At 72.7% G+C, this 56,903-nt stretch carries 53 protein-coding genes (2 of these 53 running past the window's edge); 37 read left to right on the plus strand and 16 right to left on the minus strand.

Features of this window, described 5'->3' with window-relative positions; all coding sequences use genetic code 11:
* The 7 genes from HTV45_RS13665 to HTV45_RS13695 all read left to right on the plus strand — a co-directional run.
* Nucleotides 1-699, plus strand: partial view of an RNA methyltransferase gene (locus HTV45_RS13665; RefSeq protein ID WP_215206005.1) — the 3' portion only. 165 nt of this gene lie to the left of the window's left edge; only the last 699 of its 864 coding nucleotides appear in the window; the start codon falls outside the window, past its left edge; it ends in the stop codon at nt 697-699.
* Between the two features lie 88 nt (nt 700-787).
* The gene (locus tag HTV45_RS13670) at nt 788-1,951 is read left to right on the plus strand and encodes an ATP-binding protein (protein ID WP_215206006.1); all 1,164 of its coding nucleotides are present in this window, start codon (nt 788-790) and stop codon (nt 1,949-1,951) included.
* A 197-nt stretch (nt 1,952-2,148) separates the two neighbouring features.
* Complete coding sequence (gene pheS, locus HTV45_RS13675) at nt 2,149-3,294, plus strand: phenylalanine--tRNA ligase subunit alpha (RefSeq protein ID WP_215206007.1); 1,146 nt, start codon at nt 2,149-2,151, stop codon at nt 3,292-3,294.
* Entirely contained in the window at nt 3,294-5,861 is a 2,568-nt protein-coding gene (gene pheT, locus HTV45_RS13680) for a phenylalanine--tRNA ligase subunit beta (protein ID WP_215206008.1), read from the plus strand. The genes pheS and pheT overlap by 1 nt, the downstream gene beginning before the upstream one ends.
* A gap of 511 nt (nt 5,862-6,372) precedes the next feature.
* Nucleotides 6,373-7,431: a PP2C family protein-serine/threonine phosphatase gene (locus HTV45_RS13685; protein ID WP_215206009.1), complete on the plus strand. Its 1,059-nt coding sequence runs from the start codon at nt 6,373-6,375 to the stop codon at nt 7,429-7,431.
* 413 nt (nt 7,432-7,844) lie between these two features.
* Entirely contained in the window at nt 7,845-9,185 is a 1,341-nt protein-coding gene (locus HTV45_RS13690) for a transcriptional regulator (RefSeq protein WP_215206010.1), read from the plus strand.
* Nucleotides 9,186-9,336: 151 nt separating this feature from the next.
* Nucleotides 9,337-9,882 carry an NUDIX hydrolase gene (locus HTV45_RS13695; RefSeq protein WP_215206011.1) on the plus strand — a complete coding sequence of 182 codons (546 nt, stop codon included), beginning with the start codon at nt 9,337-9,339 and terminating at the stop codon, nt 9,880-9,882.
* 84 nt (nt 9,883-9,966) lie between these two features.
* Here HTV45_RS13695 and HTV45_RS13700 read toward each other — a convergent pair whose 3' ends face one another.
* Nucleotides 9,967-10,827, minus strand: coding sequence for a 3-hydroxybutyryl-CoA dehydrogenase (locus HTV45_RS13700; RefSeq protein WP_215206012.1), 861 nt, complete (start codon nt 10,825-10,827; stop codon nt 9,967-9,969).
* A 180-nt stretch (nt 10,828-11,007) separates the two neighbouring features.
* On the opposite strand from HTV45_RS13700, the gene HTV45_RS13705 reads away from it, so the two are divergent.
* Complete coding sequence (locus tag HTV45_RS13705) at nt 11,008-12,264, plus strand: glycoside hydrolase family 10 protein (RefSeq protein WP_215206013.1); 1,257 nt, start codon at nt 11,008-11,010, stop codon at nt 12,262-12,264.
* 59 nt (nt 12,265-12,323) lie between these two features.
* Here HTV45_RS13705 and HTV45_RS13710 read toward each other — a convergent pair whose 3' ends face one another.
* Together HTV45_RS13710 and HTV45_RS13715 are read right to left on the minus strand one after the other, a co-directional pair.
* Nucleotides 12,324-12,518, minus strand: coding sequence for a DUF1918 domain-containing protein (locus HTV45_RS13710; protein WP_215206014.1), 195 nt, complete (start codon nt 12,516-12,518; stop codon nt 12,324-12,326).
* Nucleotides 12,519-12,529: 11 nt separating this feature from the next.
* Complete coding sequence (locus HTV45_RS13715; RefSeq protein WP_215206015.1) at nt 12,530-13,447, minus strand: DMT family transporter; 918 nt, start codon at nt 13,445-13,447, stop codon at nt 12,530-12,532.
* Between HTV45_RS13715 and HTV45_RS13720 the strand changes: the two genes are divergently transcribed.
* The 3 genes from HTV45_RS13720 (at nt 13,446) to HTV45_RS13730 (ending at nt 16,091) form a co-directional block, all read left to right on the plus strand.
* On the plus strand, nt 13,446-14,882 hold the full coding sequence (locus HTV45_RS13720; protein ID WP_215206016.1) for a PLP-dependent aminotransferase family protein: 1,437 nt from the start codon (nt 13,446-13,448) through the stop codon (nt 14,880-14,882). The genes HTV45_RS13715 and HTV45_RS13720 overlap by 2 nt on opposite strands.
* 40 nt (nt 14,883-14,922) lie before the next feature.
* Nucleotides 14,923-15,360, plus strand: coding sequence for a GNAT family N-acetyltransferase (locus tag HTV45_RS13725; protein WP_215206017.1), 438 nt, complete (start codon nt 14,923-14,925; stop codon nt 15,358-15,360).
* Between the two features lie 137 nt (nt 15,361-15,497).
* Nucleotides 15,498-16,091, plus strand: a complete 594-nt coding sequence (locus HTV45_RS13730) for a histidine phosphatase family protein (RefSeq protein WP_215206018.1) — start codon at nt 15,498-15,500, stop codon at nt 16,089-16,091.
* A gap of 227 nt (nt 16,092-16,318) precedes the next feature.
* On the opposite strand, the gene HTV45_RS13735 is transcribed toward HTV45_RS13730, so the two are convergent.
* Entirely contained in the window at nt 16,319-16,759 is a 441-nt protein-coding gene (locus HTV45_RS13735) for a DUF6314 family protein (RefSeq protein WP_215206019.1), read from the minus strand.
* Complete coding sequence (locus tag HTV45_RS35210; RefSeq protein ID WP_215206191.1) at nt 16,726-17,280, minus strand: zinc-binding dehydrogenase; 555 nt, start codon at nt 17,278-17,280, stop codon at nt 16,726-16,728. The genes HTV45_RS13735 and HTV45_RS35210 overlap by 34 nt, the downstream gene beginning before the upstream one ends.
* A gap of 135 nt (nt 17,281-17,415) precedes the next feature.
* Here HTV45_RS35210 and argC point away from each other — a divergent pair, with 135 nt between their 5' ends.
* The 5 genes from argC to HTV45_RS13765 all read left to right on the plus strand — a co-directional run bounded on the left by argC (nt 17,416) and on the right by HTV45_RS13765 (nt 22,451).
* Nucleotides 17,416-18,444 carry an N-acetyl-gamma-glutamyl-phosphate reductase gene (gene argC, locus HTV45_RS13745; protein WP_215206020.1) on the plus strand — a complete coding sequence of 343 codons (1,029 nt, stop codon included), beginning with the start codon at nt 17,416-17,418 and terminating at the stop codon, nt 18,442-18,444.
* Nucleotides 18,441-19,592 carry a bifunctional glutamate N-acetyltransferase/amino-acid acetyltransferase ArgJ gene (gene argJ, locus HTV45_RS13750; RefSeq protein ID WP_215206021.1) on the plus strand — a complete coding sequence of 384 codons (1,152 nt, stop codon included), beginning with the start codon at nt 18,441-18,443 and terminating at the stop codon, nt 19,590-19,592. The genes argC and argJ overlap by 4 nt, the downstream gene beginning before the upstream one ends.
* 162 nt (nt 19,593-19,754) lie before the next feature.
* Nucleotides 19,755-20,684, plus strand: a complete 930-nt coding sequence (argB, locus tag HTV45_RS13755; RefSeq protein ID WP_215206022.1) for an acetylglutamate kinase — start codon at nt 19,755-19,757, stop codon at nt 20,682-20,684.
* Nucleotides 20,681-21,886, plus strand: coding sequence for an acetylornithine transaminase (locus HTV45_RS13760; protein ID WP_215206023.1), 1,206 nt, complete (start codon nt 20,681-20,683; stop codon nt 21,884-21,886). Before argB ends, HTV45_RS13760 begins: the two co-directional genes overlap by 4 nt.
* Nucleotides 21,887-21,893: 7 nt before the next feature.
* A complete protein-coding gene (locus tag HTV45_RS13765; protein ID WP_215206024.1) occupies nt 21,894-22,451 on the plus strand; it encodes an arginine repressor in 558 nt (185 codons plus the stop codon).
* Nucleotides 22,452-22,942: 491 nt separating this feature from the next.
* On the opposite strand, the gene HTV45_RS13770 is transcribed toward HTV45_RS13765, so the two are convergent.
* A complete protein-coding gene (locus HTV45_RS13770) occupies nt 22,943-23,320 on the minus strand; it encodes a MerR family transcriptional regulator (protein WP_215206025.1) in 378 nt (125 codons plus the stop codon).
* Between the two features lie 75 nt (nt 23,321-23,395).
* On the opposite strand from HTV45_RS13770, the gene HTV45_RS13775 reads away from it, so the two are divergent.
* Nucleotides 23,396-24,124 carry an SDR family oxidoreductase gene (locus HTV45_RS13775; RefSeq protein WP_215206026.1) on the plus strand — a complete coding sequence of 243 codons (729 nt, stop codon included), beginning with the start codon at nt 23,396-23,398 and terminating at the stop codon, nt 24,122-24,124.
* Nucleotides 24,125-24,246: 122 nt separating this feature from the next.
* On the opposite strand, the gene HTV45_RS13780 is transcribed toward HTV45_RS13775, so the two are convergent.
* The 6 genes from HTV45_RS13780 to HTV45_RS13805 all read right to left on the minus strand — a co-directional run bounded on the left by HTV45_RS13780 (nt 24,247) and on the right by HTV45_RS13805 (nt 29,688).
* Nucleotides 24,247-24,984, minus strand: a complete 738-nt coding sequence (locus HTV45_RS13780; protein ID WP_251692078.1) for an FAD:protein FMN transferase — start codon at nt 24,982-24,984, stop codon at nt 24,247-24,249.
* 55 nt (nt 24,985-25,039) lie between these two features.
* Nucleotides 25,040-25,819, minus strand: a complete 780-nt coding sequence (locus tag HTV45_RS13785; RefSeq protein WP_215206027.1) for an FMN-binding protein — start codon at nt 25,817-25,819, stop codon at nt 25,040-25,042.
* Nucleotides 25,820-25,871: 52 nt separating this feature from the next.
* Complete coding sequence (locus HTV45_RS13790) at nt 25,872-27,254, minus strand: ferric reductase-like transmembrane domain-containing protein (RefSeq protein ID WP_215206028.1); 1,383 nt, start codon at nt 27,252-27,254, stop codon at nt 25,872-25,874.
* Between the two features lie 74 nt (nt 27,255-27,328).
* Nucleotides 27,329-28,033: a L,D-transpeptidase gene (locus tag HTV45_RS13795; RefSeq protein WP_215206029.1), complete on the minus strand. Its 705-nt coding sequence runs from the start codon at nt 28,031-28,033 to the stop codon at nt 27,329-27,331.
* Nucleotides 28,034-28,036: 3 nt separating this feature from the next.
* Nucleotides 28,037-28,624 (minus strand): pyridoxamine 5'-phosphate oxidase family protein, encoded by a 588-nt coding sequence (locus HTV45_RS13800; RefSeq protein WP_215206030.1) that lies wholly within the window; start codon nt 28,622-28,624, stop codon nt 28,037-28,039.
* A 98-nt stretch (nt 28,625-28,722) separates the two neighbouring features.
* Complete coding sequence (locus HTV45_RS13805) at nt 28,723-29,688, minus strand: hypothetical protein (protein WP_215206031.1); 966 nt, start codon at nt 29,686-29,688, stop codon at nt 28,723-28,725.
* Nucleotides 29,689-29,914: 226 nt separating this feature from the next.
* Here HTV45_RS13805 and HTV45_RS13810 point away from each other — a divergent pair, with 226 nt between their 5' ends.
* The 5 genes from HTV45_RS13810 to HTV45_RS13830 all read left to right on the plus strand — a co-directional run bounded on the left by HTV45_RS13810 (nt 29,915) and on the right by HTV45_RS13830 (nt 35,992).
* Nucleotides 29,915-31,108: an argininosuccinate synthase gene (locus HTV45_RS13810; RefSeq protein ID WP_215206032.1), complete on the plus strand. Its 1,194-nt coding sequence runs from the start codon at nt 29,915-29,917 to the stop codon at nt 31,106-31,108.
* Nucleotides 31,109-31,213: 105 nt separating this feature from the next.
* Complete coding sequence (argH, locus tag HTV45_RS13815) at nt 31,214-32,644, plus strand: argininosuccinate lyase (RefSeq protein WP_215206033.1); 1,431 nt, start codon at nt 31,214-31,216, stop codon at nt 32,642-32,644.
* Between the two features lie 194 nt (nt 32,645-32,838).
* Nucleotides 32,839-33,807: an aldo/keto reductase gene (locus HTV45_RS13820; RefSeq protein ID WP_215206034.1), complete on the plus strand. Its 969-nt coding sequence runs from the start codon at nt 32,839-32,841 to the stop codon at nt 33,805-33,807.
* Between the two features lie 95 nt (nt 33,808-33,902).
* Nucleotides 33,903-34,472 (plus strand): TetR/AcrR family transcriptional regulator, encoded by a 570-nt coding sequence (locus HTV45_RS13825; protein ID WP_251692030.1) that lies wholly within the window; start codon nt 33,903-33,905, stop codon nt 34,470-34,472.
* The gene (locus tag HTV45_RS13830) at nt 34,469-35,992 is read left to right on the plus strand and encodes an MFS transporter (RefSeq protein ID WP_215206035.1); all 1,524 of its coding nucleotides are present in this window, start codon (nt 34,469-34,471) and stop codon (nt 35,990-35,992) included. The genes HTV45_RS13825 and HTV45_RS13830 overlap by 4 nt, the downstream gene beginning before the upstream one ends.
* 273 nt (nt 35,993-36,265) lie before the next feature.
* Here the strand turns inward: HTV45_RS13830 and HTV45_RS13835 are convergent, their stop codons facing one another.
* Nucleotides 36,266-36,937, minus strand: coding sequence for a 1-acyl-sn-glycerol-3-phosphate acyltransferase (locus HTV45_RS13835; protein WP_215206036.1), 672 nt, complete (start codon nt 36,935-36,937; stop codon nt 36,266-36,268).
* A gap of 412 nt (nt 36,938-37,349) precedes the next feature.
* On the opposite strand from HTV45_RS13835, the gene HTV45_RS13840 reads away from it, so the two are divergent.
* The 3 genes from HTV45_RS13840 to HTV45_RS13850 all read left to right on the plus strand — a co-directional run bounded on the left by HTV45_RS13840 (nt 37,350) and on the right by HTV45_RS13850 (nt 39,663).
* A complete protein-coding gene (locus HTV45_RS13840) occupies nt 37,350-38,519 on the plus strand; it encodes a glycerophosphodiester phosphodiesterase (protein ID WP_215206037.1) in 1,170 nt (389 codons plus the stop codon).
* Between the two features lie 76 nt (nt 38,520-38,595).
* A complete protein-coding gene (locus tag HTV45_RS13845; RefSeq protein ID WP_215206038.1) occupies nt 38,596-39,108 on the plus strand; it encodes a sigma-70 family RNA polymerase sigma factor in 513 nt (170 codons plus the stop codon).
* A gap of 57 nt (nt 39,109-39,165) precedes the next feature.
* The gene (locus HTV45_RS13850) at nt 39,166-39,663 is read left to right on the plus strand and encodes a GNAT family N-acetyltransferase (RefSeq protein WP_215206039.1); all 498 of its coding nucleotides are present in this window, start codon (nt 39,166-39,168) and stop codon (nt 39,661-39,663) included.
* Here the strand turns inward: HTV45_RS13850 and HTV45_RS13855 are convergent, their stop codons facing one another.
* Together HTV45_RS13855 and HTV45_RS13860 are read right to left on the minus strand one after the other, a co-directional pair.
* Complete coding sequence (locus HTV45_RS13855; protein ID WP_215206040.1) at nt 39,664-40,092, minus strand: hypothetical protein; 429 nt, start codon at nt 40,090-40,092, stop codon at nt 39,664-39,666.
* A gap of 1 nt (nt 40,093) precedes the next feature.
* A complete protein-coding gene (locus HTV45_RS13860) occupies nt 40,094-40,453 on the minus strand; it encodes a hypothetical protein (protein ID WP_215206041.1) in 360 nt (119 codons plus the stop codon).
* 429 nt (nt 40,454-40,882) lie between these two features.
* On the opposite strand from HTV45_RS13860, the gene HTV45_RS13865 reads away from it, so the two are divergent.
* The 9 genes from HTV45_RS13865 (at nt 40,883) to HTV45_RS13905 (ending at nt 53,585) form a co-directional block, all read left to right on the plus strand.
* Nucleotides 40,883-41,533, plus strand: coding sequence for an HAD family hydrolase (locus HTV45_RS13865; protein ID WP_215206042.1), 651 nt, complete (start codon nt 40,883-40,885; stop codon nt 41,531-41,533).
* 398 nt (nt 41,534-41,931) lie between these two features.
* Nucleotides 41,932-42,969, plus strand: a complete 1,038-nt coding sequence (locus HTV45_RS13870) for a methionine ABC transporter ATP-binding protein (protein WP_215206043.1) — start codon at nt 41,932-41,934, stop codon at nt 42,967-42,969.
* Complete coding sequence (locus HTV45_RS13875) at nt 42,966-43,703, plus strand: methionine ABC transporter permease (protein ID WP_215206044.1); 738 nt, start codon at nt 42,966-42,968, stop codon at nt 43,701-43,703. The genes HTV45_RS13870 and HTV45_RS13875 overlap by 4 nt, the downstream gene beginning before the upstream one ends.
* 68 nt (nt 43,704-43,771) lie before the next feature.
* A complete protein-coding gene (locus HTV45_RS13880; RefSeq protein WP_215206045.1) occupies nt 43,772-44,599 on the plus strand; it encodes a MetQ/NlpA family ABC transporter substrate-binding protein in 828 nt (275 codons plus the stop codon).
* Nucleotides 44,600-44,735: 136 nt separating this feature from the next.
* Nucleotides 44,736-45,374: a GNAT family N-acetyltransferase gene (locus HTV45_RS13885; RefSeq protein WP_215206046.1), complete on the plus strand. Its 639-nt coding sequence runs from the start codon at nt 44,736-44,738 to the stop codon at nt 45,372-45,374.
* A 127-nt stretch (nt 45,375-45,501) separates the two neighbouring features.
* Nucleotides 45,502-46,713, plus strand: coding sequence for a precorrin-6y C5,15-methyltransferase (decarboxylating) subunit CbiE (gene cbiE, locus HTV45_RS13890; protein WP_215206047.1), 1,212 nt, complete (start codon nt 45,502-45,504; stop codon nt 46,711-46,713).
* A 368-nt stretch (nt 46,714-47,081) separates the two neighbouring features.
* Entirely contained in the window at nt 47,082-51,257 is a 4,176-nt protein-coding gene (cobT, locus tag HTV45_RS13895; RefSeq protein ID WP_215206048.1) for a nicotinate-nucleotide--dimethylbenzimidazole phosphoribosyltransferase, read from the plus strand.
* Between the two features lie 275 nt (nt 51,258-51,532).
* Complete coding sequence (gene cobA / locus HTV45_RS13900; RefSeq protein WP_215206049.1) at nt 51,533-52,765, plus strand: uroporphyrinogen-III C-methyltransferase; 1,233 nt, start codon at nt 51,533-51,535, stop codon at nt 52,763-52,765.
* Nucleotide 52,766: 1 nt separating this feature from the next.
* Entirely contained in the window at nt 52,767-53,585 is an 819-nt protein-coding gene (locus tag HTV45_RS13905; RefSeq protein WP_215206050.1) for an RNA methyltransferase, read from the plus strand.
* A gap of 226 nt (nt 53,586-53,811) precedes the next feature.
* Here HTV45_RS13905 and HTV45_RS13910 read toward each other — a convergent pair whose 3' ends face one another.
* Nucleotides 53,812-55,134, minus strand: a complete 1,323-nt coding sequence (locus HTV45_RS13910) for a serine/threonine-protein kinase (RefSeq protein WP_215206051.1) — start codon at nt 55,132-55,134, stop codon at nt 53,812-53,814.
* Between the two features lie 195 nt (nt 55,135-55,329).
* On the opposite strand from HTV45_RS13910, the gene HTV45_RS13915 reads away from it, so the two are divergent.
* From HTV45_RS13915 to HTV45_RS13925, 3 genes are all read left to right on the plus strand, one after another.
* Nucleotides 55,330-55,605: a hypothetical protein gene (locus HTV45_RS13915; protein ID WP_215206052.1), complete on the plus strand. Its 276-nt coding sequence runs from the start codon at nt 55,330-55,332 to the stop codon at nt 55,603-55,605.
* 197 nt (nt 55,606-55,802) lie between these two features.
* Nucleotides 55,803-55,982 carry a hypothetical protein gene (locus HTV45_RS13920; protein WP_215206053.1) on the plus strand — a complete coding sequence of 60 codons (180 nt, stop codon included), beginning with the start codon at nt 55,803-55,805 and terminating at the stop codon, nt 55,980-55,982.
* A 169-nt stretch (nt 55,983-56,151) separates the two neighbouring features.
* Nucleotides 56,152-56,903, plus strand: the 5' portion of a protein-coding gene (locus HTV45_RS13925; RefSeq protein ID WP_308309576.1) for an aminoglycoside phosphotransferase family protein. Its footprint extends 184 nt past the window's final position; 752 of the gene's 936 nt are visible here — the first part of the coding sequence; the start codon lies at nt 56,152-56,154; its stop codon lies beyond the right edge, outside the window.

Raw genomic sequence — 56,903 nt, forward strand, 5'->3', positions numbered from 1 at the left:
CTCGTCGAGCTGTTCGCCACCGTCGAGGCCGCCGAGCGGTACGCCGACATCATCGGCGGGGCCCGCGACGGCGGCGCCCGGATCCACCTCGCCTCCGAGGATGTCATCGCCGACATCTCCACCACCGTCACCCCGCAGGGACTCGTCGGGGTGTGCCGGTTCCTGGACACGCCGTTCGAGGAGATCCTCGCCGCCCGGCCGCGCCTCGTCGCCGTGCTCGCGCACGTACGCGACCCCGGGAACGCCGGCACCGTGCTGCGCTGCGCCGACGCCGCGGGAGCCGAGGCCGTCGTCCTCACCGACGCCTCCGTGGACCTGTACAACCCCAAGGCCGTACGCGCCTCCGTCGGCTCGCTGTTCCACCTGCCCGTCGCCGTCGGCGTCCCCGTCGAACGGGCCGTGGCGGGACTGCGGGACGCGGGGGTACGGCTGCTCGCCGCCGACGGCGCCGGGGACCGGGACCTCGACGACGAACTCGACCGGGGCACCATGGGCGGCCCGACGGCCTGGGTCTTCGGCAACGAGGCCTGGGGGCTTCCCGAGGAGACCCGCGCGCTCACCGACGCCGTCGTCCGCGTTCCCATCCACGGACGGGCGGAGAGTCTGAACCTGGCCACCGCCGCCGCCGTATGTCTCTACGCGTCGGCACGTGCACAGCGCGCCGCCGGAGGGTGCCGCTGCGTCACCGGAAGCCAGTAAGGTGACCAGCCCGGGGACCCTCCCCAAGCTCTCGGCCGGTCCCGAGCACGGGGCGCCCCGCGGAAGTTCCGAGAGGTGGGGTACGGGAATGAGCGTCGGCACGAGCAGCGCACGGGGAGCCCAGCGGGCCGCCCGCCCGCCCGCGCCCCGGCCCGGTGACCTCGCCGACCTCGGCATCGACCCCGACCAGCTCCCCGACGGACTCGTCGTCGCGGACGAGCACGGCCGGGTGATCTGCTTCAACGCGGCCGCCGCCCGCATCACGGCCGTACCCGCCGCACACGCCCTCGGACGACGGCTGGAGACGGCCCTGCCGTTAGAGGATCTGGAGGGCCGCCGCTGGTGGCAGCTGACCGATCCCTACGGCGGTCTCGCCATCCGGGTCGGTCAGCCCGAACGCAACCTCCTGCTCCACGGGGGCCGCGAGATCCTCGTCTCCGCGCGCTACGTCCGCACCCGGCCCACCGGACCCGTCCGCCGCGTCGTGGTCACCCTGCGGGACACCGAGGCCCGGCGCCGCACCGAGCGCAGCCACGCCGAGCTGATCGCCACCGTCGCCCACGAACTGCGTTCCCCGCTCACCTCGGTCAAGGGCTTCACCGCCACACTGCTCGCCAAGTGGGAGCGGTTCACCGACGACCAGAAGCGGCTGATGCTGGAGACCGTCGACGCCGACGCCGACCGGGTCACCCGGCTCATCGCCGAACTGCTCGACATATCCCGCATCGACTCCGGGCGCCTGGAGGTGCGGCGCCAGCCCGTCGACATCGGTGCCGCCGTCGGACGCCACATCCAGGCCCATGTCGCCGCCGGGCAGCCGGCCGACCGGTTCCTGCTGCGGGTGCAGCACCCGCTGCCCGACCTGTGGGCCGACCCCGACAAGGTCGACCAGGTCCTGAGCAACCTGCTGGAAAACGCGGTGCGGCACGGCGAGGGAACCGTCACAATCGACATCACGCCCTCGGCCTCCCCACGGGAACGGGAGACCACCGACAGCGCCGCGCCCGTGGAGACCGCCGCCACGTCGGTCACGGTGAGTGACGAAGGGCCCGGCATCCCGGAGGAGTCCATGAACCGTGTCTTCACCCGCTTCTGGCGGGGCAGCAAGCGCGGCGGGACGGGCCTCGGGCTGTACATCGTCAAGGGCATCGTCGAAGCCCACGGCGGCACCATCGAGGTCGGACGCGCCCCCGGCGGCGGCGCCGAGTTCCGATTTACGTTGCCCGTGGCGGCACCGGCGTATCTCACCTGAGACGCCCGCCGGGCCCCACGGGCGCATACGTGATACCCAGCCCCGTTAGACTCGGCCTCTGGCACCTTTGCGTCCCCGGGGCGAAAGAAGCGGACGACACCCGCGGGTGTTCCGTCCACGAGTCGATGACGGGGACCATCAGCCCTGGGGGCACCTCTCAGCGGTAGCTGGGGGACAAATCGGAAGCACGGGAAGAGATGTCGGCACCGAACAAGTCGTACGACCCGGTCGAGGTCGAGGCGTTGAAACCGGAACAGATCGAGCGCATGCGGGACGAGGCGCTCGCCGCCTTCGCCGCCGCGGACTCCCTCGACGCGCTCCAGGAGGCCAAGGTCGCCCACACCGGCGGCGCCTCCCCGCTGGCCCTGGCCAACCGCGAGATCGGGGCCCTGCCGCCGCACGCGAAGGCCGACGCGGGCAAGCGCGTCGGGCAGGCGCGCGGTGCCGTGAACAAGGGCCTGGCCGCCCGCCAGGCCGAGCTGGAGGCCGAGCGCGACGCACGCGTCCTGGTCGAGGAGGCCGTGGACGTCACACTGCCCCATGACCGCGTGCCGCCCGGCGCCCGTCACCCGCTGACCACGCTCTCCGAGCGCATCGAGGACATCTTCGTGGCCATGGGCTACGAGGTCGCCGAGGGTCCCGAGGCCGAAGCCGAGTGGTTCAACTTCGACGCCCTCAACATCGGCCCGGACCACCCGGCCCGCGGCGAGGCCGACACGTTCTTCGTGCGGACCACATCCGACAGCGGCTCGGCCGCGGGCTCCGGCGGCACCGAGTCCGGTGTCGTGCTGCGCACCCACACCTCGCCCGTGCAGATCCGCTCCGCGCTCGACCGTGAGCTGCCGGTCTACGTGATCTGCCCCGGCCGGGTGTACCGCACCGACGAGCTGGACGCCACGCACACCCCCGTCTTCCACCAGGTCGAGCTGCTCGCCATCGACGAGGGCCTGACCATGGCGGATCTCAAGGGCACCCTGGACCACATGGTCCAGTCGCTGTTCGGCGCGGAGATGAAGACCCGGCTGCGGCCGAACTTCTTCCCCTTCACCGAGCCGTCCGCCGAGATGGACATGCTCTGCTACGTCTGCAGGGGCGCGTCCGTCGGCAACCCCGACCGGCCCTGCCGCACCTGCTCCAGCGAGGGCTGGATCGAACTCGGCGGCTGCGGCATGGTCAACCCGCGGGTGCTCACCGCCTGCGGCGTCGACCCCGAGAAGTACAGCGGCTTCGCCTTCGGGTTCGGCATCGAGCGGATGCTGATGTTCCGCCACAACGTCGAGGACATGCGAGACATGGTCGAGGGTGACGTCCGGTTCACCCGGCCGTTCGGGATGGAGATCTGATGCGGATCCCGCTTTCTTGGCTGCGGGAGTACGTCGACCTGCCGGCGACGGAGACCGGCCGTGACGTACAGGCCAAGCTCATTTCGGCGGGACTCGAGGTCGAGACCGTCGAGCACCTCGGCGCCGACCTCAAGGGTCCCCTCGTCGTCGGCCAGGTGCTGACCATCGAGGAGCTGGAGGGCTTCAAGAAGCCGATCCGCTTCTGCACCGTCGACGTCGGGCAGACCAACGGCACCGGTGAGCCCCAGGAGATCGTCTGCGGCGCCCGCAACTTCGCCGTCGGCGACAAGGTCGTCGTGGTCCTCCCCGGCGCCACCCTGCCGGGCGGCTTCTCGATCAGCGCCCGCAAGACGTACGGCAAGACCTCGCACGGCATGATCTGCTCCGGTGACGAGCTGGGCATGGGGGACGACGGCAGCCACGGCATCATCGTCCTGCCGCCGGAGACCGAGGTCGGCAAGGACGCCATCGAGCTCCTTGAACTGGTCGACGAGGTCCTGGACATCGCCGTCACCGCCAACCGCGGCGACTGCCTGTCCCTGCGCGGCGTCGCCCGCGAGACCGCCATCGCCTACGGCCTGCCGCTGCGCGACCCGGCCCTCCTCGACGTGCCGGGACCGAACGCCTTCGGCTACCCGGTCAAGGTCTCCGACCCGGCCGGCTGCGACCGCTTCACCGCCCGCACGGTGACCGGCCTCAGCCCCGAGGCGCGCTCCCCGATCTGGCTGAAGCGCAGGCTCCAGAAGGTCGGCATGCGCCCGATCTCCCTCGCCGTCGACGTCACCAACTACGTGATGATGGAGCTCGGCCAGCCGCTGCACGCCTACGACCGGGGCCTTGTCCAGGGCACCATCGGCGTGCGCCGCGCGGCGGAGGGCGAGAAGATCGTCACCCTCGACGGCGTCGAGCGGACGCTGCACGCCGAGGACCTCGTCATCACCGACGACCGCGGCCCGATCGGTCTCGCCGGTGTGATGGGCGGTGCCGACACCGAGATCGCCGACCATGACGACCTCGAGAAGTCGACCGGCGACGTGGTGATCGAGGCGGCCCATTTCGACCAGGTGGCCGTCGCCCGCACCGCCCGCCGCCACAAGCTGTCCTCGGAGGCCTCCCGCCGCTTCGAGCGCGGCGTGGATCCGCAGGCCGCCGCCGCTGCCGCGCAGCGGACCGTCGACCTGCTGGTGCTGCTCGCCGGCGGCACCGCCGAGGCCGGCGTCACCGAGGTCATCGCCCCGACCGCGCCGCACACCATCACCGTCGCCGCCGACCACCCCGACAGGGTCGCGGGTGTGACGTACGGCCGCGAGACCGTCGTACGCCGCCTCCAGGAGGTGGGCTGTGACGTCTATGGGAACTCTGCCGCGTGGAACGCGTCATCGAGGGGTGGCGGCCGGGAGACGGGCGGGCAGGACGAGCTGATCGTCACCGTGCCGTCCTGGCGGCCCGACCTCACCGACCCGAACGACCTGGCCGAAGAGGTCATCCGGCTGGAGGGCTACGAGAACCTGCCCTCCACGCTGCCCAGGCCACCCGCCGGCCGGGGCCTGACCGCCCGGCAGCGGCTGCACCGCCGTGCCGGCCGCGCGCTCGCCGGCGCCGGGTACGTCGAGGCGCTGAACTACCCGTTCGTCAGCGAGCAGGTCTTCGACCAGCTCGGTCTCGACGCCGACGATCCGGCCCGCCGTGCCGTCAGACTGGTCAACCCGCTCAGCGACGAGGAGCCCGCGCTGCGCACCACGCTGCTGCCGGGACTGCTCGGCGCGCTGCGCCGCAACGACGGCCGGGGCTCGCACGACCTGGCGCTGTTCGAGACCGGTCTGGTCTTCCACCCGGGCGACGAGCGCAAGGCGGCCGCGAGCCTGCCCGTCGACCGGCGCCCGAGCGAGGACGACATCGCCGCGCTGAACGCCGCGCTGCCCGACCAGCCCCGGCATGTCGCCGTGGTCCTGGCCGGGGCCCGTGAGCAGGCCGGCTGGTGGGGCAAGGGCCGTCCGGCCGACTGGGCCGACGCGGTCGAGGCCGCCCGGACCGTCGCCCGCGAGGCCGGCGCGGAACTGGGCGTCCGCAAGGGCCAGTACGGGCCCTGGCACCCGGGCCGGTGCGCCGAGCTGACCGTCACCGTCGACGGCGCCGAGCGCGTCATCGGCCACGCCGGTGAGCTGCACCCTCGCGTGGTGAAGACGCTGGGCCTGCCCGCGCGCAGCTGCGCGATGGAGCTCGACCTCGACGCCCTGGAGCGGGTCGGCGACGACACCCCGCAGGCGCCGGTCATCTCCACGTTCCCGGTCGCCACGCAGGATGTCGCGCTGGTCGTCGACGCGTTCGTGCCGGCCTCGGACGTCGAGGCCGCCCTGCGCGAGGGCGCCGGTCCGCTGCTGGAGTCCATCCGCCTGTTCGACGTGTACGAGAACGCCGAGCAGCTGGGCGAGGGCCGCAAGTCCCTGGCGTACGCGCTCCGCTTCCGCGCGGCCGACCGCACGCTGACCGTCGACGAGGCGTCGGCGGCCCGCGAGGCGGCGGTCACGCTCGCGACCGACCGCACAGGAGCGGTCCTCCGCAGCTGACCCACCCGCCCGCGGCGCAGGCCCCGCCCACCGGGCACGGGCCTGCGCCGCGGACGCGTCGGCACGGTCGCCGCCCCGGCGCCCGCGGACCCGGGCGACCCGGGCGACCCGGGCGTTGCCACGGCACCGTCCCGGGGCGTCCGTCGGTTGGGGTGTGCGTCCGCCGGCGCGGTCGCTGCCCGGTCTCCGTCCGGACGTGCGCCGGTGCCCGCCCGGGGGGTGTCGCCGGTGCGGGGAAGCTCAGGCACCGGAACGGTTCTGAAGGGCTGGCCGGGGCGTCCGGAGCCCCGCACGTCTCCCTGCCGGCCATCGCCCCTTCGCCGATCCAGGGATGAGAGGGCGTGCAGTGCGCCTCCCGCGCCACCTCGTGCCCCTCAACCCGCCGGTCACCTCACTCGTTCGAGTGACTAAACCGGGTGATGCGTCTGGATCAGGCCATACGGTCGACAGAATCGGACCGGCCTCTCGAGGCCGGTCTGAGCTGTCCGGGCCTATATGGGGGGCCATCGGCATGATCCGCTTCAAGCCCTGGGCTGCCCGCTGGGTGCCGCCCCGGCTCCTCTCACGGGCGCTCACTCTGGTGGTGCCCATGGCCTGGGCGGCCGCAGCGGTCGCCTACCGGCTGACCTGCCCGCTCGCCCGGGACGACGCGCTCAGCGCGCGGCTGGTCAGCAGCGCGGTGCTGTGCACGGTCATCACCGGCCTGGTCATGCATGTCCGGCGCACCATGCTGCGCGAGCTGCGGCGGGTGCGCGGGATCGCGGAGGCAGCGCAGAGTGTGCTGTTGCGGCCACCGCCACCGCGGGTCGACGGGCTGGCCGTCGCCGCGGTGCATCTGTCCGCCGACCGGGGCGCCCGGATCGGCGGTGATCTGTATGAGGTGATCGCCACCGAGCACGGTGTGCGGGCCGTCATCGGGGACGTCCGCGGGCACGGGCTCGGTGCCGTACGAACCGTGGCCGCCGTCCTGGGCAGCTTTCGCGAAGCCGCCCATGACGAGGCCCGGCTGGAGGATGTGCTGCGCCGGCTGGAGCGGGCGATGGCCCGGCATCTGCGGGAGCGCGCCCACGCCGGGTCCGACCCGGAGGCCGCCGAGGATTTCGTCACCGTACTGCTGCTGGAGATCCTGCCGGGCGGGGCGGTGCGGGCGCTGAACTGCGGGCATCCCTGGCCGCACCTGCTGGCCGGCGCAGGGGCCGATCCGCTCGCCCGTACCGATCCGCTCCCGCCCCTGGGCCTGTTCCCGCTGCCCTCCGAACTCTCCCCTCTGCCGTGCGGACGTCTGCGGCCCGGCGACGCGCTCGTCCTGCACACGGACGGAGCGGAGGAGGCCCGGGACACCGAGGGCCGGTTCTTCCCGCTGCGCGACGTCCTCACCGAAGCCGCCCATGCGAATCCGCTCACGCCCCAGACGGTGCTCCGCACGGTCCTCACGGCCCTGCTGAGGCACTCGGCCGGCCCACCGAAGGACGACGTGGCGCTGCTCGTCCTCAGGAACGAGCGGCATCCGCGGCACTCCGCTCCCGGACTCCGCCCCTGCGCCCGTGCCACGGCCGACCGGCTGCAGTAACCCCAGGTGACCATCCGGCCGGCATCCGCGACGGTTCGGCCGCGGGCCGGGTGACGGCTGGTTCGGCCCGGCGCGGGGACCGGGCCCCGCAGGGCGACGGGGCCCGGGGGGCGCAGCCCGAGGGTGGGACGGGAAGGGCGGCGAGGGTGATGAAGAACCCCCGCCGGCCGGCGGAGCCGTCCGCCCCGCCACGGAGTGTCGGGCAGGCGGCCGGGCGGACGGCGCGAAGACGGGCCGCCGCACTGTACGAGGGGGAGCCGGCGGCCCGGCCGGCCTCTTTCGAGGCAACTCAGTCAACCGGCCGGAAACTCTCCGCGACAGTGCGCGCACACTGCGGATGCGGGCACTCCGTTCACACCCCGTGTGAACGACCAGCCACTACTCTGTCCGCACCGAGCCACCGGGGGGCCCGAATGCAGCCCAATACTCTGCTCGACGCGATCCTCGACGAGGCCGGGATCTCGCACGCCGGCCTGGCCGCGCACGTCAACCAGGCCGGACGGGCACGCGGTCTGTCCCTGAGGTACGAGCACACCGCCGTCGCCCGGTGGCTGAAGGGCCAGCGGCCCCGGGGACAGGTGCCCGACCTGATCTGCGAGGTCCTCGCCGCCCGGCTGCGCCGCCCGGTCACCCTCGACGACATCGGACTGGGGGTGCCCGGCGAACCGGCCGCCCCGCACACCGGATCACTCTCCGGGTTCGTCGAGCGGGCCACCGCGCTGTGGCGCTCAGACCAGCAGCGCCGCCCGCACATACTGGGCGCCGCCGCCGTCACCGGCACGCCCGCCGTGATGCCCGTGTGGGAGTGGGAGAACCCGCCGGAGGACGTGGACGTCTCCCGCGGCGGCCGGCACCAAGTCACCCCGTCCGATCTCGGCATGCTGCGCGCCGCCCGCACCCACTACGAGCAGATGTACCGCAAGGCGGGCGGAGTGGCGACCCGCGCGCGGATCGTCGGTTTCCTCAACGCCGAGGCCGCCCCGCTGCTGCGCGGCGGCTACACCGACGCCACCGGCCGCCAGCTGCACCGGGCCACCGGTGGCCTGGTCGCGATCGCCGGCATCTGCGCGTACGACTCCGACGCGCACGGTCTCGCCCAGCGCTACTTCCACCAGGCGCTCCGGCTGGCGAAGGCCAGCGGGGACCGGGGTCTGGGCGCCTATGTCATCGCGCTGCTCGTCAACCAGTCGCTGTTCATGCGGGAATACCGGCAGGCCGTCGCCTTCGCCGAGGCCGCCCTGCGCGCCGCCGGCACGCGCATCACCCCGGCCCTCGCCTCCGACCTGTACGCGATGCAGGCCAAGGCGTACGCACACCTGGGCGACGGCACGAGTGCGCTGTCCCGCATCCGCCGGGCCGAGCAGTCGGCCGAGCACATCCGGCGCGGACACGAACCCGACGAGAGCGGTTACGTGCAGCCCGGCCTGGTCAACGTCCAGGTGGCGGAGGCCCTGTTGAGCCTGGGCGAACTCGCCGCGGCGGGGGAGCACGCCGCGGCGGCCGTGGACAATCCCGCGCACGACCGGGGACGGGTGCACCGGCTGGCCATGCTGAGCACCATCGAACTGCGCCAGGGCAACGCCGACAAGGCGGTGGCCATCGCCGTGCAGATGGCCGAACAGGCCCGCGGGATGGAGTCGCAGCGGCTGCGCGACCGACTGCGCGCGGTGCGCGAGCACCTCGTGCGCAGCGGATGCGCCGGCACGGCCGAAGCGGCCGAACTCATCGACAACGCCCTGCGCGTACCGCTCTAGCCGCCCGGCGCCACCGCGGTTCAGGGAGACGGGGCCCGGTGTGCGCCGCCTCCGCGCCGTCCGCTGCCCTGCGGGCGGCCTCCCGTGCGCCTGCTGCCGGGACGGTCGTTGCTGCGATATTGCCACTGACTCGTCGGAAGGTGGCAGAACCATGCAGTGGACGAAACAGAACGAACAAACTGTGTACTCGAACCGCTGGTTCAGCGTCAATCTCGCGGATGTGGAACTCCCGGACGGCCGGCACCTCGACCATTTCCTGATACGGCTGCGGCCCGTCGCCGTGGCCACGGTGGTGAACGACGCCAACGAGGTCCTCCTGCTGTGGCGGCACCGCTTCATCACCGACAGCTGGGGGTGGGAACTCGCGGCCGGGGTGGTCGAGGACGGTGAGGACATCGCCGGAGCCGCCGCGCGGGAACTGGAGGAGGAGACCGGCTGGCGGCCGGGACCGCTGCACCACCTCATGAGCGTGGAGCCGTGCAACGGCCTCACCGACGCCCGGCATCACATCTACTGGGCCGAGGAGGGCGAGTACGTCGGACACCCCGTGGACGACTTCGAGTCGGACCGCCGGGAGTGGGTGCCGCTCAAAGTGATCCCCGACATGGTGGCCCGCGGCGAGGTCCCGGCCGCCAACATGGCGGCGGCCCTGCTCCTGCTGCACCAGCTCAGGCTCGGCCAGGACGGCCGGCCCTGACACCGGGGGTCCGGCACCCGTGTCACCGGGGCGGGTGCCGGACCCCCGGCCCGGACGCCGGAGGCCCGGAACACCGTCCGCCGCTCAGCCGTACGTGTAGAACCCGGACCCGCTCTTGCGGCCCAGCCGGCCCGCGTCGACCATGCGCTGGAGGAGAGGGGGAGCGGCGTACAGCGGCTCCTTGTACTCCTCGTACATCGAGTACGCGACCGAGGCCACCGTGTCAAGACCGATCAGGTCGGACAGTTTCAGCGGGCCCATCGGGTGGGCGCAGCCCATCTCCATGCCGTTGTCGATGTCCTCACGGCTGGCGATGCCCGACTCGAACATCCGGATCGCGGAGAGCAGGTACGGGATCAGCAGTGCGTTCACCACGAATCCCGAGCGGTCCTGGGCGCGGATCGCGTGCTTGCCCAGCACCTTCTCGGTGAAGGCCTGGGCCCGGCTCAGCGTGCCCTCGGAGGTGGTGAGCGCGGGGATCAGCTCGACCAGGTTCTGCACCGGAGCGGGGTTGAAGAAGTGGATGCCGATGACGTGGTCGGGCCGCGAGGTGGTGACCGCCAGCCTCACCAGCGGGATGGAGGAGGTGTTGGAGGCCAGGATCGCGTCCGGCCGGGTCACCACCTGGTCGAGCACCTGGAAGATCTCGGTCTTGACCTGCTCGTTCTCGACCACGGCCTCGATCACGAGATCACGGTCGGTGAACTCGCCGAGGTCGGTGGTGAAGCTCAGCCGTGCCTGGGTGGCCTCCAGCTCCTCCTGGGAGATCTTGCCTCGGCCGGCAGCCTTCGACAGGGAGTTGAACAGCCGGGTACGGCCTATCTCCAGGGCCTCGCCGGTGGTCTCGGCGACCATCACGTCCAGTCCGGCACGGGCGCACACCTCGGCGATCCCCGCGCCCATCTGACCGCAGCCCACCACTCCGACGCGTTCGATGTCGGTCACATCGTTCCCTTCGTTCCCTGCTTGCGGCTCTGGCAGGTTGCCGGGTCCCGGTGCCTGCTCCGTTGGTGCACGTTACTAAGAAGTATCGATGATCGATCGCGGGGGTGGGGCATCCTGGGTGCCGGACGGCCCGGGACGGGCCCGCGACGGGGCGGTACGAGGCCGAATGGGAGGGGTCCGATGAGACCGGTGTCACGCAGGCGCTTCACGGCGGTGGCGCTGGGCGCGCTGGCGACCGTGCCCCGGGCGTCCGCCGCCCCGCGGCAGACACCGGGGGCGTCCGGCGCTCCGGGACGGGGCGGTGCGGCGGACGGCGAGATGCGCGGCATGTGGGTGGCCACCGTGACCAACCGCGACTGGCCCTCCCGGCCGGGTGCGGGCGCCGACCGCCAGCGTGCCGAGCTGACCGCGCTCCTCGACGCGGCCGTGCGCGCCCGGCTCAACACCGTGGTGTTCCAGGTGCGGCCCACGGCCGACGCGCTCTGGCCCTCGCCGTACGAGCCGTGGTCGCAGTACCTCACCGGAACCCAGGGCGCGGACCCCGGCTGGGACCCGCTCGGCACCGCCGTGGAGGAGGCCCACGCCCGGGGTCTGCAGCTGCACGCGTGGTTCAACCCGTACCGCGTGGCCATGCACGCGGACCCCACGCGGCTCACCCCCTCCCATCCGGCGCGCCGCAACCCCGGCTGGGTGGTGACGTACGGCGGGAAGCTCTACTACAACCCGGGGCTGCCCGAGGTCCGGGCCTTCGTGCGGGAGGCGATGCTGGACGCGGTGCGCCGCTATCTCGTCGACGCGGTCCACTTCGACGACTACTTCTATCCGTACCCGGTGGCCGGCCAGACCTTCGACGACGACCGGGCCTACGACACCCACGGCGGCGCCTTCCCGGACCGGGCGGCCTGGCGGCGGGACAACATCGACCGGCTGGTGAGGGAGACGGCCGCCGGGATCAGGGCCGTCCGGCCCGGCACCCGGTTCGGGATCAGCCCGTTCGGGGTGTGGCGCAACGCCGAGGTGGACGAACGGGGCTCCGACACCCGCGCGGGTGTGCAGACGTACGACGACCTGCACGCGGACACCCGCACATGGGCCCGGGAGAACTGGATCGACTACATCTGCCCGCAGCTGTACTGGAACATCGGCTTCGGCCCCGCCGACTACGCGAAACTGCTGCCCTGGTGGGCCGAGGTCGTCCAGGGCACCGGGACCCGGCTGTACGCGGGCGAAGCCCTGTACAAGGCGGGCGACCCGGCGCAGCCCGCGGACTGGCAGGACCCGGCCGAACTCTCCCGCCACCTCACGCTCGCCGAGAAGTACCCGCAGGTGAGCGGGCATGTCTTCTTCGCCGCCCGGGAGGTCGTGGCCGACCCGGCCGGGGCGATGGCGCGGGTGATCGCCGACCACTACCGGCAGCCGGCGAAACCCCCGCGCTGACGCGGTGCCCGGCGGGTCCGCCCGGCCCGGGCGGACGCCGCCCCGGGGGACAGCACCACCTAGTGCTGCGGGGTCCTGTAGCGGATCTCGGTGTCGGGGCCGGGCGAGCACACGCCCTCGTGCCCGTCCTCGAAGCGGACGCGGTAGGGAGGCTTCCCGTCCTCGCCCATCACTTCGACGATCTCACCGACCTTGTCCTGCTGGCCGACCACCCTGCCGTGCTGGACAAGCTGGTCACCCTGGGTTGCGCGCATCCGGCCTCCTCTCAGCCGCGTGCCCGCTGCGTGACGGCGATGCACACCAGCACCGCCGCGGCCGTCAGCGGGGCGGCCACCGTAAGGTGCTCGTTCAGCAGCAGCACCGACCACACCAGTGTGAGCAGCGGCTGGGCGAGCTGCAACTGGCTGGCCCTGGGGATGCCGATGGCCGCCATGCCCCGGTACCAGACGATCAGCCCGAGGAACTGCGAACCCGCCGCGACCCACAGCAGGCCGGTCACGCTGTGCGCGGTCAGCCGTACGGGCTCGGTGCTCAGCGCGACCGCGGCGACGGGCAGGGTGAGCGGCAGGCACAGGACCAGCGCCCAGCCGATCACCTGCCAGCCGGGCATCACCCGGGCCAGCCTGCCGCCCTCGGTGTAACCGGCCGCACACACCAGGAGCGCCGCGAAGAGGTACACGTCGGCGGTGGTCAGCGCGCCGCCGCTCTGCCGCACCGTGAACGCCAGCACCGCGACGGCTCCCGCGAGGGCCGCCAGCCAGAAGGTGCGCGACGGGCGGGAACCGGTCCGCAGGGCGGAGAACAGCGCCGTGGTCAGCGGGAGGAGGCCCACGACGACGGCCGCGTGCGCGGTGGTCGAGGTCTGCAGTGCCAGAGTGGTCAGCATCGGGAAGCCGAGCACCACCCCGGCGCCGACCACGACCAGCCCCGGCCAGTGCCGCCGCTCCGGCGGCACGACGCGCAGGGCGAGGAGACAGCCGCCGGCGATCAGCGCGGCGAGCGCACTGCGTACCGCCACCAGGGACCAGGGCCCGAAGCCCTCGAGGCCCCAGGCGGTGGCCGGAAAGGTGAGGGAGAAGGCGAGGACGCCGAGGGCGGCCTGCAGGGTGCCGAAGCCGCGGCCGTCCCGTCCGGCGGGCACCGCTATCGCGGGTGCGGCGGTAGCGCTACTCTGTGCTCTCATGCATGAGCGTAGCAGTGTGGGTGAACTGGCGGAACGGCTGCGAAGCGAGCTCGACCGCTACTCTCCCGGTGAGAAGCTCCCGTCCAGCCGGGCCCTGGTGGAGCGGTTCCGGGTGAGTCCCGTGACGGTCTCCCGGGCGCTGGCGCTGCTCGCCGCGGAAGGGCTGGTCGTGACCCGCCCCGGCGCAGGGGCCTTCCGTGCCCGGCGCCCCGCCCCGGCCGCCCCCGGCGGAGACACCTCCTGGCAGGAGGTCGCCCTCAGCGCCGACGGTTCCACCGACCTCGTACCGCGCTCGGTGGACGCCTCCGGGGTACTGGTCTCGCTGGCCGCGCCGCCGCCCGGGGTGATCGAGTTCAACGGCGGCTATCTGCATCCCTCCCTGCAGCCGGAGCGGGCCATGGCGGCGGCGCTGTCCCGGGCCGGACGCCGGCCGGGGGCCTGGGGGCGCCCGCCCATGGAGGGGCTGCCGGAGCTGCGCGAGTGGTTCGCGCGGAGCATCGGAGGCCCCGTCACGGCGGCCGGAGTGCTGGTCACCTCGGGCGGCCAGTCCGCACTGACCACCGCGCTGCGCGCCCTCGCCCCGCCGGGCGCGCCCGTGCTCGTCGAGTCACCGACCTACCCCGGCATGCTGGCCATCGCCCGGGCGGCCGGACTGCGGCCGGTACCCGTCCCGGTGGACGCGGACGGTGTACGGCCCGCGCTGCTCGCCGACGCGTTCCGGGCGTCGGGCGCCCGGGTCTTCGTCTGCCAGCCGCTGTTCCAGAATCCCACCGGCGCCGTGCTCGCCCCCGACCGGCGCGGCGAGGTGCTGCGCATCGCCCGCGCGGCGGGCGCGTTCGTCGTCGAGGACGACTTCGTCCGGCGGCTGGTGCACGAGGACGCGGGCCCGCTGCCCCGCCCGCTCGCCGCCGACGACCCCGACGGGGTGGTGGTGCACGTCTGCTCGCTGACCAAGGCCACCTCCCCCAGCTTCCGGGTGAGCGCCCTGGCGGCGCACGGTCCGGTGCTGGAACGGCTGCGGGCCATCCAGATCGTCGACACCTTCTTCGTCCCCCGCCCCCTCCAGGAGGCCACGCTGGAACTCGTCGGCGCGCCCGCCTGGCCGCGCCACCTGCGGGCGGTCTCCGCCGCTCTGCGGGCGCGCCGCGACGCCATGACCGCCGCGCTCCGGCTGCGGCTTCCAGGACTCGCCCTGCCGCATGTCCCGTCCGGCGGCTACCACCTGTGGCTGCGGCTGCCCGAGGACACCCCGGAGGCCGCCCTGACCGCCGCCGCCCTGCGCGCCGGCGTCGCCGTCACCCCCGGCCGCCCCTACTTCAGCGCCGAACCCCCGGCCGGTCACCTCCGCCTGAGTTTCGCGGCGGTGGCCGGCGCCGAGGAGATCGCCGAGGGCGTACGGCGGCTGCGCGCCGCGTGCGACGACGTACCGGGATAACGGATCGACGCCACCCCGTCCGGCCTGCGAACATCCCGCCATGACCGACACCCCGCGCCTGCCCGAGGGCTACGAGATCTCCACCGACCCCGCCAGGATCGACGCGGCCCGGGTGCACCGGTGGCTGTCGACCGACGCGTACTGGGCCCTCGGCCGCTCCCGTGAGAAGCAGGACAGCGCGATCGAGGGCTCGCTCAACTTCGGCGTCCACGACACGCGGTCCGGGGAGCAGGTGGCGTACGCCAGGGTCGTCACCGACCGCGCGACCTTCGCGTGGCTGTGCGACGTGTACGTCGACCCGGCGGTGCGGGGCGAGGGAATCGGCACCGCGCTGGTCGCGCTCGTCAGGGAGGACCTGCGGTCCTGTGGCGTGAAGCGGGTCATGCTGGCCACGCACGACGCGCACGGGGTCTACGCCAAGCTGGGGTTCCGCCCGCTGGAACGCCCCGACCAGTGGATGGCGCTCGCCCTGGGGTGAGAGCGGGAGACCGGGAGAACTCCGCTTCGGGCGACTTGTCCGCCACGTTCTTACCGGCGAGTAAGACCATTGTCACCCGCAGTGACGGTCGGGCGGCACCCCTTGACCTGTCCACTCCGGCGACTGACGATCGCCGCATGGCACTTCGGGTCACGTTCGTCGCCGCCGCGGGGAGCTCCTCGGTGCTCGCCGAACGTTTCGAGGACGACCGGCCGCTGGACCAGGCCGGCTGGAACGAGGTGCAACGGGTCGCGCACGAGCTCCTGCCGCTCGCCGCGGCCGATCTGCGCTACTGCTCCCCGTCCCCGCGCAGCCGGGCCACCGGAGAGGGTCTGGGATACGCGCCGCTGGCGCAGCTCGCCCTGCGCGACTGCGGTATGGGCCGCTGGCGGGGCCTGACCCTGGGCGAGGTGATGGCCCGGGAGCCCGGGGCCGTGGATGCCTGGCTCGCCGACCCGCGGGCCACCCCCCACGGCGGGGAGTCGCTGCTGGACTTCATCGGCCGGGTGGGCGGCTGGCTCGACACCCGGCCGGCCGATGAGGACTGCACGGTCGTCGCCGTGGCCGTGCCCTCGGTGATCCGGGCGGCGCTGGTGTACGTACTCAGGGCGCCGCCCGCCACGTACTGGAGCATCGACGTCCGCTCGCTGTCGACGATCAGCGTGACCGGCCGGGCGGGCCGCTGGAGCCTGCGCCTGGAAGGCGTCACCACCCAGCCCACCCGCGCATAGCCGCTGAGGCGACGGGCGCCGAGCCACCGGGAGCGAGCCGCTCGGTCCTCGTGCGCGTGGCCGGAAGGGGTGGCCGGTGGGGTGTCCGCCGCCAAGGGGTGGCCGGGGGTCCGCCGGCAGGGGCGGGCTGATCGGTCTCTGTGCGGGTGGCGGGGATCTGCCGGTAGGGGGCGGGCCGCTCGGGTTCCGTGTGCGTGGCCGGGGATCCGCCGGCAGGGGCCGGCCGCTCAGGTCGTGCGGGTGTAGCCGGTGGTGAGTTCCAGGTCCTTGGCGGGGCCGCGCACCCGCCAGACCGTCCGCCAGTGGTCGGCGTCGCGCACGGTGAACTCACCCCGGTAGAGATCCGCCGCGCAGGGGTGGTCGGCGGCGTACCGGCCCGCGGTGAGGTCCAGGCGGTGGAACGGGCGGCCGTCCGCGAACCGTACGTCCGCCGTGCCGCCCGGGCCCGGCAGGAAGCGCAGGGTCCGCTCGGCGGGCCGGGTGACACCCCGCCAGGTGAAGTCGCCGGACTCCTCGTGCAGCAGGCCGCCGCACTCCAGCGGGGTGAAAACGACCGCGCCCTCGAACCGCCCCTCGTCCCCGCCGGTCAGGTCCCGCACGGTCCGCTCCGCCCGCCAGCGGCCGTTCAGATAGGTCAGCACCTCGGGAACCGGCCAGAACCTGTCCATCGCGTCCCGCTCCCCCGTGCTCCCGCCCTCGCACGCCTCATTGACGTGCTCCTGCCTCCCCCTATTGTGCCGGGCCCGGGGGACCACCCCTGCCCCGACGCGGACGCCGTGAACACAGAGACGGACACCCCGGTCACCCGGTGATCTCCACCTTCCGCGGCGCCTACATGTGGACGAGGATCTTGACCTCCTCGTCCTTGTGGTCGACGAGCCGTCGCATCCCCTCCTTCGCGAGGTCCTCGACGGCGATCTTCCGGGTGATGAAGGGGGCGAGGTCGATGCGGCCCCTCCCGCACCATGCGGATCGCCCCGGGGTGGTCGCCGGCGTACGCCATGGTGCCCTGGATCCTGACCTCCTTGCGCAGGACGGACATCATGTCCAGGGTGGGGGCCTTCCCGTACAGGGCGAGGACCTGGAGCGTTCCGCCCGGCTTCAGCGCGCCCAGGAGAGTGTCGAAGACCGGCTGGACGCCCGCGCACTCGAATGCGACATCTGCGCCCTTGCCGCCGGTGATCTCCAGGGGTGTCGGCCCTTCGCGGCGGTCTCACGCCTGGCCGGCGGAGGCCGCACGCGAGGTGCGGAAGGGGTGTGCTCTCCGACTCGTTGCATAAACGTGCAGGGAGACGTATAGTCATGCCGTCTAGGAGGAGGTTCCATGACGGTACGAGTGGCAGTGGCCGGAGCGAGCGGGTACGCGGGCGGGGAGGCGCTGCGCCTGCTGCTGGCCCACCCCGGGGTCGAGATCGGCGCCCTGACGGGCAACTCCAACGCCGGACAGCGGCTCGGTGCCCTGCAGCCGCATCTGCTGCCGCTCGCCGGCCGGGTCCTCGCGGAGACGACCGCCGAGGTGCTCGCCGGGCACGACGTCGTGTTCCTCGCACTGCCCCACGGTCAGTCCGCCGCCGTCGCCGAGCAGCTCGGCGAGGACGTGCTCGTGATCGACATGGGTGCCGACTTCCGGCTGAAGGACGCAGCCGACTGGGAGCGGTTCTACGGCTCCCCGCACGCCGGCACCTGGCCGTACGGCCTGCCCGAACTGCCGGGTGCGCGCGCCGCGCTGGAGGGGTCCAAGCGCGTCGCGGTGCCCGGTTGCTACCCCACCGCCGTCTCCCTGGCCCTCTTCCCGGCGTACGCCGCCGCCCTCGCCGAGCCCGAAGCGGTGATCGTCGCCGCCTCCGGGACCTCCGGCGCCGGGAAGGCGCTCAAGCCCCACCTGCTGGGCTCCGAGGTGATGGGCTCGATGTCGCCGTACGGCGTGGGCGGCGGACACCGGCACACCCCCGAGATGATCCAGAACCTCGGCGCGGCGGCCGGCGAACGGGTCTCCGTCTCCTTCACGCCGACCCTCGCTCCGATGCCCCGCGGCATCCTCGCCACCTGCACCGCGAAGGCGAAACCGGGCGTCACCGCCGAGTCCGTGCGCGCCGCCTACGAGAAGGCCTTCGCCGACGAGCCGTTCGTCCACCTCCTCCCCGAGGGGCAGTGGCCGGCGACCGCGGCCGTCCACGGCTCCAACGCGGTGGCGGTACAGGTCGCGTACGACGAGGCAGCGGGGCGGATCATCGCGATCAGCGCCATCGACAACCTGACCAAGGGCACCGCCGGCGGTGCCGTCCAGAGCATGAACATCGCCCTGGGTCTCGACGAGACCACCGGGCTGACGACGATCGGAGTGGCGCCGTGAGTGTGACGGCAGCACAGGGATTCACGGCGGCGGGCATCGCCGCCGGGATCAAGGAGAACGGCAACCCCGACCTGGCCCTCGTGGTCAACAACGGCCCCCGCGCGGCCGCCGCCGGCGTCTTCACCTCCAACCGTGTCAAGGCCGCGCCGGTGCTCTGGTCCGAGCAGGTGCTCAAGAGCGGTGAGCTGTCCGCGGTCGTCCTCAACTCCGGTGGCGCCAACGCCTGTACCGGGCCGAAGGGCTTCCAGGACACGCACGCGACCGCGGAGAAGGCCGCCGAGGTGCTGGGGACGGGAGCCGGCCAGGTCGCCGTGTGCTCCACCGGTCTCATCGGCGTTCCGCTCCCCATGGACAAGCTGCTCCCCGGCGTCGGGACGGCCGCGGCCCAGCTGTCCGAGCACGGCGGTGAGAAGGCCGCCATCGCGATCAAGACCACCGACTCCGTCCACAAGACGTCCGTCGTGACCAGGGAAGGCTGGACCGTCGGCGGAATGGCCAAGGGCGCGGGCATGCTCGCCCCCGGCCTCGCCACCATGCTCGTCGTCCTCACCACCGACGCCGACCTCGGGTCCGACGTGCTCGACAAGGCCCTGCGCGACGCCACCCGGGTCACCTTCGACCGCGTCGACTCCGACGGCTGCATGTCCACCAACGACACCGTGCTGCTGCTCGCGTCCGGAGCGTCGGGCGTCACCCCGCCGTACGAGGAGTTCGCCGAGGCCGTACGGGCCGTCTGTGACGACCTCGGTCAGCAGCTCGTCCGGGACGCCGAGGGGGCGGGCAAGGACATCAAGGTGGAGGTGGTGGGCGCGGCCACCGAGGACGACGCCGTCGAGGTGGGCCGCTCCATCGCCCGCAACAACCTCCTCAAGTGCGCCATCCATGGCGAGGACCCCAACTGGGGCCGGGTGCTCTCCGCCATCGGCACCACGAAGGCCGCCTTCGAACCCGACGAGCTCAACGTCGCCATCAACGGCGTCTGGGTCTGCAGGAACGGCGCCGTCGGCGAGGACCGCGACCAGGTCGACATGCGCTACCGCGAGGTCCACATCGTGGCGGATCTCGCGGCAGGCAATGAGTCTGCGACGATCTGGACCAACGACCTGACGGCCGACTACGTCCACGAGAACAGCGCGTACTCCTCTTGACGTGCCCGCTTGGCTGTCGCGGGGCCTCGTCGTCGCCGACGAGAGTTCCTGGTTCACCGGTGACCGCTCGCCCCGGATGAGTCCGGAACGAGTCCTACGTCCCCTCCACAGGCCAGCACCGCCCGCCAGGCGGCTGATTCGAGACCTTCCCGAAAGTCGGCTATGACGGTCAATCACCCAGAAGAGCGAAAGTCCCCGACCCGCAAACACACCGCGCTGCCCAAGGCGCAGATCCTCGTCGAGGCGCTGCCCTGGCTGACCCGGCACCACGGCAAGACCGTTGTCATCAAGTTCGGCGGCAACGCCATGGTCGACGAGGACCTGAAGGCAGCCTTCGCCCAGGACGTCGTCTTCCTGCGCCATGCCGGCCTCAAACCGGTCGTCGTGCACGGCGGCGGCCCGCAGATCAGCCGGGCGCTCGACCGGCACGGCATCGTCAGCGAGTTCAAGGCCGGCCTGCGCGTCACCACCGAGGACGCCATGGACGTCGTACGCATGGTGCTCGCCGGACAGGTGCAGCGGGAGCTGGTCGGGCTGCTCAACCGGCACGGACCGCTCGCCGTCGGCCTCACCGGCGAGGACGCGCACACCCTCACCGCCACCAAGCACCAGCCCGAGATCGACGGCGAGCTGGTCGACATCGGGCGGGTCGGCCAGATCACCGACATCGACACCGGCGCGATCGAGGCACTGCTCGCCGACGGCCGTATCCCGGTCGTCTCGTCGATCGCCCGCAGCCAGGACGACCACCATGTCTACAACGTCAATGCTGATACGGCGGCTGCGGCACTCGCTGCTGCACTGGGCGCCGAAACCCTCATGGTCCTCACGGACGTCGAGGGACTCTACGAGGACTGGCCCGACAGCGACGAGGTGATCAGCCGCCTCACCGCCTCCCAGCTCGAGAAACTCCTGCCGGAGCTGTCCTCCGGCATGGTGCCGAAGATGGAGGGCTGCCTGCACGCCGTACGGGGCGGCGTGAACACCGCCCGTGTCATCGACGGCCGGGTCCAGCACTCGATCCTGCTGGAGATCTTCACGGACGAGGGCATCGGCACCATGGTCGTGCCCGACGAACAGGGGGAGTCGTGAGCAACGAAGAGCTGAGCCTGCGGTGGCAGGGCGCGCTCATGAACAACTACGGCACCCCGCGGCTGCCGCTGGTGCGCGGCGAGGGCGCGCGGGTCTGGGACGCCGACGGCAGGGAGTACGCCGACTTCGTGGGCGGCATCGCGGTCAACGCGCTCGGACACGCCCACCCGGCGGTCGTCGAGGCCGTCAGCCGGCAGATCGCCTCCCTCGGCCACGTCTCCAACCTGTTCGTCGCCGAACCGCCCGTCGCGCTCGCCGAACGGCTCCTCCAGCTCTTCGGCCGCCAGGGCCGGGTCTACTTCTGCAACTCGGGCGCGGAGGCCAACGAGGCCGCCTTCAAGATCGGCCGGCTGACCGGGCGGACCCACATGGTCGCCACCGACGGCGGGTTCCACGGCCGCACCATGGGCGCCCTCGCGCTCACCGGCCAGCCCGGCAAGCGGGAGCCGTTCCTGCCGCTGCCCGGCGACGTCACGCACGTCCCGTACGGGGACCCGCAGGCGCTGGCCGCGGCGGTCACCGAGAACACGGCACTCGTGATCATCGAACCGGTCCAGGGCGAGAACGGTGTCGTGGTGCCCCCGCCCGGCTATCTGAAGGCGGCCCGCGCCATCACGGCGGCCACCGGCGCGCTGCTGGTCCTGGACGAGGTGCAGACCGGAGTCGGCCGGACCGGTAACTGGTTCGAGTACCAGGCGCACGAGGGCGTGCTCCCGGACGTCGTCACGCTGGCCAAGGGACTCGGCGGCGGGCTGCCGCTGGGGGCGACGGTCGCCTTCGGGCGGGCCGCGGACCTGCTGACACCCGGCCACCACGGTACGACCTTCGGCGGCAACCCGGTCGCCTGCGCCGCCGGACTCGCCGTTCTCGACACCATCGAGAACGAGGGCCTGCTGGAGAACGTGAAGCGGCAGGGCGAGAATCTGCGCGACGGGATCGGGTCGTTGGGCCACGCCCTGATCGACCATGTCCGGGGCGCGGGACTGCTCCTCGGTATCGTGCTCACCGAGCCGCTCGCGCCCCAGGTGCAACAGGCGGCTCAGGACGCCGGATTCCTCGTGAACGCGCCGGCCCCCGATGTCGTACGGCTCATGCCGCCGCTGACCCTCGGGGACGACGCGGTGGACGCCCTCCTCGGGGCGCTGCCCGGCATCCTGGACGTGGCCGGCGGCGTGGGCGGGGAAGGGCGATCCGGAGAATGAGACGACGATGAGCCAGGAGCAGGAGCAGCGGGAGCAGCAGGAGACCGGCCAGCACGCCGGATCTGCCGTGCCGCAGACGCGCACCGCACGTCACCGCCGGATCGTGGACATCCTCAACCGGCAGCCGGTGCGGTCACAGAGCCAGCTGGCGAAGCTGCTCGCCGACGACGGGCTGAGCGTCACCCAGGCGACGCTGTCGCGGGATCTGGACGAGCTCAACGCGGTGAAGATCCGCAACAGCGACGGCGACCTGATCTACGCGGTGCCGAGCGAGGGGGGATTCCGCACGCCCCGTGCGCCGCTGGGCGGTTCCGCCAAGGAGGAGCGGATGCGGCGGCTCTCGCAGGAGCTGCTGATCTCCGCGGAGGCGTCCGCGAACCTCGTGGTCGTGCGTACTCCGCCGGGCGCGGCGCAGTTCCTCGCCTCGGCGATCGACCAGGCGGAACTGCACGACATCCTCGGCACGATCGCCGGCGACGACACGCTGATGCTGATCAGCAGGGAGCCGGCGGGAGGGCAGGCCCTGGCCGACCACTTGCTGCGCCTGGCACAGAACGGCCACTGAGCGCTCCGCGGGGGCCGGGAGCGGGGGCGCGGGCCCCGGGGGATGCGAGTCGGCCGCGGGCCGTCCGCCCGTTCGCGCGGTGTCCCGCGCTCCTGGCGTGGTCTTCACCGGCCTGGGTCTGTCGCGTCCGCCGCTCGCCCCGAGGGTCTCCGGGCGTTCGGGGGTCTCACCGGGGTCGCGGCGGGGTGCCGGACGTTCGTACCCGGTGCCGGGAGGCTTGGCCCCGGGCCCGAAAGAGCGGACCGGGCAGGCGAGTCGGGCGCGGACAGGTGCCCGAGCCTTCGCGGAAGCCGGGACCGGCGGTCCGACGACTCGTGAGGCGGCGGTCCCGTACCGCCGCGACCCCGGTCGGGACCGGATCCCCCGGCCGGCGAGGAGGAGCACAGCACCCCGCACCGCCAGGTCCGTGCCCGCGCCGGGCATGCGCCGGATGAGGACCCCCTCCGGTAGAACCTCCGCGGACCCTCGGTGCGACGGCCGGCCGGCCATGGCTACGGGTGCGTGTCCGTGACCGAGATGACCTCGTCGAGGCGGTCCAGGGCGGCTTGCAGGTCATCGACCTTGGCCTGGATGCGGTCGCGCTCGGCGTGCAGCATGGCCCGCTGCTCGGCGTCGGTGTGCCCGGAGTCCCAGCACGGAAGGAGTTCCGCGATCCTCCGGCTGGTCAGACCGGCGGCGTACATCTGCTGGAAGAAGCGTACCCGGGTGACCGTGTCCTGCCGGTAGAGGCGCTGGCCGGACGGACTGCGCTCCGCGCTGAGCAGCCCCTGTTGCTCGTAGTAGCGCACGGCGCGCACCGAGACGCCGGCGCCCCGTGCCACCTCGCCGATGCGGACCAGCCGCTCGGGCGCTGCGTCCGTGACGGTCATGGTGACTCCCCTCACTCCGGCTCCGACGACCAGCACTTGCCTCTGACGTCAACGTCAGGTTCTAGCGTACCGGTCATGGACATCAACAACTCAGTTGCCCTGGTCACCGGAGCCAACCGCGGCCTCGGCCGCGCCTTCGCCCAGCGCCTGCTCGAACGGGGCGCCCGCAAGGTCTACGCGACGGCTCGCCGGCCGGAGACCGTGAACCTGCCCGGGGTCGAGGTGCTGCCCCTCGACATCGTCGGTCCGGCGTCGGTGAGGGCGGCCGCCGAGGCGGCCCCGGACGTCTCGCTGCTCGTCAACAACGCGGGAATCCAGACGGGAACCGACCTGGTGACCGGTTCGCTGGACGCGGTGCGGCACGAGCTGGAGACCAATGTGTTCGGCCACCTGGACATGATCCGGGAGTTCGCGCCGGCGCTCGCCAGGAACGGCGGGGGCGCGGTCGTGAACGTTCTCTCCGCCATGTCGTGGTTCGGGGTGAGGGGAGCCGGCGCCTACCACCTGACCAAGGCCGCCGCGTGGGCCATGACCAACGGCGTCCGACTGGAGCTCGCCGAGCAGGGCACGCTCGTGACGGCGGTGCACCTCGGCCTGGCCGACACCGACATGTCCGCGGGCTGGCCCGTGGACAAGATCGCCCCCTCGGACCTGGCCGACGCGGCGCTCGACGGTGTCGAGGCGGGCTCCGCCGAGGTCCTCGCCGACCAGTGGAGCCGGGACGTCAAGTCCCGGCTACCGCTGACGCCCGAAGAGTTCAACGCCGCGATGGACCGCGCCCTGGCGGCACTGACGGCGGCCTGAGCGGGCCCTCGGACCGGGCCCGGACCGAGCCGGCTTTCGGGTGGCAGGCCTGGGGACCGGTCGACCGACCGGTCCCCAGGCCTGCCGGGTACCGCCTGCCTCAGCCGTCGCTCAGCCGTCGCTCAGCCGAGCCGGGCCGCCAGCCCAGCGGTGCACCGCACCTCGTCCCCCGCGGTGATCAGCAGCCCTTCGACCCCCGGCAGGGACTCCAGCCAGGCGAGCCCCTGCCGGGACCCCATCGCGAACGCCGCCGTCGCCCAGCAGTCCGCCCACGTCAGCCGGGGAGCGACCACCGTCACCGCGAGCAGGTCGGTCACCGCCGAGCGCCCCGTACGGGGGTCGACGATGTGATCCCCCCGCTCGGTGGTACCGGATGTCGCCACCGCCAGTTCGTCCGCACCGGTCGCGGAGACGACCGCGGCGAGACCACCGGGCCGCAACGGATCCGACACCCCCACCCGCCAGGGCCGCCCCGTCCCCGGCGCCCCCAGCAACTGCACGTCCCCGCCCCCGTTGACGTTCACCCCCGACGCCCCCGCGGCAGCGAGCCGCCGTGCCGCCCGCTCGGTGGCCCAGCCCTTGACGATCCCGGTCGGGTCGAGCCGGCCCCGGTAGCGAGGGCTGAACCAGCCCTCGCTCACCCGCTCCGCCTCGGCCGCCAGCTCCAGCACTTCCGCCACCTCGGGATCGCACTCTTCGACGCGCAGCTCACCGCGGGCCAGCCGGGAGACCTGGCTGTCGTCGCGGTACGTGCTGAACACCTCGTCGACCCGGCGAAGCCCCGCGACCGCCTCCTCGACCGCCGCGCGCACCTCGTCGGGTCGCCCGCCGCGGACGTCGAGGGAGAAGACGGTCCCCATCGTCTCCTCCACATGACGCACCGCGGCGGGAGCCTCGGCCGGATCGGCCACCGTGTCAGCCACCGGCCTTGTCCAGCGCCGACTGGAGCGACTGCTTGTACCCCGCACTCGTGTAGGTGGCCCCCGACACCGAGTCGATCTCGGCGCTGCCTGCCTCCACGGCCGCCTGGTTGAGTTTCGGTACGGAGTCGGAGGTGACCTGGTCGCTCTGCCCGCCCTTGGGGGCCTGCACCGCCTCCGCCTGGGTGACCTTCCCGCCGCTGACGGTGATCCTCACCTGCACCGGTCCGTACTGCGTCTGGGCCGCGTCCCCGGTGACGGTCCGCGCCTGCGCCTCACCGGCGTCCCCGCCGCCCGCGCCGGAGGAGGAGTCCGGGGGCCCGGCCGCCGCCCGTGCCTTGTCCAGCGCCGACTGGAGCGACTTCTTGTACCCGGCACTCGTGAACGTCGCGCCCGACACCGCGTCGATCTCCGCGCTCTGCGTCTCCACGGCCGCCTGGTTGAGTTTGGGTACCGAGTTGGAGGTGACCTGGTCGCTCTGCCCGCCCTTGGGGGCCTGCACCGCCTCCGCCTTGGTGATCTTCCCGCCGCTCACCGTCAGCCGGACCTGCACCGCGCCGTACTCGGTGCTCGACGCGTCCCCGGTGACCGTGCCGTCGCCGATGGGCTGGGAGCCGCCCTGCGGGGACTGGGCCGCCGCGGGTGGGACAGCGCCGCCCGCCGCCTCGGCCGCGCCCGGATCGGACGCCGGCTTGAGCGACAGCAGCAGCACGATCCCGGACACGGTGGCGGCGGTCGCCAGCACGGCGCGCCGGACGGGGTGACTCTTCCTCATCGCTTCTCAAGCTCCTGATGGGTGTGGATGGCCCGGACGGACGGCCCGTCGCTCACATCTCGAACGACTCGTGGTGGATACGGCGGGCGGGGACCCCGGCGCCGCGCAGTGCGTCGTACACCGACTGTGCGAACCCGGGCGGCCCGCACATGAAGACGTCATGGCGGTCGACGTCCGGGATCTTCCGCTGCAGGCTCTCCGCCGAGATGTCCGGGCGTTCCCCGTCGGGGCTGTTCACCGCGTACATCAGGCGGGCGCCCCGCTCGTCGGCGATCTTGGCCAGCTCGCCCCAGAGCGCCAGGTCCTGCGTGCTGTTGGCCCGGTAGAGCAGGGTGATGTCACCGGCGGCGCCGGGCAGGGTCTCGAACAGCGCGCGCATCGGCGTGATCCCCACCCCGCCCGCGACCAGCAGCACCTTGCCGCGGCTGCGGCGCTGCGCGGTCAGTGCCCCGTAGGGACCCTCCGCCCACACCTTCGTCCCGGGCTTGAGTTCCCGCAGCCGGGAGGTGTGGTCGCCGATCGCCTTGACCGTGATCCGCAGCATGTCGGGACGGGGCGCCGCGGACAGCGAGTACGGGTGGGAGCTGAACCGCATTCCGGGTGCCAGGAAGCGCCAGCGGAAGAACTGCCCGGCCTCCGCTCCCATCCGGTGCAGCCTGCGCCCGCCGATCAGCACGGACACGATGCCCGGCGTCTCCTCGATGACCGCCTCGACGCGCATCCGGTGCCGCAGGTTCAGCCGCACCGGGGTGATGATCCGGTACCACAGGACCAGCGCGGTCACCACGCCGTACAGCCCGTACCAGAAGGTCTTGGCGGCCGGCTGGACGGCGAACTCGTTGCCGGTGGTGATCTGGTGCCAGAAGGTCAGGAACACCGCCGCGTACGTCAGCAGGTGCACGTGGTACCAGCCGTCGTACGGAATCCGGCGCCGGACGGGGCCGATGGAGAGGAAGGCGATCAGGAACAGCAGACCGGTGCCGATGGCGGCCTTGCCCATGTCCGGCAGCGTGTTGATGGAGGTGGTCGTCTGCTGCACGATGTCGCCGAGGCTCCTGCCCGCCTGACGGGCGTAACCCCACATGATCAGGAAGACGTGTGCGATGACCAGGCTGACGGTGTAGCGGCCGCTCATCGCGTGCCAGCGGGCGACCCGGTCCGAACCCACCCGGCGCTCCAGTGCGGGTACCCGTGCCATCTGGAGCACCACCAGGGCCATCAGGTACCCGCCGAGCAGACCGGTGATCCGGCCGGCGGCGATGATCTTCCCGGTGGTGTCCGCGATGGACGGTGTGTTGGTCCACCACAACCACAGGACGGCCACCGCGCCCGCGCCCACGGCGAGCAGCAGGGGCACGGCGGGGGAGCGGCGCGGACGGATGCGGCGCATCGTCTGGCGGCGGGCGGCACGGCCGCCGGCGAGCGTGGTGGTCACGGTTCCTCCGTGGGACTTGGCCCTTGGCCCACACATACGTGCCGTCGCACCGGCGCGTTCAGAGGAATTCCGGTTCAGTACCTGGTGATCGCCGTGCGCCCGCCCGTCGTGCCGATCGCGAGGTGCGGTGCGCGGCCCGGATCGGCCCAGCGCAGGATCCGGCGCATCGCGTCCTTCGGCACGGAGACGCATCCCGCCGTGGCGGCGCGCCCGTTGACGTGGAGGAGGATCCCGGCGCCCCGGCCGCGCACCGGCCGGCGGTAGTTGAAGTCCACGACGAGGGCGTGGGCGTACTGCGCGCGGTAGGAGATCAGGTGCTCGGCCTCGGCCGCGCGGCAGTCGGCGGCCCGGGGCTCGCTCCAGCGGTTGTAGGAGCGCGAGCCGCTGTCCTGGCACCACCAGGAGTTCTGGCGCACGGGACGGTGGGTGTACGCCGTTCCCCGTGGGGCCGCCTCGATGCCGAAGGCGTACGGCGGGCCGTACAGCCCGGTCGGAGTGGTGTTCGTGCCCTGCTTCCGGGTGGTCCCCTCGGTCAGGCCCTTCGCTCCGAAACGGGCCGGTGCGGTACCGGCCGCCACCCAGCGTCCGTCCTCGCGGTCCCACCAGGTGAGCGTGCCCGACGTCGATCCGGTCCCCGGCGCCACCGCGGTGTTCAGCCGGCTGCCGCCCCCGGTGTCCGCCATCCGGTCCGGCAGCGCCGACGACGGCAGGCCGCCGGCGGCGAGCGTGAGCAGGGACAGGGACACGAGGGCGGCGGCGGGGGCGACACCTGGGCGCATGGCTCAGACGGTGGACGGGGGCAGCGGCAACGGCAGTCCGGGCAGTCCGTCCAGGCTGCTCGCGATGTACTCCTTCTTGGTGAAGTACGCGTCGAGCGAGGTGTCGTCCTCCCGGGCGAACCGCTTGGCGTGCAGATCCCGTTCGCTCTCGTACGCCATGAAGGGCACCGCGTATCCGCAGGTGTCACGGATCAGTTCGGCCGTCACGACGACGACGGCACGCAGGCCGTGGGTGGTGTGGTCGATGCCGGGGAAGCGGGCGAGCAGCTCGGGGAAGCGCGGGTCGTCCCGGAAGACGGGCTCCCCCCGGCCGTGCACGCGCACGATGTTCGGCGGTCCCTGGAACGCGCACCACATCAGGGTGATGCGGCCGTTCTCCCGCAGATGGGCGATGGTCTCGGCGTTGGAGCCGGCGAAGTCGAGGTACGCCACGGTGAGCTCGTCGAGGACCGCGAAGGACCCCTTGAGCCCCTTGGGCGAGAGATTGACGGTGCCGTCGGCGGACAGGGGTGCGGTGGCGGTGAAGAAGACCGGCTGTTCCTCGATGAAGGTACGGAGGCGGCCGTCTATGCGCTCATAGGTCTTTCCCATGTCGGACCATTATGCGCGCAGCTCTTTCGACTGTCTGACGAAATGTCCGTGGCCGCCCCGGCCGGCGGGTGTACGGGGCGGCCACGGCGCCTGCTCGCTCACTTGGTGAGCGAGCAGGCGGCCAGGGAGTCGAGTCCGGCGGGGCGTTCGGCGGTGCGGCCGATGGCGGTGGCGATGCGGTTGATGGCGGCGACGCGTTTGTCCTCGAGGGGGCCGAGGATGGCGTTCTGGACGAAGTCGGGTCCGCCCTGGCCGACGGTGTCGGCGAGTCGCTGGTCGGCTTCGTCGATCTGNCGTTTGTCCTCGAGGGGGCCGAGGATGGCGTTCTGGACGAAGTCGGGTCCGCCCTGGCCGACGGTGTCGGCGAGTCGCTGGTCGGCTTCGTCGATCTGCCGGTCGAGGTCGCCGAGGTTGCGGGTGACCTCGGCCTGCGCGGAGGCGGGGACCGCGGGCAGTCGCGGGGCGACATCGGGGCAGGAGACCGTGCCGGCGCCGGTCTCTTCCGCCTGCCCGGGGTCTTCCCCGGCGTCCTGGCCCGCGCCCTGCCCGGCCTCGTCGGCGGGTGGCGCCGGGTCTTCCTCACCGCCGGTGTCCTGCTGGTCCGCGGCCCCGCCCTGCGCGGCGAGCGAGCAGGGCGCGAGTGCGTCGAGTCCGGCGGGGCGTTCGGCGGTGCGGCCGATGGCGGTGGCGATGCGGTTGATGGCGGCGACGCGTTTGTCCTCGAGGGGGCCGAGGATGGCGTTCTGGACGAAGTCGGGTCCGCCCTGGCCGACGGTGTCGGCGAGTCGCTGGTCGGCTTCGTCGATCTGCCGGTCGAGGTCGCCGAGGTTGCGGGTGACCTCGGCCTGCGCGGAGGCGGGGACCGCCGGCAGCAGCGGGGCGACGTCGGGACAGGAGATGGTGCCCGGTCCGGCCAGGGTCCGGGCGTCCGCCCCGGCACCGTCCCCCGGCGACTCACCGGCGAGGGCGGTGCCGGCGATCACCGCTCCGGTCAGCGCCAGCGCGGCGGTGCCGCCCATGAGGACGACGCGGCGCTTGTGGTACTTCGGAAGAGCCCTGGACATGCGGATGCCTCACTCGGATCGGGGTGGATGTCTCGGGTGTCCTGCGGGGGACCGACGCGGCGCCTGCGTCGGAGAGGGATACGGGAAAGCGGTTTCGCATGTTCAACCGCCATCGGGATCCGGCCACTCCTGGCCGAAAACCCGGTCACCGGAAAGGCGGATTGACGAATCATGCAGACTCCTGCATACTCATGCATATCAGCGAATGCACTGTGAGGAGAAACCCGTGACCGAGCGCGTCGTACTCGCCTACTCAGGCGGTCTGGACACCTCCGTCGCCATCGGCTGGATCGCCGAGGAGACGGGCGCCGAGGTCATCGCCGTGGCGGTCGACGTCGGCCAGGGCGGCGAGGACCTGGACGTCATCCGCAAGCGCGCCCTCGCCTGCGGCGCGGTCGAGGCGGAGGTCGCGGACGCCAAGGACGAGTTCGCCGACGAGTACTGCCTCCCGGCGATCAAGGCCAACGCCCTCTACATGGACCGCTATCCGCTGGTCTCCGCCCTCTCCCGGCCGACGATCGTCAAGCACCTCGTCGCCGCCGCGCAGAAGCACGGCGCCACCACCGTCGCCCACGGCTGCACCGGCAAGGGCAACGACCAGGTCCGCTTCGAGGCCGGCATCGTCGCCCTCGCGCCCGACCTCAAGTGCATCGCCCCGGTCCGCGACTACGCCATGACCCGTGACAAGGCCATCGCCTTCTGCGAGGCCAAGGGCCTGCCGATCGCGACCACCAAGAAGTCGCCGTACTCCATCGACCAGAACGTCTTCGGGCGCGCCGTCGAGACCGGCTTCCTCGAGGACATCTGGAACGCGCCGATCGAGGACGTCTACGAGTACACGCAGAACCCGGCCGTGGCGCGTGAGCCCGACGAGGTCGTCATCACCTTCAGGGAAGGCGTGCCGGTCGCCATCGACGGCAAGCCCGTCAGCGTCCTCCAGGCGATCCAGCAGCTCAACGAGCGCGCCGGCGCCCAGGGCATCGGCCGGATCGACATGGTCGAGGACCGCCTCGTCGGCATCAAGTCCCGCGAGGTCTACGAGGCGCCCGGCGCCATCGCCCTGATCACGGCCCACCAGGAACTGGAGAACGTCACCGTCGAGCGCGAACTGGCCCGCTACAAGCGCCAGGTCGAGCAGCGCTGGGGCGAACTGGTCTACGACGGCCAGTGGTTCTCCCCGCTCAAGCGCGCCCTGGACGGCTTCATCACCGAGGCCAGCCAGCACGTCAACGGCGACATCCGGATGACCCTGCACGGCGGCCGGGCCGTCGTGACCGGCCGGCGCTCGGAGTCGTCGCTGTACGACTTCAACCTGGCCACCTACGACACGGGCGACAGCTTCGACCAGGCCGCGGCCAAGGGCTTCATCGACATCTACAGCCTGTCGTCGAAGATCGCGGCCAAGCGGGACCTCGCGTAGTCGCCCGCCTCTGACGACCCCTCACACGCAGTAGCCTGACAGCCGCCTCCTCACGCGACCGTGAGGAGGCGGCGGCACACCCGGAACCCCACGAGGAGCACGCAAGTGAGCAGCAACAGCGGTGACGTACGGCTCTGGGGCGGCCGTTTCGCCGACGGTCCCGCCGAGGCCCTGGCGAAGCTGTCCGCGTCCGTCCACTTCGACTGGCGGCTCGCGCCCTACGACATCGCCGGCTCCCGTGCCCACGCCCGGGTGCTGCACACGGCGGGGCTGCTCACCGAGGACGAGCTGACCCGGATGACCGCCGGACTCGACGCGCTCGAGGCGGACGTCGCCGACGGCTCCTTCACCGGGACCATCGCCGACGAGGACGTCCACACCGCACTGGAGCGCGGCCTGCTGGAGCGGCTCGGCCCCGACCTCGGCGGCAAGCTGCGGGCCGGCCGCTCCCGGAACGACCAGGTGGCCACCCTCTTCCGCATGTACCTGCGTGACCACGCCCGTGTCATCGGCGGTCTGATCGCCGATCTCCAGGACGCGCTGACCGGTCTCGCCGAGGCCCATCCGGACGTGGCCATGCCCGGCCGCACCCACCTCCAGCATGCCCAGCCGGTGCTCTTCGCCCACCACGTCCTCGCCCACGCTCAGGCGCTGTCCCGGGACGCGGAGCGGCTGCGCCAGTGGGACGAGCGCACGGCGGTGTCGCCGTACGGGTCCGGTGCGCTCGCGGGCAGCAGCCTCGGCCTGGACCCGGAGGCGGTCGCCAGGGACCTCGGCTTCGAGCACGGCAGCGCGGCCAACTCGATCGACGGCACCGCATCCCGTGACTTCGCCGCCGAGTTCGCCTTCATCACCGCGATGATCGGCGTGAACCTCTCCCGGATCGCCGAGGAGGTCATCATCTGGAACACGAAGGAGTTCTCCTTCGTCACCCTGCACGACGCCTTCTCCACCGGCTCGTCGATCATGCCGCAGAAGAAGAACCCGGACATCGCGGAGCTGGCGCGCGGCAAGTCGGGACGCCTGATCGGCAACCTGACCGGTCTGATGGCCACCCTCAAGGCCCTCCCGCTCGCCTACAACCGCGACCTGCAGGAGGACAAGGAGCCGGTCTTCGACTCCATCGACCAGCTGGAGGTCCTGCTCCCCGCCTTCACCGGCATGATGGCCACCCTCACGGTGCACCGCGAGCGCATGGAGGAACTGGCCCCGGCCGGGTTCTCCCTGGCCACCGACATCGCCGAGTGGCTGGTGAAGCAGGGCGTGCCGTTCCGTGTCGCGCACGAGGTCGCCGGCGAGTGCGTCAAGACCGCCGAGTCCGAGGGCAAGGAGCTGGACGAGCTGACCGACGACCAGTTCGCGAAGATCTCCCCGCACCTCACCCCGGACGTCCGCTCGGTCCTGAACGTCCCGGGTGCCCTGGCCTCCCGCGACGGCCGGGGCGGCACGGCACCGAGCGCCGTCGCGGTCCAGCTTGCGGAGGTCAAGGCGGACGTGGCGGCCCAGCACGAGTGGGCGAAGGCCAGGAAGCAGTAGGGCGACATCCCCGGGGGCGCGGGGCCGTGTCCGTGTACGGCTCCGCCACGTGGGCGCGAAGCAGCACGACGCACCCGCGCCCGCCGGTGCACAGCAAGTACCGGGCTCTTCGGCGCCCCGGTTCCCCGAGCGGAGCGATACCGCGGGTTACGTTGGTCGGAACGCCGAAACCGGACCGACCGACGGAGCCCGCGATGCCCTTCGCCCGACTGGCGACAGCGACCACCCCCACCTGCCACATCGGCCTCGGCCTCGCGGCGATCGGCCGCCCCGGCTACATCAACCTCGGCCGGGACCGCGACCTCGGGGACGACCGGGGCGTCGAGACGCTGCGCACCCGCACCCACGAACTCCTCGACGCCGCCTACGCCCAGGGCGTGCGCTATTTCGACGCCGCCCGCTCCTACGGCCGCTCCGAGGAGTTCCTCGCCGAATGGCTGCGAAAGACCGACGCCGCCGATGTCGTCATCGGCAGCAAATGGGGTTACACCTACACCGCCGACTGGTCCACCGACGCCGAACGGCACGAGGTCAAGGACCACTCGCTCGCCGCCTACGAGCGTCAGCGCGCCGAGACCGACGCGCTGCTCGGCGACCGGCTCGACCTCTACCAGATCCACTCGGTGACCCCGGACAGCCCCGCTCTCTCCGACCGGGAACTGCACGCCCGGCTCGCCGAGGCCGCCGCCCGGGGTCTCACCGTCGGCTTCTCCACCAGCGGCCCGGACCAGGCGGACGCCATCCGCGCCGCCCTCGCCGTCACGGTCGACGGCGAGGGCCTCTTCCGTACCGTGCAGTCCACCTACAACGCCCTGGAGACCTCCGCCGGGCCCGCGCTCGCCGAGGCTCATGACGCGGGACTCACGGTGATCGTCAAGGAGGGCATGGCCAACGGCCGGCTGGCCGCGCCGGACGCGCCCGAGCCGCTGCGTGCCGTGGCCGACGAGACCGGTCTGGGTCCCGACGCCGTCGCCCTCGCGGTCGTCCTGCGCCACCCGTGGGCCGGCGTCGTCCTCTCCGGCGCGGCGACCACCATCCAGCTCGCCTCCAATCTGCACGCCGCCGCCGTCGACCTCACCGACGACCAGCTGTCCCGCCTCGCCGCCCTGGCCGAGGAGCCCCGGGCCTACTGGGAGCGGCGCGGACAGCTTCCCTGGCGCTGAGCGACCCAAGCGACCCCACTGCCGACACCCTGTCGGTATGAGACGCGTACGCCCCCTGTGAGACATGCGTGTCTCGCATGCGGTACCGTCGTCTCATGGCTGTCGATCGTGACCAGGTGCTGCGCAGTGCCGCCGCCCTGCTGACCCGTAGATCCACCGCGACCATGGACGAGGTCGCCAGGGCCGCCGGGATCAGCCGCGCCACCCTGCACCGGCAGTTCGCCGGGCGGGACGCACTGGTGCGGGCGCTGGAGGCACTCGGTATCGCGGAGTGCGAGGCCGCCCTGGAGGCGGCCCGGCCCGGCGAAGGGCCAGCCATCGAGGCCGTACGCCGCCTGGTCACCCACATCGAACCGCACGCCGGTCTGATCGCTTTCCTCTACTCCGAGAACCAGCTGTTCGAGGGCGAGGAACAGAACGAGGGCTGGGCCCGGATCGACGAGAGCATCGCCGGGTTGTTCCGGCGCGGCCAGGCGAGCGGCGAGTTCCGCATCGACCTCACCCCGGCCTGGCTCACCGAGGCGCTCTACGGACTGATCGCCTCCGCCGCCTGGGCGGTGGCCGAGGGCCGGGTGGCCCCCAAGGACTTCACCCACATGATCGTCGAGCTCCTGCTCGGCGGCGTACGCCGCACCGGCGACCGCATACAGAGGAACGTGTCATGACCAGCGCCGCCCTACGGCCGGAACCCACGACCGAGGAGGGGAAGCGTCCCGGGCGGTGGCTCGCGCTCTCCGTCCTGGTGCTCGCCGTGCTGCTGGTGGCCGTCGACGCGACCGTCCTCGGCCTGGCCACCCCCTACATCAGCGAGGATCTCGCCCCCACCGGCAGCCAGCTGCTGTGGATCGGCGACGTCTACTCGTTCGTCATCGCCGGCCTGCTGGTCTCCATGGGCAGCCTCGGCGACCGCATCGGCCGCAAGCGGATTCTGCTCTGCGGTGCCGCCGCGTTCGGCGCGATATCCGTGCTCAACGCCTACGCGCACACACCCGAGCTGATGATCCTCGCCCGGGCGCTCCTCGGTGTCGCCGGAGCCACCCTGATGCCGGCCACCCTGGCCCTGATCCGCAACCTCTTCCACGACCCGCGCGAACGCAGCCTGGCCATCGGCATCTGGGGCGCGACCGCCTCCGCGGGCACCGCCGTCGGGCCGGTCCTGGGCGGACTCCTGCTCGAACACTTCTGGTGGGGCTCGGTCTTCCTGATCAACCTGCCCGTGATGGCCGTGCTGGTGGTCGTCGGCGCCAAACTGCTCCCCGAGTCGCGCACCGCGCACCCCGGGCCGTGGGACATGAGCAGTGTGGTCCTGTCACTGGCCGGCATGATCGGTGTCGTCTACGCGGTGAAGGAGACCGCGAGCCACGGCTTCACCTGGCCCGCCCTGGCCGCCGGACTGGTGGGCGCCGCCGCCCTGTACGGCTTCGTACGCCGGCAACTCCTCCTCCCGGCACCGCTGCTGGACATGCGGCTGTTCCGGCACCGCGGATTCAGCGGTGCGGTACTGGCCGACCTGCTGACCATCCTCGGACTCTCCGGGCTGGTGTTCTTCCTGTCGCAGTACCTGCAACTCGTCCAGGGCCGACGGCCGTTCGAGGCGGGCCTTGCCGAACTCCCCGCCGCGATCGGGGCGGTGGCGGCGGGACTGGTCGCGGGCCGCGCCGCCCGGCGCTTCTCCGTGCGCTCGGTCGTCGCCGGCGGACTGGCCGCCATCGGTCTCTCCCTCGCCGCGCTCACGGTGATCGGCCAGTCCACCGGATATCCGCTGCTCGGTGCGGCCCTGCTGTTCGTCGGCCTGGGCGCCGGCTTCTCCTTCACGGTGACCGCCGACGTGATCCTCTCCAGCGTGCCCAAGGAACAGGCGGGCGCCGCGTCGGCCGTCTCCGAGACGGCGTACGAACTCGGCGCCGCCCTCGGTATCGCCGTGCTCGGCTCCATCGTGACGGGCGTCTACCGCGACTTCACCGGCCCGGCGGGCACCCCGGCGGAGGCCCGCGAGTCCCTGGGCGGCGCGGTGGAGGCGGCCTCCCACCTGCCCGCCACCCTCGCCGACCCCATGCTGGAAGCGGCCCGCCAGTCCTTCGTGGACGGCCTCACCCTGGCAGCAGGCACAGGAGCGACGGTCCTCCTGGCAGCGTCAGCAGCCGCATGGTTCATCCTCCGCGACCAACACCTGGCCGACACCTGAAACCAGCCCCCACGCACCCGCACCGAAGATCCGGACGTCTGCCCCCTCGGGCCCCTGGGGGCGCGGGGAACGGCGCGATCAGCCCCCACGCACTCGCACTGCAAGTCCGGACGTCTGCCCCCTCGGGCCCCTGGGGGCGCGGGGAACGGCGCGATCAACCCCCGCGCACCCGCACTGCAAGTCCGGACGTCTGCCCCCTCGGGCCCCTGGGGGCGCGGGGAACGGCGCGATCAACCCCCGCGCCAACCCCAACCGCACAAGCACAGCGCAGCGCTACGCCGCTTTCGCCTTGCTCGCGTACATGTCCACATACTCCTGCCCCGACAGCCGCATCACCTCGGCCATCACCGAGTCGGTGACCGCCCGCAGGACATAGCGGTCGCGGTCCATCCCCTCGTAGCGGGAGAACTCCATCGCCGCACCGAAGCGGACCGTGACCTTGCCAGGCCGTGGCACCCCCGCGCCACCGGGCTGGAGCTTGTCCGTGCCGATCATGGCGAACGGCACCACCGGCGCACCGGTCATCAGGGTGAGCCGGGCGATACCGGTACGCCCCCGGTACAGCCGGCCGTCGGGGGAGCGGGTGCCCTCGGGGTAGATGCCGAACATCCGGCCCTCCTCCAGCACCCGGCGCCCGGTCATCAGCGCCGCCACCCCGCCCCGGCCCCCGTCGCGGTCGACCGGGACCATGCCCACGCCCGTGAAGAACCACGCCATCAGGCGGCCCTTGAGTCCCTTGCCGGTGACGTACTCGTCCTTGCCGATGAAGACGACCTGACGGTCGCAGACGAGCGGCAGGATCATCGAGTCGATGAACGTCAGATGATTGCCGGCCAGGATCACGGGACCGTCGCCCGGGATGTTCTCCGCGCCCTCCACCTGTGGGCGGAACATCAGGCGCATGGTCGGACCGAGCACTGCCTTGATGAGCGCGAAGCGGGACAACGGGCCCTCCGGTGGGAAGCGGACGTGGGTGAATGCCGTATGAGTCTGTGCAGGTGAGGACATTACTCGCGGCTCAGGGGGTTACGCACATCGGGCTCGTGCGAGTTCACCGAGGTCTTACACACTCTTGACCCGGGTTCATCTGCGGCGCCCGCCCGTGACGCGGGGAAACTAGGCCGTCACGCTGTGACGGAAGTCGCCCGGTCCGGCGTACCCGGTGGGTGCCCCGGCCCGCGGTGCGCTATCGGACGAGCCATCACATCCCCACCGGAATACGACAGACGTACGTCATCCGTATGAGGGGCGTACGTCATCCAACCTCACCCGTGTGTTCGGCCCGGGGTCTCCCGTCCGTCATCGGCACGCACCTACGATCGGCCCGCACCGGACGAGCCGACATCAGGAGGCGCTCATGGCAACGCGGGAGTCGAACGGACAGGCGGGCGGGACCGGACGGCGGGCCCTCCTCGGCGCGGCCGTGGTCGGCGCCTCCGGATCGGTCCTGGCGCTGGGCGGCACGGCGAGAGCCGCCGGCACCCGGCCCGGCGGCGGACGGGGGCTGAGGAGCCTGCCCGTGCCGACGGTCATCGGGCACCGCGGGGCCAGCGGCTACCGGCCCGAGCACACCCTGGGCGCCTATCAGCTCGCCCTCGACATGGGCGCGGACGTCGTCGAGGCCGGCGATCTCGTCCCCACCAGGGACGGCCACCTCGTCTGCCGGCACGAGCCGGAGATCGGCGGCACCACGGACGTCGCCGACCACCCGGAGTTCGCCGGCCGGCGCACCACCAAGACACTGGACGGCGCCGCCGTGACCGGCTGGTTCACCGAGGATTTCACCCTCGCCGAGCTGAAACGGCTGCGCGCCGTCGAGCGCATCCCCGCCAACCGGCCGCACAACACCCTCTACGACGGCCGCTGGGAGATCCCCACCTTCGACGAGGTGCTGCGCTGGCAGGACGAGCAGACCCGCAAGCGCGGCAAGCAGGTCTGGATCTACCCCGAGACCAAGCACCCCACCTACTTCCGTGGCCTCGGCCTCGGTCTGGAGGAACGGGTCGCGAGGGTGCTGCGCAGGCACGGAAAGCACCGCCGGAACTCGCCGGTCATCCTCCAGTCGTTCGAGCCGACCGGCGTCCAGCGGCTCAGCGGGCTCGTCGACAACCCGCTCGTGGTGCTCCTGTCCGGCGCGGACAGCCGCCCCTGGGACTTCGTCGAGTCCGGCGATCCGCGCACCGTCGCCGACCTCGTCACCCCCCGGGGCCTGAAGGAGATCGCCTCCTACGCCCAGGGCATCGGTCCCACCCTCGACCTGGTCATCCCGCGTGACGCGGACGGCAGGCTCACCCGGCCGACCACCCTGGTCCGCGACGCCCACCGGGCCGGCCTGATCCTGCACCCCTACACCATGCGCAACGAGAACCCCTTCCTGCCCGCCGACTTCCGCCGGGGCACCGACCCCGACGCCTACGGAGACGTCTTCGGCGCCTACCGGACGTACTTCGCCACCGGCATCGACGGCGTCTTCACCGACAACCCGGACACCGGACTGCTGGCCCGCGAGGACTTCGTCAACGGCTGACCCCGCTCCGCCCCGATAGGGGTGAGTCCGCGCCGCTCCGGGCAACCCTGTCCGGAGCGGCCGAGTCGTTGTGCGTATGACATCCGAACCGGTCCCGGCGTCCGAGCTGGTCGTCTCCCTCCGTCCGCTGCTCGGTGCGGAGGCCGCCGCCGAGGCGCCCGGCTGCGGGGCCGAACCGGACGATCTCGAACAGGCGGTCTGGCTGCGCCTGCTGGAGCGCCTCGAAGCGGGAGGCCCGCCGCCCGACCCGCCGGACTGGCTGCGCCGCGCCGTCCGCGCGGAGGCCCGCCGCACCCGCCGCAGGGCCCGCAGGGAAACGGCGCTGACCGCCGAACCCGCCGACACCGGCCACCACGGTCCCGAACACCTCGTGCTCACCGCCGCTCGCCGCCGTGCCCTGCGGGACGCCGTCCGTCGGTTGCCCGGCCGCTGTCCCCGGCTGATCGAAGCCCTGCTGGCGCCGGGCGATCCGACATACCGGGAGATCGCGGGGGAGTTGGGTATCTCACAGGGCAGTGTCGGACCGGAACGTTCCAGATGCCTGGGATGTCTGCGGCGATTGCTCACACCGGAGGTTGCGGCACGCTGAGGACGGGGATAGGAGTGAGGGACGACAGATGATCAGGTGAGCGGGAGGCATGCACACATGGGCATGAGCGTGACCATCTCTGCGGCGGCCGGGCAGGACGCGGAGCAGATCTTCAGGCTGCAGTACCTGTGCTTCCAGGGCGAAGCGGCGCTCTACGGCAACTACCGCATCGACCCCCTGGTCCAGACCCTCGACTCGGTGCGCGAGGAGGTCGCCGCCGACTGCGTCTTCGTGGCCCGCCTCGGCGACGAGATCGTCGGCTCGGTACGCGGCAGGATCACCGAGGACGGCGCGGCCGCGATCGGAAAGCTCTGTGTCCACCCCCGGCTGCAGGGGCACGGCATCGGTGCCCGTCTGCTCAGGGCGGCGGAGGCCGCCCTCGCCGGCGAGCGCGGGGCCAGGACGTTCCGGCTGCACGCCGGGCACCGCAGCGAGAGCAATCTGCGGCTGTACAGCAAGGTCGGCTACCAGCGGGTGGGCACCTCGCAGGGCGCGGACGGCGTACCGATGATCGTCCTGGAGAAGAACGCGGAGGCCTACGCGACGACGGCCTGATCAGGCCCCGGCCCGCCGGGTCCGCGCCGTGCGCAGCCAGTACAGGGCGGTCAGGGGCAGCAGTACGGGAATGAACAGGTACCCCATCCCGTACTCCGACCACACGGTCGCGTCGGAGAAGGCGGACGGCTCCACCAGTGTCCAGGTGCCGACCGTCAGGACGCCCACGAGCTCGGCGGCGCAGCACACCAGCGCCGCCCTGCGGGCCGTCTCCCCGCCGCGCACCAGGGTGTACGTGATGAATCCGTAGACCAGCCCGGCCAGCGCGGACAGCGTGTACGCGAGCGGGGCCCGGTCGAATTCGGTGGCGATCTGGTACGCCGAGCGCGACACCGCGCCGACGACCATCACGCCGTACAGCCACACCAGCAGCAGTCCGGGCCCGCCGACCAGCCGGGTCCGGGGCTGCTCCTGCCGCGTCTCCGCCATGTCAGCCCCTCCAGATGTCGAAGAGCCGGACCTCGAGCACCGCCAGTACGATCCCGCTCGCGGCGACCGTCAGCGAACCCCAGCGGGTGCGCTCGCCCAGCGACAGGAAACCGGCCGCCGGGACGCAGGCGAACGAGCCGAGCAGATACGCCACGAAGATCGTCGTGCCCTGCTCCGGCTTCTCGCCCCGGGCCAGTTGCACGACGCCGACGACCAGCTGGACCAGCGCCAGCAGTGTGACCACGGCCATCCCGATGAAGTGCCAGTCCTTCGTCGGCTGGTCACGGTAGGCGGCCCACCCGCACCAGGCGGCGAGCAGCAGCGCGGCGACACCGGTCACCAGCGTCAGGACGTCAAGCATGGCAGCGACTTTATTACGCCCCGGAACCCCCGCCGCCCCCGCCCCCGCCCTGCTCGGGCGGGGGCGCCCTGCCCATGCCCCGGCCGGCGGTGCCGGTTTCCGCCCCGGGAGGGCGCGCCCCGTGGGATCAGTGCCCCGCGGCGTTGGTGCGGGCCGCCCGCGAGCCTCCCGGGGGCCGGCGCCCACGCCCCCGCCACGCCTCCTGGAACCCGTCCCCCGGCACACGGGAGCCGCCGGATGCGCCGCGCGCCCCGGGGGAGCGGTCGCGGGCAGGGTGGTGGCGAGCCGGTGACGGGCTCCACGCATCGAGCGGCCGGCTCGTGCCGCCGCGTGGGCCGACGCCGGGTGCGCGCCGCGGATCGCTGTCGCTGCCCGGATCCGGTCCGGTGACGACCGTCGGGGTGCGGCCGGACCCGTAAGGTCGATGGCATGACCATTCATGCGCAGGCCCTGCTGTTCGACAACGACGGAACCCTGGTCTCCTCCCTGCTGTCCGTGCGGCGCTGCTGGACGCGGTGGGCCGGGGAGTACGGCATCACGGCCGAGCGGTTCGGGCGGATCGAGCTGCACGGCCGCCCGGCCGCCGAGATAGCCGCCGACCTGCTGCCCGCCCACGTGGTGCCGGAGGCCGTCGCGCGGATCGAGGACCTGGAGGTGGAGGATGTACCGGACGGCGGTGTGCATCTGCTGCCCGGCACCGAGGCCTTCCTCGGTGCGCTGCCGGCCGAACGCTGGGCCGTGGTCACCTCCGCCACCCGGCGGCTGGCGGAAGCCCGCCTCGGTGCCGTGGGCATCCGGCCCAAGACCCTCGTCGCCGCCGACGACATCACCCGGGGCAAGCCCGACCCCGAGCCCTACCTGCTCGCCGCCCGCATGCTCGGTGCCGACCCCGCCCACTGCGTCGTGTTCGAGGACGCCCCGGCGGGACTCCAGGCCGGCCGTGCCGCCGGTATGCGGACCGTGGCCTTGGCCACAACCCACCGGGCCCGCGAACTGACCGCCGATCTGGTCGTCGAGGACCTCTCGGCCCTGTCCGCGCTGGTCACCGGCGGGGGAGTGGAGATCTCCGTACGCCCCTGACGTGCGCGCATGCCTGTCCGCGGCTGTCCACTATACGGACGGGCGCGTCCGGTCAGGAGTGAACCTCTGCTTTACTGGCCGCATGACCACGACGAGCGACCGCATTCCTGCGACCGAGGCGACCATGCCGCCCGGTGCTCGTTGTATGTGTCAGTGCCGAATGCGCGCCTTCTAGAGGGCCCCCGCACCATCTGAGCCTCGCGCCCCGAAGCGAGAGCCGGCCCAGGTCCGCACCCGTGTGCCCCGCACACGCGACTGAGCCACGCCCCCCGCGCACGCTTCCCCGCGGCCGCCTCACCGCGCCCGGGGAGATCTGTGCGCCCCGCTGCATCGCACCCTGATCGCCTCGTGCCCGGCGCCCCGACGCGACGCGCACTTCGACAGTGACGGATACCCACGTGATCACCACCTCCGGCCTGACCAAGGTCTACCGCTCGCGCGGTCGTGAGGTCACCGCCCTGGACGGCGTCGACCTGCACGTCCGTGAAGGCGAGGTCTACGGCGTCATCGGCCAGTCCGGCGCCGGCAAGTCCTCCCTCATCCGCTGCGTCAACCTGCTGGAACGCCCCACCGCCGGCACCGTGACGGTGGCCGGCCAGGACCTCACCGCCCTCGCCGGCCGCGGACCCCGCGCCGGCCGTGAGCTGCGGCAGGCCCGCAGCCGCATCGGCATGGTCTTCCAGCACTTCAACCTGCTGTCCACGCGCACCGTGCAGGACAACGTCGAACTGCCGCTGGAGATACTCGGACAGTCAGGGAAGGAACGTTCCCGCAAGGCGCTGGAACTGCTCGACCTGGTCGGCCTCGCCGACAAGGCGAAGGCCTACCCCGCCCAGCTCTCCGGCGGTCAGAAGCAGCGCGTGGGCATCGCCCGAGCCCTCGCCGGCGATCCCGGGGTGCTGCTCTCCGACGAGGCCACCAGCGCCCTCGACCCGGAGACCACCCGCTCGATCCTGCAGCTCCTGCGCGACCTGAACCGCCGGCTCGGCCTCACCGTCCTGCTCATCACCCACGAGATGGACGTCGTGAAGCAGGTCTGCGACTCGGCCGCCCTGATGGACCGGGGCCGCATCGTCGAGTCCGGCACGGTCAGCGACCTCCTGGGCACCCCCGGCTCGCAACTGGCCTCCGCGCTGTTCCCGGTCGGCGGCGAGTCCTCCGGTGACGACCGCACCGTCCTCGACGTCACCTTCCACGGCGACAGCGCGACCCAGCCGGTCATCTCCCAGCTCTCGCGTACCTACAACATCGACATATCGATCCTCGGTGCCGCCATCGACACCGTCGGCGGTCTCCAGGTGGGCCGGATGCGCATCGAACTGCCCGGCCGCTACGAGGACAACGTGGTGCCGATCGGCTTCCTGCGCGAACAGGGCCTGCAGATCGAGGTACTGGACCGGGCGCGGCCCGCCCTGGTGAAGGAGGCGGCCAAGTGACCTGGTCCCAGATGCAGCCCCTGCTCGAACAGGCGTGTATCGAAACGCTGGTCATGGTCGGCTGGTCCACTCTGATCGCGGTGGCCGGCGGCCTGCCGCTCGGTGTCCTGCTCGTCCTCACCGACCGGGGCGAACTGCTGCAGAACCGCGTGGTGAACAAGGTCATCGGGCAGACCGTGAACATCGGCCGCTCGATGCCGTTCATCATCCTCATGGTCGCCCTGACCAGCTTCACCCGCTGGGTCACCGGCACGTCCATCGGCAGTGAGGCCGCGATCGTACCGCTCGCCATCAGCGGCATCCCGTTCTTCGCCCGCCTCGTGGAGACGGCCGTCCGCGAAGTGGACCACGGGCTCGTCGAGGCCGTACAGGCCATGGGCGGCAACACCTGGACCATCGTCCGCAAGGTGCTCGTCCCGCAGGCGCTGCCCTCGCTGATCGCAGCCACCACCACCACGGTCATCGCCCTCATCGGCTACTCGGCCATGGCCGGCGCCGTGGGCGGCGGCGGTCTCGGCGACTTCGCCGTCCGCTACGGCTACCAGCGCTTCGACAGCGAACTGATGTGGATCACCGTCGCGATCCTCGCCGTGGTCATCTCGGTCATCCAGTTCACCGGCGACTACGCGGCCCGCGCGCTGCACCGCCGCGGCGCCCGCTCCGGCGCCGGACCGAAGCTGCGGCTGCTGAAGGCCGGGGAGCCCGCCCCGGCCGACGTCCGCAAGGCCGTCTGACCTCTCCGGACCCCCAGACCCCCGTACTCCCCGATACGGGTCGCACCACCCAAGGAAAGGCACTTTTCGTGCGTAACACCGCCAGGATCACCACCGCCGTCCTCGCCGCCGGAGCCCTCACCTTCGGGCTCACCGCCTGCGGCTCCGACAAGGACGCCGCCTCCGACACCTCCGGACCCCTGATCGTCGCCGCGAGCCCCGTGCCGCACGCCGAGATCCTGACCTTCGTCAAGGACAACCTCGCCGAGCAGGCCGGCCTCGACCTCGAGGTGAAGGAGTTCACCGACTACGTCACTCCGAACACGGCGACGGAGGACGGCTCGGTCGGCGCGAACTTCTTCCAGACCCAGCCCTACCTCGACGACTTCAACGAGAAGAACGGCACACACGTGGTGTCCGTCGTCGACGTGCACCTGGAGCCGCTCGGCCTCTACTCGAGCAAGGTCGGCAAGGCCGGCGAGCTGAAGAGCGGCGCGACCATCGCGATCCCCAACGACACCGTCAACGAGGGCCGTGCCCTGCAACTGCTCGCCGCCAACGGCCTGATCACCCTCAAGGACGGCGTCGGCACCGCGGCCACCCCCGCGGACATCACCGAGAACCCCAGGGACCTCGCGTTCAAGGAGCTGGAGGCGGCCCAGACGCCCCGCTCCCTCGAGGATGTCGACGCGGCGGTCGTCAACGGCAACTACGCCATCGAGGCCGACCTCAGGCCCGCCGAGGACGCCCTGGTCCTGGAAGCCGCCGAGAACAACCCGAACAACAACCTGCTCGCCGTCAAGGAGGGCCAGGAGGACGACCCGCGTGTGAAGAAGCTCGCTGAGCTGCTCACCTCCCCCGAGGTGAAGAAGTTCATCGAGGACAAGTACGCCGGTTCCGTGCTCGCCTCCTTCTGATCCGGAGCACCCGCGGCCCACAGGGGGCCCGCCCGCCGGGAAGCGGGCGGGCCCCCGTGGTGCGGTCCGGTGCTTTCATGCTGCATGCTGGGCAGTTCAGCAGCACCCGACGGTCTCTCAGATAACGGAGCGGCGCATGACGAGCACCTTCCCCGACATCTCCATCAGCACGGAGCGGTTGGTGCTGCGTCCCCTCGACACGGACGACGTGCCCGCCCTCACCGCGATGATGAACGACGAACAGGTCGCCGCCTGGACCGACACCCCCCAGCCCTTCACCGAGCGGGCCGCCCGCACCTGGATCACCGAGGACGCCCCCGCCGTACGCGCGGCGGGCAACGGGCTCGACCTCGCCGTCACCGAGTTCCTCACCCAGCGCCTGGTCGGCCTCATCCGGCTCACCAAGGCCAACTGGCACATCCGGTCCACCGAGCTGTCGTACATAGTCGCCCCCTGGGCACGTGGTGAGGGCTACGCCTCCGAGGCCGCTCTCGCCACCGCCCAGTGGCTCTTCGGCGACCAGAAGTTCGAACGCGTGGAACTGCGCACCGCCGCCGACAACACGGCCTCGCAGCAGGTGGCCCAGAAGATCGGCTGCATCAGCGAGGGTGTGCTGCGCGGAGCCTGCATAGCCCACGTCCGCACCGAGGACGGCGGCTGGAGCGACGTACGCACCGATTTCATCGTATGGAGCCTGCTGCCCGAGGACATCGAAGGTGCGGACGGACCACTGGCGGACACCGGCGGGTACCACACCTACGCGGACTGGAACTGACCTCCGGCGACCCGCTGCCAGGCCTCAGCGCCCGCGCGGTTCCCGGCCGTACCGGGTAAAGTCTGCGGACCGCCCCCGGGGCGGCACAGCCGACGAGACCTGCGAAAACCCCAGGAGACTGACGACGATGGCCGACCGGGTCACGGTGATCGGCTGGGACGGTTCACCGCTGACCGCCGCGGCAAGCGGGGCGCTGAGCGCGGCCACGCTGGTGGCAGGCGCCGCCCACCATCTGGCACTCCACGAGGTGCCCGCCGGGGCCGAGCGCATCCGGCTCGGATCCGCCGCCCTCGCCGCCCGCCGTATCGCCGCCCACCGCGGCGCGGCGGTCGTCCTCGCCGACGGCGACCCCGGCTTCTTCGGCGTCGTACGGACCCTGCGCGCACCGGAGTTCGGTCTGGAGGTCGAGGTGGTGCCCGCCGTCTCCTCGGTCGCCGCGGCTTTCGCCCGTGCCGCAATGCCCTGGGACGACGCCCACGTGGTCGTCGCACACCCGCGCACCCTGCGCCGCGCGGTGAACGTATGCCGGGCCCACACCAAGGTGGCGGTGCTCACCTCGCCCGGCGCCGGCCCGGCCGAACTGGGCCTGCTGATGGACGGGATCCACCGCACCTTCGTCATCTGCGAGGAACTCGGCACCCCGCGCGAGCAGGTCAGCGTGGTCACCTCCGAGAAGGCCGCCGACCACACCTGGCGCGACCCCAACGTCGTCATCGTCATCGGCGGCGCCGTCGGCGCCGCCGAGTCCGGCGGCTGGATCGCCGGACGCGACCCCTCGGGCGGCCCGCGCGGGTGGTCGCTGCCCGCCGGGGAGTACGACGGCGAGCTCGGCGAGGGCGAGCGGGAACCGCTTCGCACCGCCCAACTCGCCCGCCTGGGACCGCGCCTGGGCGACCTGGTCTGGGACATCGGCTGCGGCTGCGGCGCCTTCGCCACCGACGCCGCCCGGGCCGGCGCCGCCGTCATCGCCGTCGACAGCGACCCGGGCGCCTGCGCCCGCACCGACGCCGTCGCCCGCCGCCACGGGGCCCAGCTCCAGATCGTCCACGGCACCGCCCCGCACGTACTGGAGGACCTCCCCGAGCCGGACGTCGTCCGGGTCGGCGGCGGGGGAGCGGCCGTGGTCTCCGCCGTCGCCGACCGCCGTCCGCAGCGCATCGTCGCGCACGCCGCCACCCGGGACGCGGCCGAACTCATCGGCCGGAATCTGACCGAACACGGGTACCAGGTCGAGTGCGCCCTGCTGCAGTCCGTCGAACTCGACACCCGGGCCTGGACGGAGACGGAACGGAGTGTCGCGTTCCTGCTCAGCGGGGTGCTGCCCGCGCGCGGCAATTGAACCGTTTGCCGTCCCCGTGATCGGGTTGTCGTACCGCGCGGGGTAGGCTGGCCGATCGTTGTACCGCACCGGATGCCCGCCGCTTCGTCGGCCAATGTCCGGAAAACCCGCCCGTTTTGGGCTGGGTCGTGGTACGGCAGGAACCGGAGGACGCGCAACGTGGCGCAGTCCACAGCGGATCCGTCGTCGATCAAGCTGACGCGACGGCCGTGCGGCCGCGACAATGCCAGTGAATGGCTTTGTCGCCTTTTTCGGACAGGCCGTTCGTGCCGCTGGGGACGCACGCTCGTTCTCCAGTGTGGAGCGGTCGGTGCGCCGTTCCGGGTGAGCTGGTCGTAGGAGCACTAACCGATGGGCGAGGGGTACGCATGACCGACACCGGCCAGGTCCCGGGCGAGGGACTGCCGGAGAACGCAGGCATGGTGGAGCAGCCGGGCGTCCCCGCGCCCGACGCGTACACCTACCTCTCCGACAGTCCCGCCGAGGATGAAGACCTGCTGCTGCCCGGCGCCCAGGGCGCCTGGGGCAACGAGATCGCTCCGCCGGCGCCCGAGCCGGTCGTCGAGACCGTGCACGCGCCCGGCCCGCACGAGATGTCCGGCCGCGACAGCGGCTCGGTCGACCTCAGCGGCGTCCGCCTTCCCGACCCGGCGCACGCACGGACGGCACCGGCCGCGCCGCGCCGCCCGCTGCATCTCGGCCCGCCCATCCCCGACGTCTCCGCGAGCCCGGTCCGCTCCCTCGCCGACCGCGGTCCCGCCGACCTGCCGGTCCGTCAGGCGGGCCCCCCGACCGCCGGCCCGGAATACCTTGACATCCCCCGCGCGCGCGAGGCGGCGCCGCAGGCCGCGGCGCCCTGGGGGGCCCAGGCCACGGCGGACACGGTGGCGCCGGCCGCCGAAACGGTTGGCCCGCGGGCGGAGCAGATGGGCGCGGCCCAGGCGGTCGTCACCCGGGTCGCCACGGAGGCGGTCGCGGTCCAGGACACGGAGGGGACCGGCCTCGCCACCGACGGCGCGTTCGAGCCGGGGTACGCGGAGACGGCCGGGGCACCCGTAGCCTCCGGGGCGTCGGACGCCGAGGCCACCGCCGGCGCACCGCAGTACGGCGGACCGGACGGGATCGCCCAGGCCGCTGAGCCGTTCGGCCAAGCGGGCGAACCGCACCTGGAGACCACCGCACCCGAGCCGGATGCGGACGTCCCGGGATCCGGGAGCGCCGTGCCGGGATCCGAGCAGACCACGGCCGCCCCGTCGACCGAACCCGCCGTGCCCGTGGACGACGGACAGAGGGCGACAGGGCTGCCGGGGGAGGAGACCGGTCAGGCGACGGAACCCGCTCCGGCGGACGCCGCCGTGCCCCAGGTCCCGGACACGGACATCCCGACGACGGGCGCCGGGGCCCTACCGGAGACCGGCCGGGCGTCTCAGCAGCCACCGTCTGTTCCCGAGACGCCGCAGCAGGTCATAGAGGTGCCGGAGACGGCTCAGACGCCCTCGGTCGAGGCCGAGGCCGAGGCCGGGGGCGCGGAGGCCGCTGCGCCGGTGGCGCCGCAGGGCGTGGAGCCGCCGGAGCCGGCTCCGGCCGCGTGGGAGCCGCAGAGCGCCGGCGCGGAGGACGCTGTGGCCGGGGCGCCGCAGCTCCCGGAGGCGCCCGACGCTGCTCCGGCGCCGGGCGCGCAGGGCCTGCCGGAGGCGCCGCAGGGTGCCGGGGTACCGGAAGAGGCGCGGTCCGCCGCCGCGGAGGGTGCTGTGGCCGAGGTGCCCCAGGCCGCTGAGGAGCCGCCGGCTGTCGAGGTGTCGCCCGCTGAGCCCGCTGAGCCCACTGAGCCCACTGAGCCCGCCGAATCGACGGACGCGCTGGTGCCGGAGCAGGTCCAGGACATCGGGGTACCGGTACCGCAGGCCGCTCAGGCGCCCGGAGCCGAGACGCTCGTGCCGCAGGACGCCCAGGGTGCCCAGGTCACGGAGGTGCCGCGGGGACCGGGCGCCGAGGACGTACTACCGGCCCCGGACGCCGCTGCGCCGCAGGGCATGCGGCTGTCCGACGTCGAAGGCGTGGTCCATCACGGCGTTCCCGTACCCGCAGCGGACGCCGTCCCCTCCGGTGCCGCCGTACCGGACGCGGGGCCCGGCCCGGAGCAGACGGCCGGAGCGGTGGCCGAGCAGACGGCCGGAGCGGTGGCCGAGCAGACGGCCGGAGCGGTGGCCGAGGAGACGGCCGGGGATTCCGCACCGGATCGGGTCGCCCCTGGATTCGCCCCCGCCGGCCCGGCGGACGACGAAGCCCACGCCCGGACCTCCTCGCCGCCTCAGGCCCCTGCCGCCCACGGCGCGGAGGCGTCGGAGGTGTCGGAGGTTCCCGGCGGAACGGCCGGCGCATCCACCGCACCCGCCCCGGCGGATCCGGTCCAGGGCCCCCAGCAGACCCCCGCCGCCCCCCTCCCCGGCGCCTTCCCCCCCGTCACCGGGCCCGAGCAGTCCCCCGACCGTTCCGCCCCCGTGGCCGCTGCCCTGCAGATCCTGACCGCCCCCGCCGGGGAGCCGCACGGAGCGGGAGCCGGCGCCGTACCGTCCGGGCCCGGCCCCGAAGCCGCCCAGAACCCCGAGGACCTGGACACCCAGGGCGCCGGTGTGGAGCCGGGGNCCCCCGTGGCCGCTGCCCTGCAGATCCTGACCGCCCCCGCCGGGGAGCCGCACGGAGCGGGAGCCGGCGCCGTACCGTCCGGGCCCGGCCCCGAAGCCGCCCAGAACCCCGAGGACCTGGACACCCAGGGCGCCGGTGTGGAGCCGGGGACGGCGCCGCCCACCGGCCCCGCCGCCCCCGGCTACGACGACGCCGAGCGCGAGGCCGTCCTCAAGGTGATGCGCGAGCGCCGGGACATCCGCAACGGTTTCCGCGGCGACCCCATCCCGCACGAGGTGCTGCTCCGCGTCCTGGAGGCCGCCCACACCGCTCCCTCCGTCGGCCACTCGCAGCCGTGGGACTTCGTCGTCATCCGCTCCGCCGAGACGCGGCGGGGCATGCACGAACTGGCCATGCGCCAGCGCGACGCCTACGCCAAGTCCCTCCCCAAGGGCCGGGCGAAGCAGTTCAAGGAAATGAAGATCGAGGCCATCCTCGACACCCCGGTGAACATCGTCGTCACCGCCGACCCCACGCGCGGCGGCCGGCACACCCTCGGCCGGCACACCCAGCCGCAGATGGCGCCGTACTCCTCCGCGCTCGCCGTGGAGAACCTCTGGCTCGCCGCCCGCGCGGAGGGCCTCGGCGTCGGCTGGGTCAGCTTCTTCGACGAGCGGGAGATGGTCCGCGCCCTGGGGCTGCCCGACCATCTGGAGGTCGTCGCCTACCTGTGCGTCGGGTACGTCGAGGAGTTCCCCGACGAGCCCGAGCTGACGCGGGCCGGCTGGTCCAAGCGCCGCCCGCTGTCCTGGGTCGTGCACGAGGAGACCTACGGCCGCCGCGCCCTGCCCGGAGAGGACCCCCACGACCTGCTTGCCGAAACCGTCGCGCAGATCCGCCCGCTGGACGCCAAGGCGCTCGGTGAGGCATGGGAGCGCCAGAAGCGCATGACCAAGCCCGCCGGCGCACTCGGCATGCTGGAGATCATCTCCGCCCAGCTGTCCGGCCTGTCCCGCCAGTGCCCGCCGCCCATCCCGGAGCCCGCGGCCGTCGCGGTCTTCGCGGGTGACCACGGGGTGCACGCCCAGGGGGTCACCCCCTGGCCGCAGGAGGTCACCGCCCAGATGGTGGCCAACTTCCTCGGCGGGGGAGCGGTCTGCAACGCCTTCGCCGCACAGGTGGGAGCCGAGGTCTGTGTCGTCGACGTGGGCGTCTCCTCCGACCTGCCGGCCACCCCCGGTCTGCTGCCGCGCAAGATCCGTGCCGGTACGTCCGACATGACCACCGGGCCCGCGATGACCCGCGAGGAGGCCAGGCAGGCCATCGAGGTCGGCATCGAGACCGCCCGTGACCTCGTGGCAGCCGGCAACAAGGCCCTGCTCACCGGTGAGATGGGCATCGCGAACACCACCGCGTCCGCCGCCCTCATCTCGGTCTTCACCGGTGCCGACCCCGCCGAGGTCACCGGCCGCGGTACCGGCATCAACGACGAGACCCTCGTCCGCAAGACCGATGTCGTGCGCCGCGCCCTCGAGCTCCACCAGCCGGACCCGGCCGACCCGATCGGCGTCCTGGCCGCCGTCGGCGGCTTCGAGCAGGCGGCCATCGTCGGCCTGCTCCTCGGCGGGGCGTCGCTGCGTACGCCGGTGATCCTGGACGGCGTCAGTGCCGGTGCCGCCGCCCTGGTGGCCCGGGCCATCGCGCCCGAGGTGCTGGCCGCCTGCATCGCGGGTCACCGCAGCGCCGAGCCCGGGCATGTGGCCGCCCTCAACACACTCGGCCTGCGCCCTCTGGTCGACCTCGACCTCCGCCTCGGCGAGGGCACGGGCGCCCTGCTCGCGCTGCCCCTGGTGCAGAGCACGGCACGGGCCATGCACGAGGTGGCGACCTTCGACTCGGCCGGGGTCACCGAGAAGTAGCCGGACGGCCGCCCCTGCCCGGACGGCCGCCCCTGCCCGGACGGCCGGGATGTGCCTCCACCGCCGTCCGGGCAAGGGGGACGGGCGCAGCCGTCCGCCCGCACACGCGGGCGTCACGGGACGCGGCGCCCGCGGGTCCCGGAAGGGGTGGGCGGGTGAAAAATCCCACCCACCCCGGCCTCCTCCGGACACGCGCATAAAATCCCCCACGTCAGGCCCGCTCCGAAGGCGCAGCGTGCCCGCTGACCAACCGCTTGCCCGAGGAGCCCTTCCTGATGGCCGAACACCCCGCCTACCCCGTAGGTCTCCGCCTCACCGGCCGCCGCGTCATCGTCCTCGGCGCCGGCCAGGTCGCCCAGCGCCGTCTCCCCGCCCTCATCGTGGCGGGCGCCGACATCCACCTCGTGTCCCCCGAGGCCACTCCCTCCGTGGAGGCCATGGCGGACGCCGGCGAGATCACCTGGCACCGGCGCCCCTACACCGAAGGCGACCTCGCCGAGGCCTGGTACGCCCTCATCGCCACCGATGACCCGGAGGCCAACACCGCGGCCTCCGCCGAAGCGGAGCGCCGCCGCGTCTGGTGCGTCCGCTCCGACGACGCCGACGCGGCGACGGCGTGGACCCCCGCGACCGGCTCCAGCGAAGGCGTCACCGTCGCCGTGCTCACGACGAAGGCGCGCGGCCGGGATCCCCGCCACACCGCCGCCATCCGGGACGCCGTGGTCGAAGGCCTTCGCGACGGCACCCTGGTCGCCCCGCACCACCGGACCCGCGCCCCCGGCGTGGCTCTCGTCGGCGGCGGCCCCGGCGACCCGGATCTGATCACGGTGCGCGGGCGCCGACTGCTCGCCGAGGCGGACGTCGTCATCGCCGACCGGCTCGGCCCGCGTGACCTGCTCGCCGAACTCCCGCCGCACGTCGAGGTGATCGACGCCGCCAAGATCCCCTACGGCCGCTACATGGCCCAGGAGGCCATCAACAACGCGCTCGTCGAGCACGCCCGGCAGGGCAAGTCGGTGGTACGGCTCAAGGGCGGCGACCCCTACGTCTTCGGCCGCGGCATGGAGGAACTCCAGGCGCTCGCCGAGGCGGGCATCCCCTGCACCGTCGTCCCCGGCATCTCCAGTTCCATCTCCGTCCCGGGCGCGGCCGGCATCCCCGTCACCCACCGCGGTGTGGCGCACGAGTTCACCGTCGTCAGCGGTCATGTCGCCCCCGACGACGAACGCTCCCTCGTCGACTGGCCGTCCCTGGCCGGACTGACCGGAACCCTCGTCGTCCTCATGGGCGTCGACAAGATCGGCCGGATCGCCGAGACCCTGGTGGCGCACGGCAGGTCCCCGGACACCCCCGTCGCCCTGGTCCAGGAGGGCACCACGGCCGCCCAGCGCCGCGTCGACGCCACCCTGGCCACCGTCGCCGAGACCGTCGTCGCGCAGGACGTCAGGCCGCCGGCCGTCATCGTCATCGGCGACGTGGTCGGCGTGGGCCCGCACGGGGCGGCCTGACATGGCCGAGGTCATCACCGTCGACGCCCCGGGCGACCCCCGGCTGCACGACTACACCGGCCTGACCGACGTCGAACTGCGCCGCCGGCGCGAACCGGCCGAGGGCCTGTTCATCGCCGAGGGCGAGAAGGTCATCAGACGCGCCGGTGAAGCCGGCTACGCAATGCGGTCGATGCTGCTCTCCGCGAAGTGGCTCGACGCCATGCGGGACGTCATCGACCGCTCGGACGCCCCGGTGTACGTCGTGGACCCCGCACTCGCCGAAGAGGTCACCGGTTACCACGTACACCGCGGCGCCCTCGCCTCCATGCAGCGCCGGCCCCTGCCCACGACGGCGGGCGTGCTCCGCACCGCCCGCCGGGTCGTCGTCATGGAGTCGGTCAACGACCACACCAACATCGGCGCCATATTCCGTTCGGCCGCCGCCCTGGGCATGGACGCGGTCCTCCTCTCCCCGGACTGCGCCGACCCCCTGTACCGGCGCAGTGTGAAGGTCTCGATGGGCGCCGTCTTCTCGGTGCCCTACGCGCGGGTGGACGCCTGGCCCAGAGGGCTGGACGAGGTGCGAGCGGCCGGTTTCCGGCTGCTCGCCCTCACCCCCGGCGAGCAGGCCCGGCCACTGGACGACGTGGCACCGCACCGGATGGAGCGGGTGGCCCTGATGCTCGGCGCGGAAGGCAGCGGACTGTCCCCCCGGGCCCTCGCCGCCGCCGACGACCAGGTACGCATCCCGATGTCCCACGGCGTCGACTCCCTCAACGTGGGAGCGGCGGCCGCGGTCGCCTTCTACGCGGTAACCACCGGGCGTCCGCAGGAGTAGCGGCCCGGAGGACGTACGTCCCCCGGATTGCCTGCGCCGGGGGCCCGGGCCGTGGTCGGGGTCTTCGCGCCGGGGTCTTCAGCCGTGGCCACGGTGCTCGCCCGGAGGCGTACGTCCCCCCGGAGTGTCGGCGCCGCGGTTACTGCGCCGTGGCGGGGCCTTCGTGCCGGGGGTCCCGGGCCGTGGTCGGGCGCTCACCCGGGCACTTTCCGCCGCGCTCCGATGCTCACCCGGGGCCCTGACAGCCCTGTACCAGCGCGATACCCAGCGCGACCACCAGCGTCACCACGACGAACACGAACAGCCGCTGTCTGAGCAGCCGGGGATTGGCCGGCCGCAGACCCGTCCCGTTCGTCCGGACGCCCGGACGACGGGCACCGCCGCCGGAGCGGGTGGTGTTGCGGGACGACTGTCCGGGCCGTGACCCGGACCGGGGCGGGGTGCCACCCGTGCGCGAGGAGCTGTCCCGTGCGGAGTCGCTCCGCGAGGCGGGCACGCCCCGCCGGTTCCGTCCGGCGGACGTCCCGCCGCCGCCCCGGGAGGCGGGACCGCGCCCGGGGGCCGCACCACGTCCGCGCGGTGCGGGCGTTCCCTGTCCGCCCTGTCCGCCCTGACCCGTCTGGCGGCGCTGTGCGCGCTCCGGATAGGTGTCCGCGAGGCGGCCCGTGGACCGGTCGGGCTCGGAGGCACGAGGCGCCGGGGGGCGGACGTCCGCCAGACCCTGGGCCTCCCGCGCGGCGATCTCCTTGAGCCGCATCGACAACTGCAGCGTGGTGGGCCGCTCCTCGGGGTCCTTCGCCAGACACGCGCGCACCAGGGGGGCCAGCGCGTCCGGGACACCCGCCAGCTGGGCCTCCTCGTGCACCACGCGGTACAGCATCACCTCCGAACTGCCATGCCCGAAGGGGGAGTCACCCATCGACGCGTACGCGAGCGTGGCGCCCAGCGAGAACACGTCCGTGGCCGGTGTGACGGCCGCCCCCCGCACCTGCTCCGGGGCGAGGAAACCGGGCGAGCCGACCGCCGTGCCGACGTGGGTGAGCGTCGAGGCGCCGGTGGCCCAGGCGATGCCGAAGTCGATGATCCGCGGCCCCTTCGGGGACAGCAGGATGTTGGACGGCTTGAGATCCCGGTGCACCACACCGGCCTCGTGCACGGCGACCAGCCCCTCGGACAGGGCCGCGCCGACCGCTGCCACCTCGGCCGCGCCGATGGGTCCCTCACCGGCGACCTTGTCGTGCAGGGACGGGCCGGGCACGTACTGCGTGGCGAACCACGGGCGCTCCGCGTCGAGGTCGGCCGCCACCAGCCGGGCCGTGCAGCCGCCGCGGATGCGCCGGGCCGCCGAGACCTCGCGCGCGAACCGTGAGCGGAACTCCTGGTCCTCCGCCAGATCCGGCCGGATGACCTTCAGCGCGACCCGCTGCCCCTTCTTGTCGGAGCCCAGGTAGACGACGCCCATCCCGCCCGCGCCCAGCCGCCGGTGGAGCCTGAAAGAGCCGACGACGCGCGGGTCCTCGCGCCTCAGGCGCATCATCGCCATGTTCATCCCCGCTGCCCGGTCCTGTGACGTGCCACAGCTTACGTTTCCACAGCGGCCCGTGCGCAGAGGCCGCGCCCTCTCGAACCGACGGATTGTCAGTGGTGGATGGGAGACTTGAGGAGTGGTCAGGGAGCGTGCGGGCGCGCCCGGTTCGGGCCGTCGGTGATCCCAACCACCCGACACCGAAGGGGGATTGATCGCGTGAAGGGTGACCGTGTGGAGATCGTCGTGGATGCGGGTGACACGACGCGTACGTACGAGGTGGTGGCGAGCAGGGCGGGGCGCAGGGTGGAGACCGCGGTGCGCCGGGGGGTGGTCGAAGTGAGCGAAGTCACCCGAACCGGGGCGGTCGTGCGGACGGCCCGGTTCATGGCGAACCGGGTGCTCGCGCTGGTGGAGCAGCCGGTACCCCGCGAGGACAGGTCGGAGAAAACGGGACGGAGCGGGCGTCCCTTCGGGGATGACCCTGAGGCGTAGGGGTGCTTCTCCACCCAGGGGAGTACGGCGCAGGTCACGGCTCATCCTGCGGGAGGCCCGGCAATCGGTACGACGGCATGACGTCCGACGGGCGCCTGACCCATAGATTTGAGGTCAAGCGGCGGGTGCAGCACTCGTCCCCCGAGGTCAGACGCCCGCCGCTGCCAGACACAACAGAAACGGCCAGGAGAGGGACCATGGCATACACGGCACCGCGGACAGCAGTCCGCAACCGGGATCGCGGCGAGGACCGCCGTCACCCGGTGGTGGCGACGCTGATGGCCCTCCCCCTGGCGGTCCTGCTCCTCCTCGTCTTCGACGGGTGGGAGACAGTGGCCATGCAGGCGTCGTCCGTGGGAGAGATGCTGGGGCGCTGAACGGCGACCTCAGGCCCGGCAGAGCGGTCCGGGCGGGGACATCCACCCATGAAACCCCGTGGGGACGGGGGTGCGGCGGACGGCAAGAATGCCGGCGCAGCTGGGGAGCTGCGCCGGCATTGCTCTGCGCGGACGCCTGCCGGAGGGGCCCGCCCCGTACCCTCACCCCGTGACCACGGACCTCCTCCCCGCCCTGACAGCCCATGTCACCGCGGAAGCCCACACCCGCCCGGGTACCGGCCCCTGCGACTGCCCCGCGGAACCTCTCGTCACCGGTGAACGCGACAGCACCGTGGTCCGCCACGCCGGCACCGTCGCCAAGGCCCACCCGCCCGGCAGCGATCCCGCCCACCTCGCCCTCCGGGTCACCGTCGCCGCCGCACTGCCCGGCATCCTCCTCCCTCCGCTCTCCCCGGCCCCCGTCGTCCTGCGCGGGCGGCTGGTCACCCACTGGCCCTACGGCACCCCCGTGGATCCGGACGACCCCGACGCCGCCCCCTGGGAGTGCGCGGCCACCCTCCTCGCACGCCTGCACCGCACCCCGCCGCCCGTTCCCGTGCCGCCCATGCGCGGCCCCCGGAAGGCAGCCCGCGCCGTCGCCCGCCTCCGCACCGCCGCCCCCCGCCACCCCGCCACCGCTCCCGTGCTGGACGCCTGGGCCGCCCTGCCCGGCTGGGCCCGCGGCGAGGCGCCCATGCCGGACACGGCGACGCTCTGTCACGGCGACTTCCACCTCGGCCAGCTCGTACGCCACCCGGCACCCGGAGACTTCTGGCTGCTGATCGACGTCGACGACCTCGGCACCGGCGTCCCGGCGTGGGACCTGGCCCGCCCGGCGGCCTGGTACGCCTGCGGAGTGCTCGGGCCCGACGAGTGGCACCGCTTCCTGACCGCCTACCGCGCGGCCGGCGGTCCGGCCGT

The organism is Streptomyces sp. CHD11 (assembly GCF_018638295.1).
Classification (GTDB): Bacteria; Actinomycetota; Actinomycetes; order Streptomycetales; family Streptomycetaceae; genus Streptomyces.

Coding starts and splice junctions, on each gene's coding strand:
- HTV45_RS13670 (WP_215206006.1), top strand. CDS start 788: ATGAGCGTCGGCACGAGCAGCGCACGGGGAGCCCAGCGGGCCGCCCGC.
- pheS (WP_215206007.1), top strand. CDS start 2,149: ATGTCGGCACCGAACAAGTCGTACGACCCGGTCGAGGTCGAGGCGTTG.
- pheT (WP_215206008.1), top strand. CDS start 3,294: ATGCGGATCCCGCTTTCTTGGCTGCGGGAGTACGTCGACCTGCCGGCG.
- HTV45_RS13685 (WP_215206009.1), top strand. CDS start 6,373: ATGATCCGCTTCAAGCCCTGGGCTGCCCGCTGGGTGCCGCCCCGGCTC.
- HTV45_RS13690 (WP_215206010.1), top strand. CDS start 7,845: ATGCAGCCCAATACTCTGCTCGACGCGATCCTCGACGAGGCCGGGATC.
- HTV45_RS13695 (WP_215206011.1), top strand. CDS start 9,337: ATGCAGTGGACGAAACAGAACGAACAAACTGTGTACTCGAACCGCTGG.
- HTV45_RS13705 (WP_215206013.1), top strand. CDS start 11,008: ATGAGACCGGTGTCACGCAGGCGCTTCACGGCGGTGGCGCTGGGCGCG.
- HTV45_RS13710 (WP_215206014.1), bottom strand. CDS start 12,518: ATGCGCGCAACCCAGGGTGACCAGCTTGTCCAGCACGGCAGGGTGGTC.
- HTV45_RS13720 (WP_215206016.1), top strand. CDS start 13,446: ATGCATGAGCGTAGCAGTGTGGGTGAACTGGCGGAACGGCTGCGAAGC.
- HTV45_RS13715 (WP_215206015.1), bottom strand. CDS start 13,447: ATGAGAGCACAGAGTAGCGCTACCGCCGCACCCGCGATAGCGGTGCCC.
- HTV45_RS13725 (WP_215206017.1), top strand. CDS start 14,923: ATGACCGACACCCCGCGCCTGCCCGAGGGCTACGAGATCTCCACCGAC.
- HTV45_RS13730 (WP_215206018.1), top strand. CDS start 15,498: ATGGCACTTCGGGTCACGTTCGTCGCCGCCGCGGGGAGCTCCTCGGTG.
- HTV45_RS13735 (WP_215206019.1), bottom strand. CDS start 16,759: ATGGACAGGTTCTGGCCGGTTCCCGAGGTGCTGACCTATCTGAACGGC.
- argC (WP_215206020.1), top strand. CDS start 17,416: ATGACGGTACGAGTGGCAGTGGCCGGAGCGAGCGGGTACGCGGGCGGG.
- argB (WP_215206022.1), top strand. CDS start 19,755: ATGACGGTCAATCACCCAGAAGAGCGAAAGTCCCCGACCCGCAAACAC.
- HTV45_RS13765 (WP_215206024.1), top strand. CDS start 21,894: ATGAGCCAGGAGCAGGAGCAGCGGGAGCAGCAGGAGACCGGCCAGCAC.
- HTV45_RS13770 (WP_215206025.1), bottom strand. CDS start 23,320: ATGACCGTCACGGACGCAGCGCCCGAGCGGCTGGTCCGCATCGGCGAG.
- HTV45_RS13775 (WP_215206026.1), top strand. CDS start 23,396: ATGGACATCAACAACTCAGTTGCCCTGGTCACCGGAGCCAACCGCGGC.
- HTV45_RS13780 (WP_251692078.1), bottom strand. CDS start 24,984: ATGGGGACCGTCTTCTCCCTCGACGTCCGCGGCGGGCGACCCGACGAG.
- HTV45_RS13785 (WP_215206027.1), bottom strand. CDS start 25,819: ATGAGGAAGAGTCACCCCGTCCGGCGCGCCGTGCTGGCGACCGCCGCC.
- HTV45_RS13795 (WP_215206029.1), bottom strand. CDS start 28,033: ATGCGCCCAGGTGTCGCCCCCGCCGCCGCCCTCGTGTCCCTGTCCCTG.
- HTV45_RS13800 (WP_215206030.1), bottom strand. CDS start 28,624: ATGGGAAAGACCTATGAGCGCATAGACGGCCGCCTCCGTACCTTCATC.
- HTV45_RS13820 (WP_215206034.1), top strand. CDS start 32,839: ATGCCCTTCGCCCGACTGGCGACAGCGACCACCCCCACCTGCCACATC.
- HTV45_RS13825 (WP_251692030.1), top strand. CDS start 33,903: ATGGCTGTCGATCGTGACCAGGTGCTGCGCAGTGCCGCCGCCCTGCTG.
- HTV45_RS13830 (WP_215206035.1), top strand. CDS start 34,469: ATGACCAGCGCCGCCCTACGGCCGGAACCCACGACCGAGGAGGGGAAG.
- HTV45_RS13840 (WP_215206037.1), top strand. CDS start 37,350: ATGGCAACGCGGGAGTCGAACGGACAGGCGGGCGGGACCGGACGGCGG.
- HTV45_RS13845 (WP_215206038.1), top strand. CDS start 38,596: ATGACATCCGAACCGGTCCCGGCGTCCGAGCTGGTCGTCTCCCTCCGT.
- HTV45_RS13850 (WP_215206039.1), top strand. CDS start 39,166: ATGGGCATGAGCGTGACCATCTCTGCGGCGGCCGGGCAGGACGCGGAG.
- HTV45_RS13855 (WP_215206040.1), bottom strand. CDS start 40,092: ATGGCGGAGACGCGGCAGGAGCAGCCCCGGACCCGGCTGGTCGGCGGG.
- HTV45_RS13860 (WP_215206041.1), bottom strand. CDS start 40,453: ATGCTTGACGTCCTGACGCTGGTGACCGGTGTCGCCGCGCTGCTGCTC.
- HTV45_RS13865 (WP_215206042.1), top strand. CDS start 40,883: ATGACCATTCATGCGCAGGCCCTGCTGTTCGACAACGACGGAACCCTG.
- HTV45_RS13885 (WP_215206046.1), top strand. CDS start 44,736: ATGACGAGCACCTTCCCCGACATCTCCATCAGCACGGAGCGGTTGGTG.
- cbiE (WP_215206047.1), top strand. CDS start 45,502: ATGGCCGACCGGGTCACGGTGATCGGCTGGGACGGTTCACCGCTGACC.
- cobA (WP_215206049.1), top strand. CDS start 51,533: ATGGCCGAACACCCCGCCTACCCCGTAGGTCTCCGCCTCACCGGCCGC.
- HTV45_RS13905 (WP_215206050.1), top strand. CDS start 52,767: ATGGCCGAGGTCATCACCGTCGACGCCCCGGGCGACCCCCGGCTGCAC.
- HTV45_RS13910 (WP_215206051.1), bottom strand. CDS start 55,134: ATGAACATGGCGATGATGCGCCTGAGGCGCGAGGACCCGCGCGTCGTC.
- HTV45_RS13920 (WP_215206053.1), top strand. CDS start 55,803: ATGGCATACACGGCACCGCGGACAGCAGTCCGCAACCGGGATCGCGGC.